This window comes from Aliiroseovarius sp. YM-037, from assembly GCF_048060095.1.
Taxonomy (GTDB): domain Bacteria; phylum Pseudomonadota; class Alphaproteobacteria; order Rhodobacterales; family Rhodobacteraceae; genus JBLUOA01.
On sequence record NZ_JBLUOA010000008.1, the window covers coordinates 1 to 54870 of the forward strand.

The 54870-nt window shown below is 61.5% G+C and carries 60 protein-coding genes and 3 pseudogenes (1 of these 63 only partly in view); 27 read left to right on the plus strand and 36 right to left on the minus strand.

The features are described 5' to 3' along the window. Window positions 1–144: 144 nt before the first annotated feature. From ACEWPJ_RS17390 to ACEWPJ_RS17480, 19 genes and pseudogenes are all read right to left on the minus strand, one after another. Window positions 145–1071 (minus strand): electron transfer flavoprotein subunit alpha/FixB family protein, encoded by a 927-nt coding sequence (locus tag ACEWPJ_RS17390; protein ID WP_238373313.1) that lies wholly within the window; start codon window positions 1069–1071, stop codon window positions 145–147. Next, window positions 1071–1829 (minus strand): electron transfer flavoprotein subunit beta/FixA family protein, encoded by a 759-nt coding sequence (locus ACEWPJ_RS17395; protein WP_238373312.1) that lies wholly within the window; start codon window positions 1827–1829, stop codon window positions 1071–1073. Before ACEWPJ_RS17395 ends, ACEWPJ_RS17390 begins: the two co-directional genes overlap by 1 nt. 40 nt (window positions 1830–1869) lie before the next feature. Next, window positions 1870–2652, minus strand: a complete 783-nt coding sequence (locus tag ACEWPJ_RS17400; RefSeq protein ID WP_238373311.1) for an enoyl-CoA hydratase/isomerase family protein — start codon at window positions 2650–2652, stop codon at window positions 1870–1872. Between the two features lie 11 nt (window positions 2653–2663). Further along, on the minus strand, window positions 2664–3440 hold the full coding sequence (locus ACEWPJ_RS17405) for an enoyl-CoA hydratase/isomerase family protein (RefSeq protein ID WP_238373310.1): 777 nt from the start codon (window positions 3438–3440) through the stop codon (window positions 2664–2666). Window positions 3441–3518: 78 nt separating this feature from the next. Further along, window positions 3519–4769 (minus strand): ABC transporter substrate-binding protein, encoded by a 1251-nt coding sequence (locus ACEWPJ_RS17410; protein WP_238373309.1) that lies wholly within the window; start codon window positions 4767–4769, stop codon window positions 3519–3521. A gap of 92 nt (window positions 4770–4861) precedes the next feature. After that, window positions 4862–6100: an ABC transporter substrate-binding protein gene (locus tag ACEWPJ_RS17415; protein ID WP_337926834.1), complete on the minus strand. Its 1239-nt coding sequence runs from the start codon at window positions 6098–6100 to the stop codon at window positions 4862–4864. 33 nt (window positions 6101–6133) lie between these two features. After that, window positions 6134–6946: an ABC transporter ATP-binding protein gene (locus ACEWPJ_RS17420; RefSeq protein ID WP_238373308.1), complete on the minus strand. Its 813-nt coding sequence runs from the start codon at window positions 6944–6946 to the stop codon at window positions 6134–6136. 11 nt (window positions 6947–6957) lie between these two features. Beyond that, complete coding sequence (locus tag ACEWPJ_RS17425; protein WP_027238718.1) at window positions 6958–8031, minus strand: branched-chain amino acid ABC transporter permease; 1074 nt, start codon at window positions 8029–8031, stop codon at window positions 6958–6960. Between the two features lie 3 nt (window positions 8032–8034). Next, window positions 8035–8922, minus strand: coding sequence for a branched-chain amino acid ABC transporter permease (locus ACEWPJ_RS17430; protein ID WP_238373307.1), 888 nt, complete (start codon window positions 8920–8922; stop codon window positions 8035–8037). After that, a complete protein-coding gene (locus ACEWPJ_RS17435; protein WP_238373306.1) occupies window positions 8923–10842 on the minus strand; it encodes an AMP-dependent synthetase/ligase in 1920 nt (639 codons plus the stop codon). Continuing rightward, window positions 10835–11641, minus strand: a complete 807-nt coding sequence (locus tag ACEWPJ_RS17440; protein ID WP_238373305.1) for an ABC transporter ATP-binding protein — start codon at window positions 11639–11641, stop codon at window positions 10835–10837. The genes ACEWPJ_RS17435 and ACEWPJ_RS17440 overlap by 8 nt, the downstream gene beginning before the upstream one ends. A 38-nt stretch (window positions 11642–11679) precedes the next feature. Next, window positions 11680–12534, minus strand: coding sequence for an SDR family oxidoreductase (locus ACEWPJ_RS17445; RefSeq protein ID WP_238373304.1), 855 nt, complete (start codon window positions 12532–12534; stop codon window positions 11680–11682). Window positions 12535–12642: 108 nt separating this feature from the next. Continuing rightward, a pseudogene (locus ACEWPJ_RS17450) lies at window positions 12643–13797 on the minus strand (acyl-CoA dehydrogenase family protein). An 8-nt stretch (window positions 13798–13805) separates the two neighbouring features. Next, entirely contained in the window at window positions 13806–15017 is a 1212-nt protein-coding gene (locus tag ACEWPJ_RS17455; protein ID WP_238373303.1) for a CaiB/BaiF CoA transferase family protein, read from the minus strand. 409 nt (window positions 15018–15426) lie between these two features. Further along, a complete protein-coding gene (locus ACEWPJ_RS17460) occupies window positions 15427–18507 on the minus strand; it encodes an efflux RND transporter permease subunit (RefSeq protein ID WP_416514307.1) in 3081 nt (1026 codons plus the stop codon). 33 nt (window positions 18508–18540) lie between these two features. After that, the gene (locus ACEWPJ_RS17465) at window positions 18541–19689 is read right to left on the minus strand and encodes an efflux RND transporter periplasmic adaptor subunit (RefSeq protein WP_076981263.1); all 1149 of its coding nucleotides are present in this window, start codon (window positions 19687–19689) and stop codon (window positions 18541–18543) included. Continuing rightward, the gene (locus tag ACEWPJ_RS17470; protein WP_224769550.1) at window positions 19676–20227 is read right to left on the minus strand and encodes a TetR/AcrR family transcriptional regulator; all 552 of its coding nucleotides are present in this window, start codon (window positions 20225–20227) and stop codon (window positions 19676–19678) included. Before ACEWPJ_RS17470 ends, ACEWPJ_RS17465 begins: the two co-directional genes overlap by 14 nt. A gap of 72 nt (window positions 20228–20299) precedes the next feature. Next, a complete protein-coding gene (locus tag ACEWPJ_RS17475) occupies window positions 20300–20902 on the minus strand; it encodes a TetR/AcrR family transcriptional regulator (protein WP_036540318.1) in 603 nt (200 codons plus the stop codon). Between the two features lie 237 nt (window positions 20903–21139). Then, window positions 21140–21493 (minus strand): winged helix-turn-helix transcriptional regulator, encoded by a 354-nt coding sequence (locus tag ACEWPJ_RS17480; RefSeq protein ID WP_224556225.1) that lies wholly within the window; start codon window positions 21491–21493, stop codon window positions 21140–21142. Between the two features lie 132 nt (window positions 21494–21625). On the opposite strand from ACEWPJ_RS17480, the gene ACEWPJ_RS17485 reads away from it, so the two are divergent. The 5 genes from ACEWPJ_RS17485 (at window position 21626) to ACEWPJ_RS17505 (ending at window position 24996) form a co-directional block, all read left to right on the plus strand. Next, the gene (locus ACEWPJ_RS17485) at window positions 21626–22033 is read left to right on the plus strand and encodes a DoxX family protein (protein WP_157802081.1); all 408 of its coding nucleotides are present in this window, start codon (window positions 21626–21628) and stop codon (window positions 22031–22033) included. A gap of 63 nt (window positions 22034–22096) precedes the next feature. Continuing rightward, complete coding sequence (locus ACEWPJ_RS17490; protein ID WP_037931959.1) at window positions 22097–22912, plus strand: DODA-type extradiol aromatic ring-opening family dioxygenase; 816 nt, start codon at window positions 22097–22099, stop codon at window positions 22910–22912. An 8-nt stretch (window positions 22913–22920) separates the two neighbouring features. Next, window positions 22921–23418 (plus strand): luciferase family protein, encoded by a 498-nt coding sequence (locus tag ACEWPJ_RS17495; RefSeq protein WP_037931962.1) that lies wholly within the window; start codon window positions 22921–22923, stop codon window positions 23416–23418. Between the two features lie 28 nt (window positions 23419–23446). Then, on the plus strand, window positions 23447–24343 hold the full coding sequence (locus ACEWPJ_RS17500; RefSeq protein WP_416514308.1) for an SDR family oxidoreductase: 897 nt from the start codon (window positions 23447–23449) through the stop codon (window positions 24341–24343). Between the two features lie 20 nt (window positions 24344–24363). Next, window positions 24364–24996: a glutathione S-transferase family protein gene (locus ACEWPJ_RS17505; RefSeq protein WP_027238702.1), complete on the plus strand. Its 633-nt coding sequence runs from the start codon at window positions 24364–24366 to the stop codon at window positions 24994–24996. A 101-nt stretch (window positions 24997–25097) separates the two neighbouring features. Here ACEWPJ_RS17505 and ACEWPJ_RS17510 read toward each other — a convergent pair. Next, window positions 25098–25511, minus strand: a pseudogene (locus ACEWPJ_RS17510) (IS3 family transposase); the annotation flags it as partial. 55 nt (window positions 25512–25566) lie between these two features. On the opposite strand from ACEWPJ_RS17510, the gene ACEWPJ_RS17515 reads away from it, so the two are divergent. The 3 genes from ACEWPJ_RS17515 (at window position 25567) to repC (ending at window position 27922) form a co-directional block, all read left to right on the plus strand. Next, window positions 25567–25767 carry a hypothetical protein gene (locus ACEWPJ_RS17515; RefSeq protein WP_379575174.1) on the plus strand — a complete coding sequence of 67 codons (201 nt, stop codon included), beginning with the start codon at window positions 25567–25569 and terminating at the stop codon, window positions 25765–25767. A gap of 123 nt (window positions 25768–25890) precedes the next feature. Then, window positions 25891–26544 (plus strand): hypothetical protein, encoded by a 654-nt coding sequence (locus tag ACEWPJ_RS17520; protein ID WP_121066465.1) that lies wholly within the window; start codon window positions 25891–25893, stop codon window positions 26542–26544. Between the two features lie 220 nt (window positions 26545–26764). Then, window positions 26765–27922 (plus strand): replication initiation protein RepC, encoded by a 1158-nt coding sequence (gene repC / locus ACEWPJ_RS17525; RefSeq protein ID WP_121066468.1) that lies wholly within the window; start codon window positions 26765–26767, stop codon window positions 27920–27922. 268 nt (window positions 27923–28190) lie between these two features. Here the strand turns inward: repC and ACEWPJ_RS17530 are convergent, their stop codons facing one another. From ACEWPJ_RS17530 to ACEWPJ_RS17565, 8 genes are all read right to left on the minus strand, one after another. Then, on the minus strand, window positions 28191–28451 hold the full coding sequence (locus tag ACEWPJ_RS17530; protein ID WP_173508473.1) for a hypothetical protein: 261 nt from the start codon (window positions 28449–28451) through the stop codon (window positions 28191–28193). Between the two features lie 59 nt (window positions 28452–28510). After that, entirely contained in the window at window positions 28511–29197 is a 687-nt protein-coding gene (locus tag ACEWPJ_RS17535) for a L,D-transpeptidase (RefSeq protein WP_136340166.1), read from the minus strand. Beyond that, the gene (locus tag ACEWPJ_RS17540) at window positions 29194–29925 is read right to left on the minus strand and encodes a DsbA family protein (RefSeq protein ID WP_136340165.1); all 732 of its coding nucleotides are present in this window, start codon (window positions 29923–29925) and stop codon (window positions 29194–29196) included. Before ACEWPJ_RS17540 ends, ACEWPJ_RS17535 begins: the two co-directional genes overlap by 4 nt. Before the next feature lies 1 nt (window position 29926). After that, window positions 29927–30310 (minus strand): c-type cytochrome, encoded by a 384-nt coding sequence (locus ACEWPJ_RS17545; RefSeq protein WP_290559409.1) that lies wholly within the window; start codon window positions 30308–30310, stop codon window positions 29927–29929. Window positions 30311–30420: 110 nt separating this feature from the next. Then, the gene (locus ACEWPJ_RS17550) at window positions 30421–31815 is read right to left on the minus strand and encodes a multicopper oxidase family protein (RefSeq protein WP_416514309.1); all 1395 of its coding nucleotides are present in this window, start codon (window positions 31813–31815) and stop codon (window positions 30421–30423) included. Between the two features lie 66 nt (window positions 31816–31881). Further along, on the minus strand, window positions 31882–32394 hold the full coding sequence (locus tag ACEWPJ_RS17555) for a cupredoxin domain-containing protein (protein WP_136340162.1): 513 nt from the start codon (window positions 32392–32394) through the stop codon (window positions 31882–31884). 11 nt (window positions 32395–32405) lie between these two features. Then, window positions 32406–32786 carry a hypothetical protein gene (locus tag ACEWPJ_RS17560; RefSeq protein ID WP_290559368.1) on the minus strand — a complete coding sequence of 127 codons (381 nt, stop codon included), beginning with the start codon at window positions 32784–32786 and terminating at the stop codon, window positions 32406–32408. Next, on the minus strand, window positions 32786–33250 hold the full coding sequence (locus ACEWPJ_RS17565) for a c-type cytochrome (protein ID WP_290559367.1): 465 nt from the start codon (window positions 33248–33250) through the stop codon (window positions 32786–32788). Before ACEWPJ_RS17565 ends, ACEWPJ_RS17560 begins: the two co-directional genes overlap by 1 nt. Window positions 33251–33450: 200 nt before the next feature. Here ACEWPJ_RS17565 and ACEWPJ_RS17570 point away from each other — a divergent pair, with 200 nt between their 5' ends. The 4 genes from ACEWPJ_RS17570 to ACEWPJ_RS17585 are packed head-to-tail and all read left to right on the plus strand — an operon-like array spanning window position 33451 to window position 36917. After that, on the plus strand, window positions 33451–33771 hold the full coding sequence (locus ACEWPJ_RS17570; RefSeq protein ID WP_416514310.1) for a DUF2933 domain-containing protein: 321 nt from the start codon (window positions 33451–33453) through the stop codon (window positions 33769–33771). Continuing rightward, window positions 33758–34030, plus strand: a complete 273-nt coding sequence (locus tag ACEWPJ_RS17575; protein WP_290559365.1) for a hypothetical protein — start codon at window positions 33758–33760, stop codon at window positions 34028–34030. The genes ACEWPJ_RS17570 and ACEWPJ_RS17575 overlap by 14 nt, the downstream gene beginning before the upstream one ends. Next, window positions 34027–34797: a DsbA family protein gene (locus tag ACEWPJ_RS17580; protein WP_136340158.1), complete on the plus strand. Its 771-nt coding sequence runs from the start codon at window positions 34027–34029 to the stop codon at window positions 34795–34797. Before ACEWPJ_RS17575 ends, ACEWPJ_RS17580 begins: the two co-directional genes overlap by 4 nt. Beyond that, window positions 34791–36917, plus strand: a complete 2127-nt coding sequence (locus ACEWPJ_RS17585; protein ID WP_290559364.1) for a protein-disulfide reductase DsbD family protein — start codon at window positions 34791–34793, stop codon at window positions 36915–36917. Before ACEWPJ_RS17580 ends, ACEWPJ_RS17585 begins: the two co-directional genes overlap by 7 nt. A gap of 99 nt (window positions 36918–37016) precedes the next feature. Here ACEWPJ_RS17585 and ACEWPJ_RS17590 read toward each other — a convergent pair whose 3' ends face one another. The 3 genes from ACEWPJ_RS17590 to ACEWPJ_RS17600 are packed head-to-tail and all read right to left on the minus strand — an operon-like array spanning window position 37017 to window position 39480. Next, window positions 37017–37337, minus strand: coding sequence for an SHOCT domain-containing protein (locus ACEWPJ_RS17590; RefSeq protein ID WP_290559363.1), 321 nt, complete (start codon window positions 37335–37337; stop codon window positions 37017–37019). Between the two features lie 2 nt (window positions 37338–37339). After that, window positions 37340–38761, minus strand: a complete 1422-nt coding sequence (locus tag ACEWPJ_RS17595; RefSeq protein WP_290559362.1) for an ATP-binding protein — start codon at window positions 38759–38761, stop codon at window positions 37340–37342. Beyond that, window positions 38758–39480: a response regulator gene (locus tag ACEWPJ_RS17600; protein ID WP_136340155.1), complete on the minus strand. Its 723-nt coding sequence runs from the start codon at window positions 39478–39480 to the stop codon at window positions 38758–38760. Before ACEWPJ_RS17600 ends, ACEWPJ_RS17595 begins: the two co-directional genes overlap by 4 nt. A 170-nt stretch (window positions 39481–39650) precedes the next feature. On the opposite strand from ACEWPJ_RS17600, the gene ACEWPJ_RS17605 reads away from it, so the two are divergent. From ACEWPJ_RS17605 to ACEWPJ_RS17655, 11 genes are all read left to right on the plus strand, one after another. Further along, on the plus strand, window positions 39651–40259 hold the full coding sequence (locus tag ACEWPJ_RS17605; protein ID WP_290559361.1) for an EF-hand domain-containing protein: 609 nt from the start codon (window positions 39651–39653) through the stop codon (window positions 40257–40259). A gap of 75 nt (window positions 40260–40334) precedes the next feature. Then, window positions 40335–40721 carry a DUF302 domain-containing protein gene (locus ACEWPJ_RS17610; RefSeq protein ID WP_136340153.1) on the plus strand — a complete coding sequence of 129 codons (387 nt, stop codon included), beginning with the start codon at window positions 40335–40337 and terminating at the stop codon, window positions 40719–40721. A gap of 12 nt (window positions 40722–40733) precedes the next feature. Then, window positions 40734–41207, plus strand: coding sequence for a rhodanese-like domain-containing protein (locus ACEWPJ_RS17615; protein WP_136340152.1), 474 nt, complete (start codon window positions 40734–40736; stop codon window positions 41205–41207). A 37-nt stretch (window positions 41208–41244) separates the two neighbouring features. Then, window positions 41245–41940: a TVP38/TMEM64 family protein gene (locus tag ACEWPJ_RS17620; protein ID WP_416514318.1), complete on the plus strand. Its 696-nt coding sequence runs from the start codon at window positions 41245–41247 to the stop codon at window positions 41938–41940. Then, window positions 41937–42068, plus strand: coding sequence for a hypothetical protein (locus ACEWPJ_RS17625; protein ID WP_275671525.1), 132 nt, complete (start codon window positions 41937–41939; stop codon window positions 42066–42068). The genes ACEWPJ_RS17620 and ACEWPJ_RS17625 overlap by 4 nt, the downstream gene beginning before the upstream one ends. A gap of 13 nt (window positions 42069–42081) precedes the next feature. Then, entirely contained in the window at window positions 42082–44415 is a 2334-nt protein-coding gene (locus ACEWPJ_RS17630) for a heavy metal translocating P-type ATPase (RefSeq protein WP_290559360.1), read from the plus strand. A gap of 61 nt (window positions 44416–44476) precedes the next feature. Next, entirely contained in the window at window positions 44477–45361 is an 885-nt protein-coding gene (locus ACEWPJ_RS17635; protein WP_234163379.1) for a cation diffusion facilitator family transporter, read from the plus strand. Further along, window positions 45358–46137 carry a hypothetical protein gene (locus tag ACEWPJ_RS17640; protein WP_136340149.1) on the plus strand — a complete coding sequence of 260 codons (780 nt, stop codon included), beginning with the start codon at window positions 45358–45360 and terminating at the stop codon, window positions 46135–46137. Before ACEWPJ_RS17635 ends, ACEWPJ_RS17640 begins: the two co-directional genes overlap by 4 nt. A 1-nt stretch (window position 46138) precedes the next feature. After that, window positions 46139–47074 carry a DMT family transporter gene (locus ACEWPJ_RS17645; protein WP_290559359.1) on the plus strand — a complete coding sequence of 312 codons (936 nt, stop codon included), beginning with the start codon at window positions 46139–46141 and terminating at the stop codon, window positions 47072–47074. A 19-nt stretch (window positions 47075–47093) separates the two neighbouring features. After that, window positions 47094–47288 carry a heavy-metal-associated domain-containing protein gene (locus tag ACEWPJ_RS17650; RefSeq protein ID WP_136340147.1) on the plus strand — a complete coding sequence of 65 codons (195 nt, stop codon included), beginning with the start codon at window positions 47094–47096 and terminating at the stop codon, window positions 47286–47288. A gap of 67 nt (window positions 47289–47355) precedes the next feature. Continuing rightward, window positions 47356–47811, plus strand: coding sequence for a DUF411 domain-containing protein (locus tag ACEWPJ_RS17655; protein WP_136340146.1), 456 nt, complete (start codon window positions 47356–47358; stop codon window positions 47809–47811). An 80-nt stretch (window positions 47812–47891) separates the two neighbouring features. Here the strand turns inward: ACEWPJ_RS17655 and merA are convergent, their stop codons facing one another. The 4 genes and pseudogenes from merA to ACEWPJ_RS17675 all read right to left on the minus strand — a co-directional run bounded on the left by merA (window position 47892) and on the right by ACEWPJ_RS17675 (window position 50271). Beyond that, complete coding sequence (gene merA / locus ACEWPJ_RS17660) at window positions 47892–49328, minus strand: mercury(II) reductase (protein ID WP_416514311.1); 1437 nt, start codon at window positions 49326–49328, stop codon at window positions 47892–47894. After that, a pseudogene (merF, locus tag ACEWPJ_RS17665) lies at window positions 49321–49553 on the minus strand (mercury resistance system transport protein MerF). Before merF ends, merA begins: the two are co-directional and overlap by 8 nt. Window positions 49554–49557: 4 nt before the next feature. Further along, window positions 49558–49863, minus strand: a complete 306-nt coding sequence (locus ACEWPJ_RS17670; RefSeq protein ID WP_136340143.1) for a heavy-metal-associated domain-containing protein — start codon at window positions 49861–49863, stop codon at window positions 49558–49560. 18 nt (window positions 49864–49881) lie between these two features. Beyond that, complete coding sequence (locus ACEWPJ_RS17675; protein ID WP_136340142.1) at window positions 49882–50271, minus strand: mercuric transporter MerT family protein; 390 nt, start codon at window positions 50269–50271, stop codon at window positions 49882–49884. Window positions 50272–50350: 79 nt separating this feature from the next. Between ACEWPJ_RS17675 and ACEWPJ_RS17680 the strand changes: the two genes are divergently transcribed. After that, window positions 50351–50767, plus strand: coding sequence for a MerR family transcriptional regulator (locus ACEWPJ_RS17680; RefSeq protein WP_136340141.1), 417 nt, complete (start codon window positions 50351–50353; stop codon window positions 50765–50767). A gap of 57 nt (window positions 50768–50824) precedes the next feature. Here the strand turns inward: ACEWPJ_RS17680 and ACEWPJ_RS17685 are convergent, their stop codons facing one another. After that, window positions 50825–51895 (minus strand): hypothetical protein, encoded by a 1071-nt coding sequence (locus ACEWPJ_RS17685; protein ID WP_136340140.1) that lies wholly within the window; start codon window positions 51893–51895, stop codon window positions 50825–50827. Between the two features lie 226 nt (window positions 51896–52121). On the opposite strand from ACEWPJ_RS17685, the gene ACEWPJ_RS17690 reads away from it, so the two are divergent. From ACEWPJ_RS17690 to repB, 3 genes are all read left to right on the plus strand, one after another. Further along, on the plus strand, window positions 52122–53030 hold the full coding sequence (locus tag ACEWPJ_RS17690) for a recombinase family protein (RefSeq protein WP_024099421.1): 909 nt from the start codon (window positions 52122–52124) through the stop codon (window positions 53028–53030). Window positions 53031–53371: 341 nt separating this feature from the next. Further along, a complete protein-coding gene (gene repA, locus ACEWPJ_RS17695; RefSeq protein WP_009807965.1) occupies window positions 53372–54571 on the plus strand; it encodes a plasmid partitioning protein RepA in 1200 nt (399 codons plus the stop codon). After that, a protein-coding gene (gene repB / locus ACEWPJ_RS17700) for a plasmid partitioning protein RepB (protein WP_024099295.1) crosses the window boundary here: on the plus strand, window positions 54571–54870 show its 5' end (the start). The gene runs 669 nt beyond the window's last position; only the first 300 of its 969 coding nucleotides appear in the window; its start codon is at window positions 54571–54573; its stop codon lies off the right edge, out of view. Before repA ends, repB begins: the two co-directional genes overlap by 1 nt.

The following is a 54870-nucleotide window of genomic DNA, read 5'->3' on the forward strand; positions in this document are numbered from 1 at the left end:
ACTCTATGATCCAACCGAATGCTGGAACTACTTCAAGGCTGCCGGGTATGCCTCAAGTTAATTTAGAAACGCTTTAGGAACAAGATGAGCATACAAAGAAGGCCCGCCGGATGGCGGGCCTTCTCTCATTTGATGTGACGCGATTTACAGTGCGTCAGTCAGGGCCGGGACGGCCTCGAACAGGTCGGCGACCAGGCCGAAGTCAGCAACCTGGAAGATCGGGGCTTCTTCGTCCTTGTTGATCGCGACGATGATCTTGCTGTCCTTCATGCCAGCCAGGTGTTGGATGGCGCCCGAGATGCCAACGGCGACATACAGTTCGGGGGCAACAACTTTGCCGGTTTGCCCCACCTGCCAGTCGTTCGGGGCGTAGCCCGAGTCGACAGCAGCGCGCGAAGCCCCAACGGCGGCGCCCAGCTTGTCAGCCAGCTTTTCGATCAGGGCAAAATCCTCTTCGGATCCGACGCCACGGCCACCGGACACGACCACGCCGGCCGAGGTCAGCTCGGGGCGGTCCGATGCGGCCACCTTGTCTTCGACCCATTCGGACAGGCCGGGGTTGTCGGCAGCACCGATGGTTTCGACTGCGGCCGAGCCGCCTTCGCCAGCGGCGTCGAAGGTCGAGGTGCGGAAGGTGATAACCTTGGTCGCATCCAAAGATTTGACGGTTTGCACGGCGTTGCCGGCATAGATCGGGCGTTCGAACGTGTCTGCATCGACAACGCCAGAGGCGTCCGAAATCACCATCACGTCCAGCAGCGCAGCAACGCGCGGCATGACGTTCTTGGCGTCGGTCGTGGCGGGTGCCACGATGTGCGAATAGTCACCGACCAGCGACACGATCAGCGCGGCGGTGGGTTCCGCCATGCGGTGACCCAGCGACGCATCTTCAGCGACCAACACCTTGGCGACACCGTCGATCTTGGCGGCGGCTTCGCCAGCTGCGGCGGCGGAAGCACCCGCGGCCAGAACGGTCACGTCGCCCAGTGCCCGGGCGGCGGTGACGGCTTTGGCGGTGGCGTCCAGCGCCAGTTCACCATTGTTGATTTCGGCGAGAAGAAGAACAGCCATTACACAGCCCCCGCTTCTTTGAGTTTCGAAACCAGCTCGTCAACCGAGCCGACGATGATGCCGGCGGCACGTGTTGCCGGCTCGGTCGTTTTGACCACTTCAAGACGCGGCGAAGAGTCGACGCCGTAACCGGCGGCGGTTTTTTCGTCCAGCGGCTTCTTCTTGGCCTTCATGATGTTGGGCAGCGAAGCGTAACGCGGCTCGTTCAAGCGCAGGTCCACGGTGACGACTGCAGGCAAGTTGACCTTGATAGTCTGCAAACCGCCGTCGACCTCGCGGGTCACCACGGCCTTGTCGCCGTCGATGTCCAGTTCCGAGGCGAAGGTGCCTTGCGACCATCCCAACAGCGCCGACAGCATCTGGCCGGTGGCGTTCATGTCGTTGTCGATGGCCTGCTTACCGGCCAGGACCAGACCCGGCTGCTCTTCGTCGACAATGGCTTTCAGGATCTTGGCCACAGCCAGCGGTTCGATGTCCTGGTGGACGTCATTGGCGGCCACAACTAGAATGGCGCGATCCGCGCCCATGGCCAAAGCGGTGCGCAGGGTCTCTTGCGCTTGCTTCACACCGATCGAGACGACGACGACCTCGTCTGCCTTGTCGGCTTCTTTCAGGCGGATGGCCTCTTCGACGGCGATCTCGTCAAAGGGGTTCATCGACATCTTAACGTTGGCAAGATCGACACCGCTTCCGTCCGCTTTGACGCGCACTTTCACGTTGTAGTCGATCACGCGTTTGACAGGCACAAGCACCTTCATCTACGGTCTCCTTGGTTTGTTAGATACGGTTTCTACCGACCTATCGGTCGTTGAATTCGGGTTTTCTTTTCTCGGAGAACGCTTTCATGGCCTCTGGAAAATCATGCGCACACAGCAAAACGCTTTGGGCATCGCGCTCGATGTCCAGCGCCTCCAGATAGCTGCACTCCGCCGCGGCACGCATCACGCGCTTGGCGGTCTGAATGCCGAACATCGGGTGTGGGGCGATCTCGTGGGCAATTTCCAGAGCGCGTTGCTCGACCTGGTCGGGGGGTACGCATTCTTCGACAACTCGCAGTTCCCTGGCGGTGCGCCCGTCTATTTCACGACCTGTGAGAACAAGCATCCGCGCCACGCCCGCACCGGCACGCTGCTGAAGCAGCCAGCTCGAGCCGGTGTCGGGACAGCCGCCGACGCGCGCAAAAACTTCGCACAACCGGGCATCTTCGGCGGCTACGACGAAATCCGCAGACAGCGCCAGGCTGAGACCCGCACCAAATGCCACCCCGCATACAGCAGAAATCAGAGGCTTCCGAAACAGATAGGCCGCGCGTCCGCCATCGTGAACCCGGTCGACCATTTCCGATGTCGCCCTTGCGCCTTTCGCGATTTCAGCCTGAAATCCAACGAGATCGCCGCCGCTGCTGAAATGATCGCCGCCTGTCATGACAACGACGCGGATTACATCATCCTGTTCAGCCTCGCGCAGGAGCGCCACCAGTTCTTCGACGAACCCGATGCTGTAAGGGTTGCGTTTTGCCGGCTGAAGAAAACGCAGTATTCCGACAGGCCCATCCCTGTCCAGGCGAATAAGTTCAGTCATTCCGGTCTCCATCAGGTTCCTGTCCAGACCGGTGCGCGTTTTTCAGCAAAAGCCTTGGGGCCTTCAATCGCGTCGTTGCTGGCGTACACAACCTCATGCAGGCGCTTACCTTCTTCGAGGCCACCCGCGCAGCCCAGATCCATGGTTGCGCGAACGCCGCCCTTGGCAGCGATCACCGAAAGCGGAGCCCCACTGGCTATGCGTTTGGCAAGGTCGAATGCCCGCGCGCGAACGGCATCGGGGGAGTCCTCGATATAGTTGGTGAACCCGTATTCATGTAGCCGCTCGATCGGCATCAGGTCTCCGGTCAGCAGGATTTCCATAAGGATGGGCTGCGGTAGCATGGTCAGTGCCGGCGAAGCCCAAGGCGATCCGCGACCGATCTTCACCTCGGTAATGCCAACCTTGGTCCCCTTGAGTCCGACCCGCAAATCGCAATTCAGCGTCAGCATCATGCCGCCCGCCATCAGCGACCCCGTCATCGCCGCGATGATCGGCTTCCTGCAGGCGCGCATGGTCTCGTGAAATGGATCGCGCATCTTTGACAGGATATCGACGCCTTCGTCGCGCGCGATTTGCGTGGCTTCCTTGAGGTCCAGCCCGGCGCTGAAAACACCGCAATCGGCCGAGGTCAGTATGGCCACACGAACGCTGTCGTCCGCCTCGATCTTTTCCCAGGCATCCGTCAGCCCGTTCGTCGCGGCCACGGAAAGCGCGTTCTTGCGTTCGGGCCGATTGATACAGACGGTCGCAATGCCGTCTTCGATTTTTACATCAATTGGGCTCATGATACCTGCTCCGTTTTAACTGGTGACATTCTAGTGCGAAGCTTCCCCGCGACATGTTTGCCGCGGGGAAGTTCCTGCTTATTCGACAGAGAACGACTTGGAACTGTGCTTGATGACTTCCCACACAACGTCGAGATAGTCGGCGCTCCAGTCGGTCAGCGGAACCCAGGTTTCGCCATTCCACTGTTCGACCCGGGTCTTGCCGCCGCCGCCGTGGTCTTCACCGGTTACGGTCACCGGGGCCATGACGCCGTCGCCATCGAAGTTCTCGATCGATTCATAGGCAGCCTTCATGCTTTCTGGCGTGAGCGGCCAACCGTTTTCGGCAATCGCGATACGTGCGGCTTCAAAACCGGCCGAGTAAATCGCCATGCCCGTGTTGTAGTACACGTCGCGAACAAGGCTCTCGGGACCGCTGCCCTTGCCATTGGCATAGTAGGTGTCCAGCATCGTCTTGACGATCGGAACTTCCTGGCCACCGGCCACGTTGGTCCCGCGCAGGATGCCCTTCGCCTCTTCCTCGCCGATGTTGGCGATATCGACTTCGTTCAACCAGTTAACCGACAGATAGCGGTCGATCGGGAAGCGGTTGCGGCGCATTTCCTTGGAGGCGACCACGTGTCCGCCCGCCAGAAGCCAGCTGATCACGTAATCTGGCTTATCACGGCGGATACTGCTCCATGCGCCGGCTTGATCCGACCCGGGGAGCGGCACAGGATAAAGCTCCAGCTCAAACCCTTCCTTTTCAGAAAGTGTTTTCAGGATCTCGATCGGTTCCTGACCGAAGGGATAATCCAGATAGATGAACCCGATCTTTGCTTTGCTCAGGTCACCGCCCATCTGGCCTTTGATGAAGGCAACGTCATTTGCCGCCTGCTGCCAGTAGGTCGGGCCGACCGGGAAAACCCATTCGAACACCTCGCCGTCCACGGCATCGCCACGGCCAACGAAGGATTGCATCAGGACGTTTCCGTCCTTCATGGCACGCGGCAGAACCGCGTTCGTGACGGGCGTGGAAAGAAAGTTGAAAAGGAAAACACCGTCACGTTTGAGCTGCTCATAGCATTCCACGCCACGTTGCGGTTCGTTGCCATGGTCGCGAATGATGATTTCAACCGGATGGCCTTCAATTCCACCGTTTTCGTTGGTGTACATCGCCAGGTCCTGGGCTGCCTGGGCCACCTGCGGTGAAATGAACGTGTACGATTTACTAAGGTCGAAGCAAAGTCCGAAGCGGATCGGCTCCTTGTCCTGTGCCGCAGCCACCGTCGCGCTTGTTGCCAATGCGGCAGTAAGGGCCACCGCCTTGATGTGCTGTTTGATTTTCATATTCTCTCTCCCGTTGGTTGATTTTAGGGCGGCTAAACTGTTTTGTGAGCGCCGCCGCCCTGTACAGCGCCACCCTTCCTACTATCAGCCTGTCACTGCTCGTATTTTGCGGAACTTTCCTTAACCACATCCCACACGACATCGCCGTATTCAGAAATCCATTCGGTTTGCGGCACCCAAGCCTCCCCGTCCCACATTTCGATGCGCGTCTGGCCACCGCCGCCATGGTCTTCGGCCGTTACCGTAATGGGGGCCATCAACCCGTTGGCGTCATAACCCTTCAACGACTCGAGTCCGGCCTTGTAGGATGTCGGAGTGATTGGCAGCCCTTCGAGTTCGACCGCGTTGCGCGCGGCTTCGAACATGATCGAATACATGGCCAGCCCCGTATTATAGAAAACGTCCTGCGTCTTCTCAATCGGGCCCGAGCCCTGTCCGTTGTCATAAAGCTCGGTCATGATCTCCTTGAACAGGGCGACATCCTGACCGCCCACGACATTGGTACCGCGCTTGATGCCTTTGGCCGCATCAGTGCCGATATTGGCAATATCGACCTCGTTCAGCCAGTTGACCGAAATGTATTTTTCCATCGGGATGCGATTGCGCTGCATCTCTTTCGATGCGACCACATGGGCACCGCCCAGCATCCAGACGATCACGTGATCGGGCTTGTCGCGGCGCACCTTGGACCATACTCCGGCCTGGTCGCTGCCGGGCAGCGGAACGGGGTAAAGCTCAAGTTCGAAACCCTCTTTCTCGGACAGGGTTTCCAGAATCTCGATTGGCTCTTGTCCGAAAGGGTAATCGAAATAGACAAAGCCTACCTTCACACCCGACAGATCGCCGTCATGCAATTGCTTGATATAGGCAACGTCGTTGGCGGCTTGCCCCCAATAGGTAGGCCCGATCGGATAGACCCAGTCAAAAACCTTACCATCCACGGCATCGCCGCGGCCGACAAGTGACTGCATCAGGATACGTCCATCTTCCATGGCCCGAGGCAGGATGGCCAAAGACACTGGAGTGGACAGTGTATCGAAGACGAAAACGCCCTCGCGGCTGAGCTTGGAATAACACTCGATCCCGCGCTGCGGTTCGTTCCCGTGATCGCGCACGATAACCTCGACCGGTTCTCCTCCGATGCCGCCCTTCATATTGACCAGTTTGGCGAGATCCTGTGCCGCCTGGGCAACCTGCGGCGTGGCAAAGGTATAGGCTTTGCTGAGGTCGTAGCAGATGCCGATCTTGAATGGCTCAGCCAGCGCCTGGGTGCCGAACATCGCTCCGCCAACCATTGAAAACACGGCCAACGCTTTGGTAAATTTCTTCATTTGATCCTCCCTGAACAATTTCTGAATAGTACCTCAGCTCAGCCAACGTTTGCGTCGGCTGTAGTGCTTGACGTTGTGAAAATCGGTTTCTTCTCCGCCGCCCAGATAAAATTCCTGAATGTCGGAGTTGGATTTGAGCGCCTCGGCCGTGCCGTGCATGACAACGCGGCCGTTCTCAATCAGATACCCTTGCGAAACAATCTCCAGAGCGGCCAGCGCGTTCTGCTCCACCAGCAGGACGGATACGCCCTCCTCCTGATTGATCTTTTGCAGGATGCCGAAGATTTCCTCGACCAGGAACGGGGCAAGGCCGAGACTTGGTTCGTCGAGCATCAACAGTTTCGGCTGCGTCACCAGCGCCCTGCCGATGGCCAGCATCTGTTGCTCGCCACCAGACAAATAGCCTGCTTGCGAATTGCGGCGTTCGGCAAGTCGTGGGAAATAGTCGTAAATCTTTTCGTTTTCCGCATTCAGCGCCGATCGGGACATTCCGCGCGGCGCAGCAGCGGTCAGGTTCTCGTCGGGGGTCAGGTGTTCAAAGACCCGCCGCCCTTCGATGACGTGACAGATACCCATCCCGACGCGGTTTTGCGCGAGCACTTCGGTTATGTCTGTTCCCTGGAAGGTTACTTCACCTCGGCTGATGCGTCCGCGCTCTGCCTTCAGAAGACCGCTGATCGCTTTCAACGTGGTGCTTTTGCCCGCGCCGTTCGAGCCCAAGAGCGCGATCATCTCGCCTTTTGGCACCTTGACCGAAACACCTTTGATCGCCAGCATTACATTGTCGTACAGCACCTCGACACTGTTCATGGACAGAATGTGCTCGGCTTCAACTTTTTCTTGCATCGGCATTTCCCTTATTTCTTGAACTGATCGAAGGGCCAGACCATCAGATAGTCTCTGATGTTGCCGTAGAGTTTTCCCAAACCGAGCGGTTCGATCAGAAGGATAATGACGATCAGTGCGCCATAGACCGCATTCGGGATGTGAGCGAGCGTTTCAACATTGATCTGCATACCAAGCCCCTCGCTCACCGTGACGACGAGACCGTTCACCAAACCGGGGACAAGAAGGATCAGAGCAACACCGAAATAGGATCCGATTACGCTGCCGAGGCCGCCAACGATCACCATCGCAAGAACCTGGATAGATACGGTGACCGAAAACTGCTCCGGCGCGGCAAGAAAGAAGAAGGTGGCGACAAGCAAAGCACCACTGACGCCCGCGATGAAAGACGAAGTCGCGAAGGCTAGGATCTTGTAATAGAAACTGTTCACACCCAGGATCGCGGCAGCAAAGTCTTTTTCGCGTACCGCGACCAAGGCACGACCAAGCCCAGTGCGTTTGAGATTCAGCATGAAGATCGTCACCAACACACACCATCCGAAGGCGACATAGTAAAAACCGGTATCAGAGGTAATATCCTGCCCAAGAAACGCCAAAGTTGGTGACTGGAGCGATGCGTGCGAGCCCCCTGAAATCGCCGGCGAGTGGGTCAGAACCCAGTCCATCACGAATTGCATCGCAAGAGTCGTGAGTGCGAGATAGAGACCCTTGACCCGCAATGCGGCAAAGGCGAACAGGCTGCCGATCACAGATGACGTCAACCCGCCAATGATCAGGGCGAATTCCCATGGCACGCCGAAACGCGCCGCGTGGATCGCCGAATACGCCCCGACGGCCATGACCGCAGCATAGCCCAAGTGAAGTTGGCCAGCCCAACCTGTCACCAGGTTAAGTCCAAGGGCGGCGGCCGTCCAGATCAGCCACGGAAGCATGTAACTGTTCAGGTAGAGCGACGGTATGATGAATGGCGCGGCAAGTCCAATCAGGAAGATGAATACAGCCAGGTTCCGGTCAGCAGGTACCTTGAAGATACGACTGTCGGATACATAGTTGGCGTGATGGACACCGGAAAGTCTATAAAACATCCCTTAGACCCTTTCAATGTCGTGACGACCGAACAGTCCATGCGGACGGATCATGACCGTAAGAATGAGCACGGCGGCGACGATAAGCTCACGGCTTCCGCCTCCGACAAGCGGATCCAGAAAATCGGCACCAACGTTTTCGACGACGCCCAGAATTATGCCCGCGATCACTGCGCCGAGGATACTGTCGAGGCCACCAAGAACGGCCACCGTCAGGCCCTTCAGAAGCAACAGCGACAGCGCCTGATCTACACCCTGAATCTCGCCCCAGATGACGCCTGCGGCGACGGCAACAACTGATGCCAGTGCCCAGGACAACCCTACGCCGCGCTCAACCGAAATGCCGACCGACCACGAAGCCATGTAATCATCCGCGATCGCCCGCAACTTGATCCCGGTCCGGGTTCGGAAGAACAGCATGAAGGCGACAAAGAGTGCGAGCGCAACACCGGCACCGACAAGATGGATGCGGCTGACGAAGATGTCGCCCAGGAACAGCGGTTCATAGCTGACCCCCAAATCAACCGAACGGGATGTCCCACCCCAAATTGCAAGTGTTATTCCCCGCAGGAAGATGTCCAAGCCAAGTGTCAGCATCAAGATCATGACGACCGGGCGGCCCGCGAGACGGCGCAGGGCAACACGCTCGATGCCAAATCCCAGGCCGAACATGATCACCGCAGCAAGAGGAATGGCCAGCCACAGCGGCAGACCCGCGTCATGCGAAAGGGCAAGAACCACATAGGCCCCGACCATTGTCAGCCCACCCTGCGCCAGATTGGGCACCGAAGATGCTTTGTAAATCAGCACGAGGCCGATAGCGAAGAGCGAATACAAGAGACCCGTCAAGGCTCCATTGATCGCAAGCTCAGATAGAAAGACCCAATCCATTTATACCTCCCTGATGGGAAGGCTTCTTTCGACCTTCCCTACTTCCCCTGTCTCGTAAGTCACCTGCGCGCTTACGTGGACATCTTTTGAACCGTCGTAGAGCGCCGCGATCACGTCGACATAGCGTTCCTGTACGACCTTGCGTCGCAGTTTTCGGGTCCGCGTGATCTCACCATCGTCCGGGTCGAATTCCTTCGGCAGGCTGACAAAGCGTTTAAGACGCAACGGCTCTGTGACGGCCTTATTTACCCGTTCGAATGCCCCGTGCAGCAGCGCCGCGACCTCGTCGCGTTGCGACAAATCGGAATAGGACACATAAGGCACCCCGTTCACTTCGGCCCAGTGTCCCACTGCCTCGAAATCCACGCAGACCATAGCAGTCAATTCATCCAGGCCGGCACCGATAACAGCCGCATCCTTGATATACGGGCTGAATTTCAGCCGGTTCTCAATGTAGTTTGGCACATAGCGCTCACCTCCGGCTGTATGCATGACCTCGGAGACACGGCCCAGAACAACCAGGTGTCCGTCATCCTCCAGATACCCGGCATCGCCGGTATGCAGCCACCCGCCCTCAAGCGCTTCAGCAGTCGCTTCGGGTTTGTTGAAGTACCCTTCAAACACGCTGTCCGAACGCACCAGGATCTCTCCGTCTTCGGCGATTTTTACCTCGACGCCAGGTGCGGGTTTGCCAACGGTATGGAGGCGCACCTCGCCCGGAGCCTGAATCGCATTGATCGCGCTATTTTCGGTCTGACCGTAGAGCTGGCGCAATTTGATTCCCAGGGCTCGGTAGAAAACAAAAGTGTCCTCACCGATTGCTTCGCCGCCAGTGAACGCGTTCTTCAGACGACTCATCCCGAACTGGTCCTTGATCGGACCAAAAACGATCGCCTCGCCCAAAAGTCGGCCCAAAGGCTCTAGTGCACCGCCGCTAATGCCATTCAGCTTGCGTGTCTCGGCGGCAATCGCCCGGTCCATGAAGAAATGGTACAGCCATTTTTTGACCGGGGTCGAATTCTCGATACCCACTTGGATCGTCGTCAGCATCTGGTCCCAGCTTCTCGGCGCCGCCAGATAAAATGTCGGAGCGATTTCGCGCATGTCGCGAACGACGGTTTCCTGACGTTCAGGCACGTTCACGGTGAACCGGCAGTGCAGCGCCGCCGCGACGGTAATGGCGAAGTCGCCCACCCAGGCCATCGGCAGATAGGCGAGGATTTCCTCATTGTCGTCGAATGCACCCGCCGCATGCCCGTTCCTGGCCGCAGCAAGAACGTTCTTCTGACTCAGAACGATACCTTTCGGCTTGCCCGTGGTCCCTGACGAATGCATGAAAATGGCCGGATCGTCGGGCTTTGCCCGACCAAAGAGCTCATCGCGCAAACTTGGTGCTTCGTTCAAATCGTGCTGACCGACTTCGATCAGGTGATTCCAGGACATCAGCCCTTCAACCTCATAGAAGCCAAGACCCCGCTCTTCATCATAAATGATGTGATCAATGCCTTTCGCGCCCGCGTCTTTCAGTTCCAGGATTTTGTCTACCTGTTCCTGATCTTCGGCGATGGCCGCGACGATTTCGACTTCGCCAAGAAAGTGCCGAAGTTCTTCGAGTGTCGCGCCAGGATAGGCAGGCATTGCATAGGCACCGAGCAACGAAACAGCCAGCATGCCGCCATATAACCGTGCACGGTTGTCGCCCAGGAAAAGTACAGCCTTGCCCGGCTTTACACCGATTTTTTCAAGTCCAGCCGCGCAGGCAAGCACTTCTTCGGCGTATTCCGCCCAAGTGGTTTCTTTCCAGATCCCACGCTCTTTCTCGCGAAGTGCGATTTCCGATCCATGTCTCGAGGCGTTCAGTGCCAGCAGTGCGCCAATCGTATCGCCGCCCGAAGACTGTTTCTGCGTCAAATCAGTCATGCGACCCTCCGATATATGCCTCGATGACCCGCGGGTCTTTTACAACGTCCTTCGGAATGCCGCTGGCGATCATTTCTCCATAATTCAACGCCAGCATCCGATCGCAGATGCCGGTGATGACATCCATATGATGCTCGATCAGCAGAACGCTGACGCCACGCTCGGCACGGGCATCCAGAATGAAGCGGGACATATACCCCTTCTCTTCCTGGTTCATGCCTGCCATCGGCTCATCGAGTATCAACATTTGCGGCTCGGCCACCAATGCCCGCGCAAGCTCGACCCGTTTTTTCAGCCCGATCGGAAGACCATCGACCAACTCATGTCGGATGCTTTCAAGCTGTAGAAACTCGATCACCTCCTCGACGATCTTACGATTCTCGATCTCTTCATGCCGCGCCGCCCACCAATAGAGCGCAGTACGCAAGACGCCCGGTTTCATGTGAATGTGGCGCCCGAGCAGGATGTTGTCCAGAACGCTCATCCCGTTGAAAAGGGCAAGATTCTGGAATGTCCGCGCAACCCCGAGCTTGGCAACCTTATGAGGCGCTATGCCCGTGATGTCTTTTCCCGCCAGCCGGACAGCGCCTACGTTTGGCGGATAAAACCCGGTAATTGCATTCGTTAGTGTTGTCTTGCCGCTACCGTTTGGACCGACAAGTCCAAATATTTCTCCCTGCCGAATGACGAGATCCACACCGGTAACGGCGACGATGCCACCAAACCGTCGTTCGACCCCGTTGCATTCAAGTATCGCCCCGTCATCGGCACCGATTGCTGTATTACTCTTCGTCATCATCTAGATTTTGTTCTCCCCACGAAGGTTCATAGCTTTCATCAGGAAATCCGGAAGTAGTCCGGTCGCCCCGTTGGCCATGGGTCCCCCCACAATTGCTGCCCACCGTCGATGTTCAGAACTTCACCGGTTATGAATTTTCCTGAATTGGCCGCCATATAGACAACACCTTCAGCGACATCCCATTCGTCGCCGGCGTGCCGCATCGGATTGGAATCCTGGAAGGTAGCGGCACCCTCTGGAGGGTAGTTCCCGAAACCATTGCTTTCGCAGCAACCCGGCGCCACGCAGTTGACGCGAATATCATACGGCGCCCACTCCACCGCCACCGATTTGGAAAGGTAAATCACCCCCGCCCGGGCCGCACAGGTATGTGCGATGCCGGGCATGCCGCGCCAGATATCGGCCACGATGTTCACGATGGAACCCGATTGCTTATTTTCAACCCAGTGGCGCGTCGTGGATTGCATCATCCACCAGGTTCCGTTGAGGTTGGTGTCAATGACGGCGGTCCAGCCCTTCGGGGAAAAATCCAGCGCAGCCTGCGGAAACTGCCCCCCCGCATTGTTCACCAGAACGTCTATGGAGCCGAATTCCTGATTCGCCTTAGCGACAAAATCCTCGACCTGTTCAGGGTCACGGATGGTCATGGGCACGGCGAAAACTCTGCCCCCAAAACTCTCGAGGTACTCTTTGGCCGAGGCCAGCTTTTCCTCGTTGCGTCCATTGATCGCCAGATTGGCGCCCAGCCTGGCGAACAGGGTCGCAATCGCCAACCCCAAACCTCCGCCTGCACCGGTTACAACAACGGTTCTACCCGCGAACAAATCGCCAGCATACACGGTTGAGCGTTTTGACAGGTCTTCTCGCGAAGACCCGAACTGCGTCTCACTCATGACGCCTCCTCCCTTTTCCCCTATTGCGGGGCATTGTCTGATAATCTAACGACTGTTAGAAAAATAATCAAGTAGAGAATTTGCGCTATCCCAATCTGTGTCTCGCGGTCAGTAAGACTTTGGAAGTTCTAGCGCTTTTTCAGCAATGAATGATAACAACATCTGCGGCGTCACAGGTACAATGCGGAACAAGAGCGCTTCTCTGACCAGACGCTCCACGTGATATCCCTTTGCGTAACCGAATCCGCCAAAGGTGATCTGTGCGGCCTCGGTCGCCTCAACCGCGGCGTCGGCGGCCAATAGCTTGGCTGCGTTCGCCTCGATGCCGCAGGGCTCCCCCGCATCGTAAAGGGCGGCGGCGTGCATCACCATGAGATTGGCCTATTCCACCCGCGCCCAAGCCTGAGCGAGCGGATGCTGAACGCCCTGATTCTGACCGATGGGCCGGTCGAAAACCACTCGTTCATTGGCATATTGCGCCGCGCGGGTCAGAGCGTTGCGTGCGATGCCGATGCATTCGCCCGCCACAAGGATGCATTCTGGATTCAGCCCATGCAGAATTTGCCTAAACCCTTTGCCCTCTTCTCCGATCAGGTCTTCGCCAGGTATCGGCAACCCGTCGATGAAGACCTCGTTCGAATCGACAGCCTTGCGCCCCATCTTTTCGATCTCTCGCACATCAACGAAATTACGGTTGAGATCGGTATAGAACAGGCTCAGCCCGTCGGTCGGGTTAGTCACATCCTCAAGCCGCGTTGTTCTGGCCAGAAGCAACATTTTGTCCGCCACCTGCGCAGTCTAAATCCAGACCTTTTGACCATGCACGACATACCTGTCCCCCTGTCGCACCGCCATGGTCTTTAGCTTTGTGGTATCCAGCCCCGTCGCCGGTTCGGTGACGGCGAAACAAGCCTTTTCATCACCCGCGATCAGGGGGCTCAGCATGCGCGCGCGCTGTTCATCAGTCCCGAACTTCACCACCGGGTTGAGCCCGAAAATGTTCATGTGGATGGCCGAGGCCCCGCTCGCGCCAGCCCCGGACTCGGCGATCGCCTGCATCATGATCGTCGCTTCAGTGATCCCCAGGTCGACGCCGCCGACCGCTTCAGGCATGGCGATGCCAAGCCAACCGCCATCGGCCATTGCCCTGTGCAAATCATGGGGAAAACCACCGTTGCGATCCCGGTCCAGCCAGTAGTCATCGTCGAATTGTGCACAAATCCGCAGAATCTGGTCGCGGATTTCCTGTTGGCCGGGGGTCATTCTAAATGTCATGGCGTCCCCCTGCCTTCCAGTCTCACGAGTCCTGCCTCACAAAGGGCAGAGATTTGCTCATCGTCAAAACCAAGATCGCTTAGAATACTTCGGCTGTCTGCGCCGGGCGGTCGTCCCAGCCAGCGAAGTTCACCGGGCGTCGCGCTTAGATGCGGGATCGGACCGATGACCTGGGTCTGCTCGCCCTCGACCGATACGATGTCCCCGCGATGGCGTATCTGCTCATTGGTCGTGATCTCCTCGACGCTCAACACCCGAGAGGCAACCGCATCATGTCGGGCGAATACAGCCGTAACTTCTTCAGCGGTGTGCTGCGTGACGAAATCATTGATCGCGTCAAAGACCACCGCCATGTGCTGCGACATCTCGCCGAGTGTCTCGAACCGCGGGTCATCGGCCAAAGAGTCCCCTCCGACCGCGCGCAACAGGCGTCGCGCTGTTTCCGCGCTACCTGCCGAGACGGTCAGCCAAACCCCATCGGACGTGCGGAACATGCCCCCTGGAGCAAAGTCCATCGGCTGGCGCAGCCCGTTGCGCCGCGGCGAAAGGTTAGCACCCGTCAACGCGGGAACAGGATAGTCCATCAATCGAAGCAGCGCTTCGAATACCGCCAGATCGACAACCTGACCCCGTGCTATCCCCTTTTCGCGGGCGAACAGCGCAATCATGATTCCCAATGCGCCCATCAGACCTGTCGAGCTGTCGGCCGCCGGAAATCCGGGGTGCATCGGCGGCCCGTCGGGGAAACCGGTCAGATGTGCTAAACCACTCATGGCTTCTGCCGCACGACCAAACGCAGGTACGTCCCGCATCGGACCTTCCTGTCCGTAACCCGATACGCGCAGAACAATCAGATCTGGGTTCCACTCATGAAGGGTTTCAGGCCCGATACCAGCACGTTCAAGCACGCCCGGTCGGAAGTTTTCGATAAGAACATCGGCACCTTCAACCAATTTGCGCAGGATGTCCCGGCCTTCGCCGGACTTCCAGTCTAGGCTCAGAATCTTCTTGTTGCGGCCCAGCGTCTTCCACCAAACGCCCGCTCCATCCTCTGCCTTGGGCCCGAGGTCGCGCATCATATCCGTTCGGTTGGGTGCCTCGATCTTGATGACATCTGCACCGAAATCCGAGAGCAAGGCTGCCGAAAAAGGTCCGGCAATTACGTGGCCAAGTTCGATGATTTTCAGGTGATCAAGGGGTCCAGGCATTCGTTCTCGCCGCCAGTAATCTAACATTTGTTAGAATAGTAGCCTCGTGGACGGCAAACCTCAAGACTTGAGATTGCGAAATGGGGTCTGATGCCGCAGAGTGCAAAATAGTACGCTACAGCGCTTCGACTTAAGATTGAATAATTTGGTCTCTTTCTGCCCCCTTCGGTTGAGTGCGAGAAACGATAAGCCATGTATCAATCTAAAGTCGAAACGCTTCAGTTATCCAACGAGCGCTATTGAATTGCGCCGTTTGGACCATGGACTCTACTTCGAAACTCCGCACGAGGCACCCTGGGATCGTCGGACTCCCGGAGCTTCGCGACGATCCTCTCCGGTTTTGTTTTTTCTGGGCCATTCCGCTACCCTCAAATTGGCTCGAAATCCTATTTTAGGGAGGATCGTTGCGTCAGGCGGTCGCCGCTAGGCCGTCCGACTGTGCGTCCCGTTTTAGTGGCCGTATCCTGAAAAGGAGCGCATAGAGCACCGGAACCGCGACGAGCGTCAAGACCGAGGCAAAAGCGAGGCCGCCCATGATTGTCACCGCCATCGAGGCGAAAAACGCATCGGGCAGAAGCGGAATCATGCCAAAGATCGTCGTGCCGGCGGCGAGCACCACAGGGCGAAGACGGCTGACTGAGCCGTCGATCACCGCCTTGTAATCGGGCACACCCTGTGCACGTAGAAAATCGATCTCTTCGATGAGAACGATTGCGTTCTTCATCAACATTCCCGAAAGCGACAGGAAGCCGAGCAGGGCCGTAAATGTGAAGGGCAGCCCGGTGAACAGCAACCCCAGGACCATGCCCGTCACGGACATTGGCACCACGAGCCACAGGATGAGCGGTTGGCGGACTTTGTTGAACATCAAAATCGAAATCGTCAACATGACCAGGAAGCCCAGGGGAAGCTGCTTGCCAAGCGACTCCTGAGCCATCTGCGCACTTTCGAATTCGCCGCCCCATTCCATTGCATAACCGTCGGGAAGCGGGATGGATTCGATCTCGGTGCGGACGCTTCGGAATGCCTCATCCGCGGTGAGATCGCTGCGGGCACCGCCGAGGGCGGTGATTGTCCGCTCTCGGTCGCGCCGGTGAATGAGTGCCTCGACAAGACGGGGATCGAACCTTTCGACAAGGTTGGCCATGGGTACATAGGACCCTGCCCCATCGGACCACACCGATAGGTCACGAAGGCGGTCAACTCCGTCGCGTTCGCTCTCGGGAAGCCGGAGATGGATCGGAATCAACACGTCGTCCTCGCGTAGGTCGCCAACGCGCAGTCCGGACGTTCCATAGCGGATGGTATCCGCGATCGCTCCGCGCGTTGCGCCAGCCAGCCGCATTCGTGCCTCATCGACGATGGGTTCGACGAGGATCTCACGCTGCCGCCAATTGGTGCGCGGATTGGTGATGGTTCCTGCCTCCTCGTAAATCCTCATCGCATCATCCGCGAGCTGGCGCAGGATGACCGGATCGGGTCCCGAAAAACGAACTGCAACATCGGCACCGGCCGGCGGTCCGAACACGATCTCTTCGACACGGATCAGAGCGTGGGGGAATTCGGCGGGCAAGTCCTGGTTAAGTCTGCTCGCGATCGTCGCGATCGTTGCGGCGTCCGCAACCCGGACGATGAGTTGGCCATAGCTGGCATCCGCCTGCTCGGGGTTGTATGTCAGCATGAATCGGCTTGCCCCGCGCCCGACGAGGGCCGTTACCCCGGTTACGGCATCCTCATCCATGAGAATCCGCTCGAGCCGCTGCATCTCTTCGTCGGTCGTGTTGATATCGGTTCCCTGCGGCATCTGGAACTCAACGTAGAAAATCGGCGTGTTCGAGGCGGGGAAAAAGGCCTGCTTGACCTGTCCGAAAGCCATAACGGACCAAACGGTGATGCCAATGATCGTCAGAACAACCGGAATGCGGACGCGCAGCGCCATCCACAAAATCCCGCGATATGTCGCGTAGAACACGCCCTTATAGGGATTATCCGAAGTGTTTTTGGGGGCCTTGAGCAGCAGCTTGCCGAGATACGGCGTCACCGTGACTGCCAGGACCCAGCTTGTTAGCAGCGAGATGGCGATCACCGCGAAAAGCGAAAACAGGAACTCGCCCGTGGCGTCAGGCGACAGCCCGATACCGGAAAACGCCATGATCCCGATAACGGTCGCCCCCAGCAAGGGAATGGACGTCGAGGATTCCGTCTCGGCCGCCGCGTCTTCCGCGCTTTTGCCGCGTGCCATGCCAATCACCATGCCTTCGGTGATGACGATGGCGTTGTCGACCAGCATACCCATCGCGATGATCAGGGCGCCAAGGCTGATCCGTTCCATCTGTATCCCGAACACCGACATGAAGAACAGTGTGGAGAACACGGTAAGCCCGAGGGTCGCGCCCACCACGAGGCCTGCGCGCCAACCCATGGTCAGCATCAGTGCACCGACCACGATCGCGACCGACTGTCCGAGGCTGACGAGAAAGCTTGAAACGGATTCGTCCACCACGACGTGCTGCTCGTAGATCGGAATGATCTCGACACCTTCAGGAAGCTCTGACTTGAGCCGTTCCAGCCGTGCTGAAACCGCCTGACCGACTTCGACCACGTTTTGGTCCGTCAACGCGGAAACGCCAAAGGTAAATGCCGCCGTGCCGTTCTGCCGGATGATCTGGCTGGGCTGCTCGGCCGCCTCGCGGGTCACGCTGGCGATGTCGCTGACAGCGATCTGGCCGACATTTCCGGCCGTGCCCAGCCGCAGCTCCTCTATCCCTTCGGTGCTAATATAGCCCGGCGGAACCGATAGGCCGATCCGGGCAGGGCCCTCGGTGATCTCGCCGTTGGTGAATACCTGGTTTTCGTCTGCGAGAATGCCCAGGATCTGGGTCGGCGGAAGCCCCAGCATCTCGAGGCGTGCAGACGGGATCGAGATGGTGATTACCTCTTCGGAGAGGCCCTGAACCTCGACCTTGGCGACGCCATCGACAGTGACCAGCCCGAGCCGCAGCGTCGTGGCCAAATCCCTCTGCTCCGATGGGCTCAGACCTTCGGTCGTCACCGCATAGAACATGCCATAGACGTCGCCGAAATCGTCATTGATGATGGGCGGTCGCGCCCCTGCGGGAAGGTCCCCCTCCACGTCGCTGATGCGGCGGCGCATTTCGTCCCAAACCTGCGGGATCTCGTCCGGGCCATAGGTCATCTCGATCTCGACGGTGATCTGCGCCATGCCCGGCATCGACTTCGATTCCACCCGGTCGAGCTGCTTCATTTGCTGCAGCGCATTTTCGACGACGTCGGCGACCTCCTCTTCAACCTCCAGAGCCGTGGCGCCGGGATACGGCACGAAGATGAGCGCCGTTTTGAGCGTGAAGCTCGGGTCTTCAAGTCGACCGACCGTGTTCAGCCCCCAATAGCCGCCGAGGAGACAAAAGATGATGGTGAGCCAGACCGCCACAGGACGCTCGATGCTCGCTCGTGAGATGCTGAGTGCCATGGTTCTATTCTTGTCCTGTCAAAAAGAACGGGATCAGAGCCCCGAAACTGTCACGGTCTGATTGTCCCTGAGCCGCCACCAGCCGCCGGAAACAACCAATTCGTTGCCCTTCAGGCCATCCAGAACGACAATCTCATTGTTGATCGGAAGACCCAAACGGACCGCCCTGCGCGCGACCTGGCCGGACGTTTCTTCGTAGATCCAGATGGACGGTTCGGTTCGGCTCGTCGTATCCACCGCCGAAACCGGAACGATCACGGATTGCGGGCGATCTGCTTCTGCGGCAATGGAGATGCGCACATCCGCAGTCATCCCGGGCAGAAGACGCGGGTCGATATCACCCGTGATCGCAAATTCCACGTCGTAGGTCTGCGCCGTCCGGTCGGCATCGGTCGCAAACGAGCGAAGCACCAGAGGCGCGGTGTAACCCGGAACAGCCGGAAAAGTTGCAACGATCTCGAAGGCATCGGGTGCCGACCGCGCAATGGCCGCAAGTTCCTCTGGCAGGGAGATCACGAGCCGCATCTCGCTGACATCCTGTAGACGCGCGACAGGCGCGGCCGACGTGACGTTGACATATTCTTCAACGAAGGTGCGCGCCACAATCGCGTCGAATGGCGCGACGATTTTCGTTTGGGACAGGCGCCGCTCTGCCTCGCGGAGCGCGACTTCTGCCTGGACGAACTGCGCGCGGGCCGTGTCGAGGCGCGCGTCGGACGCCACGCCACGATCGGCGAGGTCCGAGGCGCGCGCGAGTTCGGAATTCGCCAGGTCGTAGGACGCCTGAGCCCGGTCGACGGCGAGTTCGAAATCGATTTGGTCGAGCTCCGCGATCACCTCGCCCTCGCGAATCGTGTCGCCGGGCTCAACCTCAAGGCGAATGATCTGCCCGGGTATCTGAAACGCAAGGTCCACCGTTCGAGCAGGTTCGACGCGGCCTGCAACGCTGCGAGACTGACTTACGACGCGATTGAGCGCACGGGTCACTTCGACCGTGACTGGTCGCTCCACGTTCGCTGCAGGCCTTGTATCGACTTCTGCCTCCAGGGTGTCCGTCGCGGTCTGGGCCAGCACATCGGTCAGGAACGGCGAAACAAACGGGACGGCAACGGCCGACACGGCCGCTACCGCAATAACAAAAACGATCCGCTTCAAACTTCGTGTCTCTCTATTCGAGTTCATTAATCATGGCCCTCAATTGCTCGATGACGCGTCCCCTGAGATCCGCGCCACCGTCGGGAAGGCCCAGAAGTTTCTGGAACCGAAGTCCCTGGATCGCTAGGACGACAACCATAGCACCCGGAGTGTCTTGTGTGTCGGACAGGATACGCTCAAGGTCGCCGGTCAGTTCAGCCCGTAGCGGATCGAGCAGCCGCGGATCTGACGCGGCAGCCGCGAGAATCGCCATCGAGAGGTCGTCATCGACGGCTCTGGCTTGCACGATTGCTTCCAGGTGCCCACGCAGGGTGCGGGATCTGCGATCTTCCGGGACTGATGCCAGGCGTTCGTGATGTTCTGCGAGCATCTCATCAAGCAGCCCGGCAAGAAGCGCTCTCTTGGTCGGAAAATTGTATAAGACCCCGCCTTTACTGAGATCGGCCTCACGCGCGACGGCGTCGATCGTAATCTTTCCCGCGCCCTCTCTGTGCGCAATTGCCCGCGCAGCGCCGAGGATCCTTGGTGACGCATTCTTTGCCTGCATTTTGGATTGTATGGTCATTATTCACTGTCCATTCGGCAATTTTATTGAGAGATTTGGAGCACTGCCCCGTTGTCGGAAAGCAAGGTCAGTTCAGAGCTCTACTCTATGTCCGCTCCCGTAGAGTCGCAGGAATGCAGTGACTGCATCGGCCGCATGCTTGTCCCGCTCGACTGTTCTTTGCACGGCCAGCAGGCGTGGCATCAACAGTCCAGAAACGCAAAGATGTATGAAGTGATCCGCAACACGCGGGGGGTTGTCGATCTCAAGCGCGCCTTCCCGGGAAAGGCGTTCCAGAACTTTACTGATGAGTTCGCGTGCCCGTTTCGGTCCGGCACGAAAATACACCTCCCCGACCTCGGGAAGCATCTCGGTGGCACCGATACACGTCCGCAGAAGGCGGATGTAGGTTTCGTCCAGAACGAGATCGATCATGCGCAGGGCAAGTTTTTCCAACTGGGCGCGCGGCTCGGGACCTGCGGACAAGGGTCGGAGGATCTCTTCCGCAAGCCGACCGCATTCGGATTCCACGACGCTCAGAAACAGCTGCTCCTTGGTCGGGAAATACGAATACATTGTTGCCTTCGACACTTTCCCTTCGGCGGCAATGGCATCGACGGTGGCGCCTTCATAACCGCACCGGAAGAAGACCTCCCGCGCGCCGAACAAAACCTCGGCCATTTTTCTCTCGCGCATCTCGCTCTTCCTGTCCTGTGCAGCATTGCGGGATTTCAAACTTGACTGTACCGTCTAGTCGGTACAGTAAATTGATTTTTATGTGGCGGCAAGCCGCAAACCTGGGCGGATCGTTCGGAGTGAGTGCCGCCTGTCAGGCATACCCAACGCGGCTTTCAATTCGTCATGAGCTTCGGGCCGTGCTCCGTTCGCGGTGCTTTCTGGCGCGGGATTATTCCGCGAACAGGACGGACGTCATCATTCCGCCGAGCGTGCCGTCCCGTCGAAAGCACCCTCCGCCTCCCAGCGGCGTGCAATGGATCCAAGGGTGTCCAGCACACCGCGCAGCTCCGCGCCGCGTTCAGTCAGCCCGTATGTGACAGCGGGCGGGATGGTCATGGCCTGCTCGCGCCAGACCACGCCGGCATGTTCCAGCATTCTCAGCCTCTCAGTCAGGACCCGGGTGGAAATTCCAGGCACCAGCCGTTTGGTCGCGCCGAAACGCTGTGGACCCTGTTCGGACAGAACCCAAAGGATATAAATCGTCCAAGGTCCCGTGATGACACGCAGCAGCGCCTCCATCGGGCAGGAAGCTGGTTGGACGCTTTTCATTGTGGATAGCCCTCGCAGCCCACGAAAGTAAGTTACTTTTAAGTGCCTACTTTAACTGATGAAGCAAGGCACCTAATGATACTATATGGAAAACGGCAGCCTAACAACCCGCCGAAAACCGGGAGAGCGGCAGTGAGTGACAACGTGGCAAAATATGTCTACTGGATCGCGACCGGCCTTGTGGCATTGGTCTATCTGGGTGCGGCGGCCTTCTACATCTCATCCCACGACATGGTCGCGGGCATGTATCGCGAGGTGTTGGGCTATCCCACATACATCATCTGGCCACTCGCAATTTTGAAGATCGTCGGTGCCGTTGTGATCCTCTGGCGCCCTTCGGCGGTGCTGGCAGATTGGGCCTATGCGGCAATGTTCTGGCATCTGGTGCTCGCCTTCGGGGCCCATGTGGGCGCAGGCGATCCGGGTTGGTCGCCGGCTCTGGCGACCTGGGTACTCCTGATCGTCTCGTGGCTGACCGCCAATCGCGTGCGTGCGGTCAAGTCGGCCTATGCACCGGCAGTTCCGGCAGCGCCAATCTGATCTGCTGCGGAGTTGCCACGGGGGTGCCCATAGCCTCGGACTTGGGTTTAAAAGGACGACAACATGACTGAAAAGCAGCCGACATTGTTTGTTCCCCATGGGGGTGGCCCCTGTTTCTTCATGGACTGGAACCCGCCTGACGCCTGGGATCGGCACCGCAAATTCCTTGAGGACTTGCCTGCGAGCCTGCCGGCAAGGCCCAAGGCGCTCCTCGTGATCTCGGGCCATTGGGAAGAGCGGGTCTTTACCTTGCAGACCAACCCCGCCCCGCCTCTGCTGTTCGACTATCAGGGATTTCCGCAGCATACCTATCAGCTAACCTGGCCCGCGCCGGGCGAGCCCGCGCTGGCGACCCGCGTACGCGCACTTTTAGAAGACGCGGGATTCCAAACCGGGGCCGATGCTGCGCGTGGCTTCGATCACGGGGTATTCGTTCCACTAAAGGTGGCTTTTCCTGAGGCCGACATCCCCACCGTCCAATTGAGCCTGCGCGACGATCTCGACCCCGAGGCGCATCTTGCCGTCGGTCGCGCGTTGGCGCCCTTGCGCGACGAAGGGGTGCTGATCATCGGATCCGGCAATACCTATCATAACATGGGCAAGATGATGCGGGCGATGAGGGGCGGACCGGACGGCCCGGTGAACGGCGGAGACTTTGACCGATGGCTCACGAGTGCGGTGACCCATGAAGACCCCGCAGTGCGCCATGCCATGCTGGCCGAGTGGGATCAGGCGCCCGGCGCACGCGATGCCAATCCGCGCGAGGAACATCTGATCCCGTTGCACGTCGTGGCCGGGGCTGCGCTTGCGGATCGGGGGGAGAAGACCCTCGAGGATCACGTGTTGGGCGCGGTCGAAAGCGCGTTCAGATTTGGATAGGACCAACCATGAGCTTCGAACTTCCCCCGCGGCAGGGCCCGCGCCCCGACACCACCGATTGCGCCCCGCATGAGCAGGTGTCGCAGAACTCCTCGGCAGAGATCCACGCATTTTTCAAGGAGAAGGCCTTCGCCCTGCCCTTCGTCGAGCGCTGCCGGTCGGGCATCTCGGTGCCCGGCGCCGAAGCACTGGTCTTGCCGGTGGCGCATGCCTGCGGCCCGCGTGAAGCCTTCATGATCGGACGCGAATTTGCCCATGTGCATCCCTCCTATGACGGTTCGTCGCACATGATGCTGCCGCTGGCGGCGGTCGATGAACTCATCGCCAAGGGATGGGGCGAACCGCACCCGATGGCGTCGGCCGGACACATCCCGGCAAATGCCGTCATGGCCTTTGCGCCGCGCGATGGGTCAGAGGTCGACGTCATGATCAAAATCCTGACAACGAGCTGGGACTTCGCCCGCGGCAAGCTGGCCAACCCCGCGCAGGTTCACATCCACGGCTGACTCTCTCTCAAAGAACAGGAATACGCCCATGGCAAGCTTTCAGAACGGACCATTTATCGTCACAGGCGCCTCCGGCCAGCTTGGACGCCAGGTAATCGATCAACTGATCGAGGCGGGCGCCGGTCCGATCATCGCGGTCACGCGCAACGCCGACAAACTCGCCGAGTTCAGGGACAAGGGGGTGGATGTTCGCCAAGGCGATTTCAACGCGCCCGAAACACTGGGTCCGGCCATCGCGGGCGGCAAGCGGATCCTGATCATCTCCACCGACGATCTGGAGCCGGGCAAACGGCTCGCGGCTCATTCCAATGCGATCACCGCCGCACGCGAGGCGGGTATCGACCACATCGTCTATACCTCGCTTGCCAGCCCGGTACCCGAAAGCCCCATCACTTTCAGCAAGGATCATCAGAACACCGAGAAGCTGATCGAGCAAAGCGGCGCCAGCTACACGATCCTTCGCAACAACCTTTACACGGATCTGTTGCTTATGAGCGGACCGCAGGCGATCGACATGGGGCAGCTCTTTGCCGCGGCAGGGGACGGACGGGCGAGTTACGTCACGCGCGCCGACTGCGCCCGCGCCGCCGCTGCCGCGCTGATGAATGCGACCGACCGCGAGGTCCTGGACATCACCGGGCCCGAATCCACCGGCCAGGCCGATATCGCGGCGCTTTTGTCGGACATCGCCGGCAAGGACATCCCCTACGTTCCGATGCCGGCCGAAGACATGGTGCAGGCGATGATCGCAAATGGCCTGCCCGAGTTCATGGCGCGTGTTTTCGTCTCTTTCGACCAGGCAATCGCCGAAGGCTACCTTGATGTGGCCAGCGACGATCTCAAGACGCTCACCGGCAAGTCTGGACAGTCGGTTGCCGATTTCCTGACCGAAAACCGGGCGGTGCTTCTTCGGGCGCCGCAGTAACTATAGAGGCGGACAAAATCATGAAACTCTACAACGCGAATTTCTCGCCCAATGCGCTGCGTGTGCGGGCGGTGGCACACGAACTGGGCGTGGACCTCGAAATCGTCCAGGTCGACATCCGGGCCGGGGACAACCGCGCGGCGGAATTTCTCGCTCGCAATCCCAATGCAAAGGTGCCCGTTTTGGAGGACGGGAATTTCGTGCTTTGGGAATCCCGGGCAATTTGTGCCTATCTGGCGGGGCTTCGGCCCGAGGCGGGCCTCTATCCTGAGGGCCGCAAGGCGCGGTCCCTCGTCGATCAATGGACCTGGTGGCAAGCGATCCACCTTGGCCCGGCGATGCAGAAATTGTCCTTTGAGCTGTTTCTCAAAGAGAAATTCGGCATGGGCGATCCCGATCCGACTGTGGTCGAAGCGGAACGAAAAGCCACAGATCAGTTCCTTGCCGTTCTGGAAACCGGACTCGACGGCAAGGACTGGATCGCAGGCGCACTCAGCCTTGCCGACTTCTATCTTGCGACCACCTTCATGTATCGCGATCAAGCGGGGATTTTACTGGACCAGTACCCAGGAGTTGCGAGTTGGATCGACCGGCTAGAAGCGCGTGACAGCTGGCAAGAGGCTGTGGCACCCCTAAGGGCGCTTTTCCGCTGACGTCGTGATCCAGGGGGTAACATACCCCTGACGAGTGCCGAGGTTGACGATACGGTCGGCCGTTGTCATCGCTTTGATCTGATCGTGGGTCAGAAAGTCAACTGACCCAGCCTCCCGATCAGGTCATCCAGTTCGCGGATCATCCGCTCACCTGACAGTGAGCGATCCACCACAGTGGCCGCCAAGGCTTCGCGCGTGCAGTCATCCACGATGCACAACACACGGAACCTTTGGCCATTAGCAAAGGCATCGGACACGAAGTCCAACGACCAACGCTGATTGGCGCGATCCGGCACTAGGATGGGCCTGCGCGTACCCAGTGCGCGTTTGCGTGATCACCTGCGGCGCACGGCCAGCCCTTCCTCGCGATAGAGACGGAAAAGCTTCTAATGGTTCACTTCAAAACCCTCTCTGGCCAAAAGGATGCCCTAACTACGATATCCGAACCGGCGACGTTTATTCGCCAGTTCCCGCAGCCATTGGCGCAGGGCGTGGTCGCTCCGATCCTGATTCCGATATGACTGGGAGTTCCATAAGTCCTTGATCCAGGCCTGTGGGTCACAAAATCTGTTGTCGCTTCATGCAGTTCTTTACGAAAAATATCTGCGGTACCAGATGTTGGTTCTTACATACCGTGGGCAAGAAGCCGTGGAAGAACATCGAAAAAGGCCTAGTCCACATGCTTGCGGCCTTCTGACGTTCTGCGAACTTGGCTGGCATGACCCCGGGTCCGACGCGGATAGCGGACTTAACTCTTGCTGCGGGTCTTAGGCGCGCCGCTTTCGCCCGAGAAGTATTCGTCCCAGGTGCGCCCGAGTCATGCGCACTCTTGGCCAAGAGCCAACTTAACATATGCTCTCTTATACGCCAACGGGTTAGCGGCGGCGCTCTGTCATGAGGCGGCTTGTGTCAACTGCCGCGATCATCGCGATCGGGCTTACACCGCTTGCTGCCAAACCTGCCACCGCACAAGGCTACCAGATCGATTGTGCGATCCTCCTGTGCCTCGCAGGCGGTTGGCCTGCGTCGGTTCCCTGCGCCCGTGCGCGCGCGGAGTTCATCCGCCGGATCACGCCCTGGCCAGTCGAACCACCGCTGCAGATCTGGCGTTGTCCAATGCGTGCTGAGTTCGAGGCGCCGGACCCGTTTGAGCGCCTCTACAGGTTGGCGGGGTTCAATCCTGGTCAAGCAGTCTCCCTGCCCCGAGAGCGAGAAACGCTCCAGCTCGCCCAAGCTGTCGGGCGTGCCGCCGATATCGATGTGACGGACCCTGCTTTTGATTTCGTCCGCTCCATAGATGTCTTTCAGGTTACGGCACGTCAGAGGGAGGGCCGTGACGATTGCAACAGATATGCTTCTGTGCGGCGTGGCACGTATGATCAAGACGGCCAATTCCGGTGGCAAAACAGCTCGATAAGTGCCCTTCCTCCAGCCTTCCGAGGGGCCGAGCGATACGGCCAGAACTGCCCCGATATCTGGGTCCGTGCTGTGTTCGTCGATTGGGAGGATTTTGAGGGCGCCTATGGCTTCGAACAAGTCAACTACTGATCTCAAACAGTCACAGGCAAACGATAAAAAAGAAGAAACCCCCGCAAGGCGGCAACCAAGCGAGGGGCTCAAAGAACAACGGAATTGGCGTTCCGTCAGATCAAATCAAACTGTGATCTCGTTCTAGCAGTCCCGACAGTCAAGGCAATGAAAAAACGTGTCGCTCGCGGGGACACGGATGCCCTGTTGCAGCCTTGTTCCAATTCACAAGGACTAGACAGTGAACGTGATCCAAACCCATCTCACCCTGCCGGAAGGCTGGACCAAAGGTGCTGTCATGGCGCTAATTTCAGAGGTTGCCCCGCATATAGGCCTGCGCCCGGCGCGCTTGGCAGTTCTGAACTACATCATCGGGCGCACCCGCGCATCCGACTGGACCTCTCCCCATCGTGAACCGGTGTTTTTTGGCGCGCAAGATCTCGCAGCGGTCGAACTTGGCAAGACGTCGCGCCAGTTGCGAACGGATGAGGCCGCGCTGGCCAAGCTTGGGCTGATCGTGAAACGTGTCGCGGCGAATGGGGCCCGCTATGGTCGCGCTGGCCTAGGCTTGATACTGACTCCGCTGATCGCGCGACTGGAAGAGTTCATAGCCCTTCGCGATCGGCTCCGTGCGGAACGGAGGCATTTGCGCGCTTTGAAGGATCTTCGGTCCCTTCGTTTGCGTCACATGAAACGGTGCATCGCCGCCCTGCCCTCCTCGGCTATCAAAGATCCTGAGATCGTCAAGATTCTCGCCAGTTTCGATAAATGGCCACGCAGCGATGCGTTAAGCCGTCTTGGTCTGGAGCGGCTCAACGCCCATTTGAAGGCCAGTTCCGATCTGTGCAACAGCCTTGATGACTGGCTTGAAAAACGTGGGCTTTCTTCCGACCAGCCAGCGGAAAACTTCCGGCCCTTTACACAAAACACCAGAGAAGAAACTCAAACTGTAAAGACGCCGCCCGCTGTGGATAACTCTGGAAGACATGCGGAAATCGCACAGAGTGAACCGCCATCATCAATTCCCTGCCCCGCGCCACCCGCTCTGACGCCAGAGAATCTATATCGCATTGCCGGCGACGGCTTACGCATGATGCTTGACGCGAGCCGAGATCAGAACCGACCTCTCAAAGAGCGCGACATCATCGAGGCTGCCTGGGCGTTGCTGCCGATGCTCGATATCCATGCTTCAGTTTGGCATGAGGGCCAGAGCACCTTGGGCGACCACGGGTTGGCTTTCTGCCTACTATTGGTTGATGCGCAGCGAGATCACCCGAGCTACCCTGTTCGCAATCCTGGCGGTTTGATGCGCGAACTGATCCGTCGAGCCAAGGCAGGAAGGCTGGACTTCGATGCAAGCGTTGCGGCTCTGCAAAAACGGCGCAATGGGGTGAGGTAGAGTTTCCAACCCGCAACTGAACTTGCCCAAAAACGCGCTGAAAATCTCGTAATGAAGTTTATGTTTATTTTAATATTTACAGGATTCATGACCAGAACATAGTGCCGGTATCACTGCGATGCTGTTGTCACCGAGGCAAACATCTTCGCAGGCTTGCCAAAGGAAGACTTCTTGTCCGCCCTCTGTCGCGAATCGGTGTGGCGCCGGGTCGTAGGCTCTGGAGATCGAGCGAGGACGGAATAACCCAGGCCGATAGCGGCGCCGCCCTCTACTCTCGCGCAGCGCAGATCGGTCGCCCGTCGATGGTTCTGAGCGGCAAGAGGGTGGCTTCGACCGGCCCCTGGTGGAGATACCAGTAGCACCCGTCACGTGGCAGAAGGCGCGCCGTCGAGACATCCTGGTAAGGGGCTGCCAGGGCCACAACCTGCTCGGGGACGGGATCGGGGGCCGAGTCTTCGGTGCCGACGACAGCGGTGCATCCGCCCAGAAGGGCCGACAATGCCAAGCTATTGATGAATTTTCGTCCCAAATCCGGTCCTTTCGCGCAGTGGCTTCGCCAGCGTCTCTCGGGCGCCTCGAATTTCGTACTCAACTGTGTGCGCCGACGTAGTCCTCAGGCGGATGCAGATACGCCGTCACCCCGGTTTCGACCAGCGGGTAGAGCGCAATGGCATGGGCATTGACCATCCGCACGCAGCCCGAACTCGCGCGGCCCCCGATAGAGCGGGGCTGGGGCGAGCCGTGAATGCGCAGATAGGTGTCGCGATCGCCCACGTAGAGATACAGGGCACGCGCGCCGAGCGGATTGTCAGGACCCGGCTCCATTCCGTCTTCGACATCTGCGTACAGTTCCGGATCCCGTTCGATCATCGAGCGCGTCGGGGTCCAGTGCGGCCAGCGCACCTTGCGCCGGATCGTGTAGGTGCCGGGTTCGTAGAGATTGCCGCGTGCGATGGCCACGCCATAGCGCATGGCCGTCCCGCCCTCCTCGATGTGATAAAGGTAGCGCGCGATGGCATCGACGTGAATGTTCCCCGGAACAAGGCCTGCCCGCGCCTCGACCCGTTGCGGAAGAAATCGCGGATCGAGCCCCCAGGGATTGGATATCTCAAGGTTGAAGAAGGGCGGCGTGACCTCGGCATCCCATGCGCTTTTCTGCGCCTCGCTCGGCCAGCTATCCGCCAGAAGCGGCCCCGAGATGGGCGGCGAAAATAGGGCGGTTGCGGTGATGATGAAATGGCGGCGCGTCAGGCCCGTCTTTCCGGCCGCGTTCATTGTTCCGGTTCTCGCGCATCGGTGACGAGCGTTTGCAACTGCTCGGCATCCACGACACCGGGCACAAGGGCGTCGCCGATCACGAAGGATGGTGTGCCCGTGATGCCGAGGACCTGCGCCAGGCGCATCGAAGTTTCGATATGTGCGTCGATCTCCGGCGCTTCCATGTCGCGGCGCAATTGCGCGACGTCCAGGCCGATGTCTTCCGCGATCCGAAGGACGGACGACTCCTCGGCGCGGCCGCTCATGCCCATCAGCGCCCAATGGAAGTCTTCGTAAAGCCCCTGTTCGCGCGCGGCCAGCGCGGCACGGGCAGCAAACACCGACCCTTCGCCGAGGATCGGCCATTCACGATAGACAAGGCGAACATCCGGATCGGCGGCCAGCAGGGCCTCGATCTCGGGCTTGGCACGACGGCAATAGGGACAATTGTAGTCGAAGAACTCCACCACCGTGACATCGCCCTCCGGATTGCCCAGGACCGGCGCATTGGGGTCGCGTTCCAGCGTGTCACGTTCGCGGGAGAGGACCTCGGCTTGCGACGCCGCCTGTGCCTCGGCCTGCCGGGCTTCGAGGATCGCGACGGCCTCCATGACGATCTCGGGGTTTTCGCGGATCGTCTCAAGCACCAGCTCGCGCACCCTGTCCTCCGAGATGTCCTGCGCCGCTGCCTGCAAGGGCAGCGCAAGGAAAAGCGCCATCGCCATCATTGAAATGTAATTCTTCATGTCAATTTCCTCCGTTTGCCAGATCGGCGGCCGTGCGTTCGGCCTGCGCGGCGCGTTCGCGCTCGGGCCAGGTTGATTGGATGTAGGCGAGGATGTTCCAGATCTCGCGATCCGTCAGGACGTCGTCGAAACCGGGCATGCCGCTGTCGAATTCCACGCCTTGCCGGGCCAGGGCCTCGCGTCCGCCGAGTTTCGTGTATTCAAACAGCATCCGGTCGGGATGGTGCCATGTGTGCCCGGTTTCATCGTGAGGCGGCGCGGGCAGACGCCCATCCGCATCGGGGGTTCGCCAGTCCGGCTGTCCTTCGAGGTTGGCGCCGTGACAGGCGGCGCAGTTCTGGGCATAAAGCGCTTCGCCCTGCGCGATATCCACCGTCGCCGGCATCACCGGCACGGCAGGGTCTATGGCGGCCTGCGGCGCGTCACGCAGCGCCAACCACGCCCCGGCCCCCGCAAGGCCAAGCGCCACGGGCGCGGCGATCATCACCCAGGCCTTCATGTCAAGCGCACCCATGTCATCATGCCGCTTTCCGCATGGCTGAGCATGTGGCAGTGAAACAGCCAGTCGCCCGGATTGTCGGCGACGAAGCCGATCTCGCGCGTCTCTTGTGCGGCCACGAGGAGCGTGTCGCGCATCGGGCCTGCGGGTCTGCCGTCGCGGATTTCGCGGAAATGCATCCCGTGCAGATGCATGGCGTGGGGAAAGACGGTTTCGTTGACGATCTCCAGCCGCACCCGCTCGCCAAGGGAAAGATCGGCCAGCGGGGCCTGCGTCATCTCTGCCATGTCGTTGAAGGCCCAGAACCGCCCCCGCGCCGCGAGGTCGCGAAAGCCCAGGCGCTCTCCGCCCAGCACGGCACTATTCATTCGCCCCATGGCGCCGCCCGACATCACCAGCCGCAAAGGACGGGCATCGGCCAGCGACCCGAGGCCGCTGACGGAATTGGGCGGCAACGCCGCGGGTGCCGCTCGCGGGGTCCGCGCGGCGCTGGCCGAGACGGGGAATGCCACCTGAGAGGCCGGGCGGTCGTCATTGCCGAGCCGCACGAGATGGGCTGTCTCGCCCGCCTCGGCCGTCACATCGACGATCAGGTCCGCGCGCTGCGCCGGGGCGAGGACGAGCACGCCCTCCAGCGGCTCGGGGGTGGCAAGCGGCATGCCGTCGAGCGCGACCGTCCAGCCCCGCAACCCTGCGAGCTGCAATGGAAAGATCCGCGCGTTCGATACGTTGATGAGCCGCAGACGCAGACGCGTGTGCCGCTCTACCGGGATTGCAGGATCGAATTGACCGTTCGTGGTGATCAGGTTTCCGATCCGGCCGCCATGGCTCATGCGCATGGGATTGTCGAAACTCTCGTCAATCAGCGCCGTTTCGGGGTCGAGCAGCCAGTCGTCGAGTACGAGGGTCTCCTCGCGATCCACCTGCGGCGGCTCGGCCTCTTCCACGATCAGCGGCCCATGCAGGCCGCGGGCGACCTGCACCCAGGACCGGTTATGCGCGTGGTACCAGTAGGTTCCGGCATCGGGCGCCACGAAATCATAGTCGAAAGCCTGACCCGGCGCGACGGCCTCTTGCGTCAGGCCCGAGACACCGTCCATCGCGTTGTCGATGCGGATGCCGTGCCAATGGATGGAGGTCGGCTCCGGCAGGTTGTTGACCAGCCGCCGCTGCACCCGTTCGCCCCGGCGCACCCGGATGGCCGGGCCGGGCGCGCGGCCCTCATACCCCCAGATGGGTGTCGCCGGATAACCGTCGGGGGCAAGCTGGACCGTGGCTTCGCGCGCTGTCAGGATCGCGGGCGCATGAGAGGCGGCAAGCACCTGCCGACCGCTCATCACCATGCCCAGAGTGGCGGCGGTCTGTCCGATAAAGGCGCGTCGTGTCAGCATGGCCAATACCTCCTCAACAGTGTCGAGGCGGGCGAGAGTCTCGCCCACCCCCTTGTCGTTTGAGCGTCAGGAGTCGTGGCCCATCCGGAAATCGCCAACCATGCCGGCCTCGCGGTGACCGGGCACGTTGCAGGCGAATCCGATCTCGCCACCTTCGGGGAAGGTCCAGATGACTTCGCCCGTATCGCCCGGCTCCAGCAGGACGCTGTTGGCATCGTCATGCATCATCCCGGCTTCCATCATGCGGTCATGATTGATGCTGCGCATCGTCATCATGCCTTCCCGCATCATGGTGCGCATTTCGCCGCGATGCCCGTTCCACGTTTCGCTGGTGCCGATGTTGAACTCGTGCACGGCGCGCCCGACATTCACGACTTCGAAGCGGATCGTCTCGCCGGGTGCGACCTCGATGCTTTCGGGGCTGTATTTCATCTCGTCCATTTCGATGGTGATGGTGCGGTCGACCTGTGCGGCGTCGCCGGGTTCTCCGATACCGCTGCCGTGCCCTGCATCGGCCAGGGCCACGGAAGCGGTGAGGCTGGCCACGAGCGCCGTGCCGGTCAGAAGTGTCTTGATCATGTCTTGGTCTCTCATGTCTGGGTGTCTTTCAGGGAATGCTGTCGTGACAAGGCCCAGGCGCGCGGGGGTGGAAGATCCACGGGCGCATTTCTCCCGCCTATTGCTGTTTTCGCGAGCGGCTGACGCACGGCCCGGAAACCGTGTGCCCCGAATAAGGGTCGGGTCATCAAAATGGCGGCCGGGGAACAGGACGGGTCGGGATGGCAGGAGCGGTCAAGCGTGTCCTCATGCGCAGCGTGCCCGGCATTCGCGACATCGCCGTCCGCGACGATCTCTGAATGCGCATCCGGCGTGCCGGCAAGTCCTGACGTCGGCGCGGCAAGGATTGCAAGCACCATCATGAGCACCGCAACCAGTCCCCCGCGCGCGGAAAAAAACGACAGCACCCGCATCAATTGATCCCGTTCTCGCGCTGCACCTCGCGGATGTAGCGGGCGATATACTGAACGTCGGCGCGAGTCAGGCCCTCGACCGGGGGCATGTTGCCAAAGGGCCAGTGATGCGCGCGTACGCCGTTCCGAACCGCCATCTGAAAGGCCTCGTCGGAATGATGGCTCGGTTCGTATGTGCGGTGGATCAGCGGCGGCGCGACACCGTTCTGACCAGCCGCGTTTGCCCCATGACAAGCCGCGCACGCGGTTTCGAAGGCGCGTTGACCGATCGCCGCCTCGGGCGACAACTGTTCGGGAAGCCGAACCTCGACGATGGGCGCGCCCTGAGCCAACTCGCTTATTGCTGTTGGGTCCGGGTGGACCATGGTCCCTGCCGGTTGCTCGACCGGTTGCATGAATTGCCAGATCGCCACGCCAAGCCCGGCAGCAAAGACACCACCGATGAGAAGCCCGAGTTTGTCCACGTTCCTTGCCCTTTTCTTGCCTTTGATCTGTTCCACTCCAACTAGGCGCCGGTCAGGGCACTGTGGTTTCAGACCGCTCGATACTTGAGGATTTTTCTACCGGCTCTCAGTCACGTTACAACCGGATAGCCCCGTGTTTATTGTATCCAAATGTATCCTTGACCTTTACCCGGCAGAGGCACCTATCGTTCGGCCCGTTAATGGATTTGGAGGACATGATGGCCTGGAACCCACGGACTCTGCTATCGGGTGGTGCCGGAATGAAGCTTGGCATGATGGCTTGTTGTGCCGTGATGCTCGTCCCGCTCGGCGCCTTGCTTGTGGCGGGCGGAACGCTTGGCGGGCTTGCGAGCAATCTTGGGCTTTTGGCGCCTCTGGCGCTGTGCCTCGGGGCGCATGTCGTGATGCATCGGATGATGGGCAGATCCTGCCACGACAACACCGCAAATCCCCGGGAGAAGACCCCGGACGAGAACCCCGAACAAGGCCCGGCGGTTGTCCCGGTCCATGCCCCGCGCTGATTGCACGGTAATGATCCACGGCGCGCGCCCGAAACTGGCGCTGGTTGGCCTTCTTGCACTGGCCGGTTGCGGAGCGGGAGTGCGGCAGTGCCTGAATACCGACGCCACGCTGTCAACGCGCGGCGCGGCGTTCACGCTTCCGGATGGATGCCGCGCGATCCGGACCGGCCCGGACGGTGTCGTCACCCTCGCTTGCGATGATGGGCGGGTCGGCTATGGATTCGACGCCCTCGCCATCGGATCGCAGGAATTGCCATGACATCCAGGCGTTCGACACTTGCCTTTCTCGGCGTCGCTGCGGGCGTTGTTGTCGGCTTTCAGGCGCTTCCTTCCCTGTTGGATCGTTTCTCGGGTCTGCCTGAGTTTGAGCCTTTGGCGAATCCAGAAGGCTTCCGGAGGATAACGGGCGGAAGTTCCTCGTCCGGCGCATTCGACCCATTTGTCGGCCTTGAAGCCCAAGACGACGGGTTGAGAGCGGAAACCATCGCGGCCGTAGAAGCCGATCTTTGCAATGCGCTTTACGCGGATGTGGCAGAAGATCCGTCGACCGTACCGATCGCGTCGTTTTCGGACTATTACTGCCCCTACTGTCGCGTGCAGATGCGGCGCTTGGCAGATATTGCCGAACAGCTTGATAGCGGCGTTGCGATTTCCTGGCACGAGCTACCGCTTCTCGGCGAAGGCTCTGACCGTGCGGCGAGAGCGGCTTTGGCAGCAAAACGCCAGGGTGCTTATCTCGCATTTCAGCAAGCTCTGTGGACGACGCCGTTTCAGCCGACACGCGACTATCTTCTGCGATTGTCCGAGACCGTCGGAATTGATGGTGAGCGCCTGATAAATGACATGCAAAGCCAGGATGTCGCCGAAGACCTCATGGTCAGCAAGGCGCTTTCCCGGATATTCGGCTTCATCGGCACGCCGGCCATGGTGGTTGGCGGCACTGTCATCCAAGGCGAAATCACGGACGCCGTGTTGCGCAGCGTGATCGCTATCGAACTCGACGACGGCTGGCAAAGGATATGCTGAACAGATCGAGCAGACAGTGTGCCGCGACGATCGCATTGAGCGTCTTGTCTCTTGTCGCCTCGTCGGTGGCAATTCTGGCTGCGACATCGGAACGAGCGGCGACACCGGCGGTCAGCGCGCAGCTCATCACGGCCGAAAACGGCATCGCGCCCGGCGCGGGGACGGTTTCGGCGGGGCTGGCGCTGGCGCTTGGCGAGGGCTGGAAAACCTATTGGCGCACACCCGGCGAGGTGGGCTTCCCACCCGAAATCGACTGGACCGGGTCGCGCAACGTGGCCGAGGTCGAATTTCAATGGCCCGCGCCCGAGCGGTTCACTGCCTTCGGCATCGAGAATTACGGCTATCACGGCGAGGTCGTCTTTCCGCTGCGCATCGCGCTGGAACAGCCGGGCCAGCCTGCCCATCTCTCCGCCTCGGTGACGCTGCTGACCTGCTCCGATGTTTGCGTGCCGCAGGATTTCAGCCTGTCGCTGGACCTGCCCCAAGGCACGTCGATCGACCCGGACAGCGCGGCGCGCATCGCCGATTACGCGGGTCGCGTCCCGGTTGGGGCGGAAGACGGGGGCATTCGGTCCGCCACCGCGCATGTCGATGCCGACGTAACCGCGCTGACCGTGACGCTGCGGCGCTCCTCGCCCTTCGAGGCGCCGGATGTGTTCCCGGAACTGGGCGAAGGTGCCTCTCTCGGAACCCCTGACATCAGGCTGGGTGAGGATGGCGATCTGCTCTGGGCGCGCCTGCCCATCATATCGCCGCCCGCCGATCCAACGGCCGCGATATCGCTCACCGCGACCGACACCGATGGCTGGGCCGTGACCGTGACGCCGGACAGGGTCGCGACCGCGCCGCCCCCGCCCTACACCGAAGCCCGCACCACCGCGCCGCTTTCCAGCATGGTCTGGATCGCCCTGACGGCCTTCCTGGGCGGGGTGATCCTGAACGTCATGCCCTGCGTACTGCCGGTGCTGTCGATAAAGCTGTCCTCTGCCATGAAGCTGGAAGGTGCCGGTCGCGCGCGCGTGCGATGGGGCTTCCTCGCCTCGGCCGCGGGGGTCATGGCCTTCATGTGGGGCCTCGCCGCAGTCCTTTTCGCGCTGCGGCAGGCGGGGGTCACCGTTGGCTGGGGCCTACAATTCCAGAACCCGGTCTTCCTTGCGCTGATGGTGGCCATCCTCGCCATCTTCGCGGCGAACCTCGCGGGCGCCTTCGAGATCAGCCTGCCTCCAAGCCTGCAGACCCGGCTTGCGCGGGCCGGCGGCGCCGGGGGGCATGTTGGCGATTTCCTGACCGGTGCCTTCGCCGCGGTGCTGGCCACGCCCTGCTCCGCACCCTTTCTCGGGACCGCGATTGCCTTCGCGCTGGCCGGGCGCGGCGTGGATATCGCGCTGGTCTTCACCTTCCTCGGGCTGGGGCTCGCCGCCCCCTACCTGCTGGTCGCGGCCCGCCCCGGTCTGGTCCGTCACCTCCCCAGGCCGGGGCGGTGGATGATCGCGCTTCGGGTGATGCTGGGCCTTTTGCTGGCCGTCACCGCGGCTTGGCTGGTCTGGGTGCTGCGGGGCGTGGCCGGCACGACCACGATGCTCGCGGTCCTCGGGATGACCGCCGGTCTCGTGATGCTGCTGTCGTTGTCGAGGCTGCGGTGCACAGTTCGTGCCGGGCTCGCGCTGCCCCTCGTGGGGATCATACTCTTCGCGGCGGGAGATCTGGCCGACACATCAACGCCCCGCGCGCTTTCGTCTCAGGTGACCGAGTGGGTGCGCTTCGACAGGGCCGAGATCGCCCGCCGTGTCTCGAGGGGCGAGGTCGTGTTCGTGGACGTCACGGCCGATTGGTGCCTGACGTGCAAGGCAAACAAGGCGCTCGTGCTGGACCGCGAACCGGTTGTCTCGGCGCTTGCGGCCGAGGGCGTCACCCCCATGCAAGCCGACTGGACGCGGCCCGATCCGGCGATTTCGCGCTATCTGGAAAGCTTCGACCGTTACGGTATTCCGTTCAATGCGGTCTATGGTCCGGCCGCCCCGCACGGCATCGTCCTGCCGGAACTGCTGACCCCGGACGTGGTCATGGCGGCGCTCGACGATGCCGTTGGGGAAGAACGGGACATCGCCGGCCAGCCTTGAACGCACGTGCCTCACCTGTTTCGGGGTGCGGCAGGCGCTGCTTTTCGTGGCAATGGTTTCGACCATTCCCGCCGCGGCGGGAACGGCCGAGTGCCGGCCTCACTTTTCCAGCGCCTTTCGCCGCCGGTCGAACTCTTCCTCGTCGATCTCGCCCGAAGCGAAGCGTTCGCGCAGGATGTCCACCGCATCGCGCTTTCCGCGATTTCCGCCGCCCTGATTGTCGGTGAACCATTTCACGGCAAAAACAATCAGGGCGATGACGACACCCCAGAACAGGATCATCATCAGCCCGCCGAACATGCCGTACCCGCCATCCCACATCATGTGACCATATCCTCCTTGCCAATTTTCCCCGGGGCTCGCGGCGGCCAGTGTCGGCGCCGCAAGCCCGATGGTTGTCCAGATTGCCGTGCGTGTCATTTTCAGGTCTCCTTCCGTTGTTTGCTGTTGTTGATGGGTGCGTCCTCCGCCAGCGGGATGAAGATGGATGCCTTCAGCCCGCCTTCGGCACGATTTTTCAGCCGGACGTCGCCCCCGTGTCCGCGCACGATCGCCCGCGCGATGGCAAGGCCCAGCCCGTGCCCCCCGGTTTCGAGCGAGCGGGACGCCTCCAGCCGATGAAACGGCGCAAAGACCTCGTCGAGCTCTTCCTCGGGTATGCCAGGGCCATCATCGGTGATCTCGATCACCAGATCGTCGCCCGCGCGGTGCCAGCCGACCGTGGCGCCGCCCCCGTAGCGGGTGGCGTTCTCGACAAGGTTGCGAACGGCCCTGCGCAGGGCGAGCGGGCGAATGCGCACCGTCATCGCCGGGCCGCCGGTCATTTCGAACGGGGTGGCCTTGTCGTCTGCCAGGGTTTCGAGCCAGGCGGACACATCGACGACGTCCGAGGCTTCGCGCCCGGCCAGCCCTTCGGCGAAGTCGAGCGTGGCCTCGGCCATGGCCTGCATCTCGTCGATGGACGCGACCAGGCTCTCGCGGGTCTCCTCGTCTTCGACGAGTTCTGCATCGAACCGCATCGCCGTGAGCGGCGAGCGCAGGTCATGGCTGACCGCGGCGAGAATGCGGGTGCGGTCCGCGACAAATCGCGTCAGCCGATCCTGCATGCGATTGAACGCGCGGGTGAGATCGCGCACCTCGTCGGGACCGGCGACAGGCAACGGCTCACCCGCGTCGCCGCGCCCCAGGTCCTCGGCGGCGCGCGACAGATTACGCAATGGGCCGGTCAGGCGGGTCATCACGAACCAGAACGCCGCGACGAGGATCAACGAGGCCGTCAGCCCGAAGGCGAGAAAGGACGATAGCGGCCATTGCAATGGCGGGCGTTCGAACAGGGTGTCGACGTTCAGCCACTGGCCGCCGGAGAGCGCGATGGACAGGGTCATCTCGACCGCCTGCATCCGGCCGCGCATCATTTCCTGATGCATCTGGGCCATTTCCGGAGACAGGTTAGGGATCGGGTGCAGGGGAACGGCCGTTTCACTCAGGTTGACCCTGATGTCGCGACTGAACCTGTCGCCAAGCAAGGTCCGGACCCGCGTTTCGATATAGTCTGCGTGATGATGGTCGGGCGCGGTCACGCTTGGTGAGGGCGCAAGATCGAACCGCACAAGCGGCGAATTCGCCGCACGCACGATGGACACGGACAGATCGGGCGGCGCTTCCTCCAGCAGCCGCACAACATTGGCGGCGCGCCCGGCCGCCTCGAAACCCAGGGCGGCGCGGACGGCAAGGCTGCGCTCGTCCGCGAAGAGCCACAGGCTCACCACCTGCGCTAGGCCCAGGGCCCCGAGGATGAGAAGCACGAGTTGCGCGCGCAGGCTGCCTATCCGCGGCCGGGTCATTCGACCACCTCGACATCGGCGTTCAGACTGTAGCCCTGGCTTCGCACGGTGGTGATGAGCGTCGGGCGCAACGGGTCCATCTCGATCTTGCGCCGCAGCCGGCTGATCTGGTTGTCGATCGTACGATCGAGCGGCCCCGCCGCGCGCCCGGCCGTGAGGTCGAGAAGCTGCTCGCGGCTCAGAACCGTGCGCGGACGCGCCAGAAGGACCGTCAACAGCCGGAAATCCGCCGTCGTCAGTTGCACGCGATTGCCGTCCCGGTCGGTCAGCATGTGCGCGTCGGTATCGAGCGTCAGTCCGCCGAACCGCAGGATGCGCCCCGAAAGCGGCCCGGCCTCGCGTCTCTCCTCGGGCGCGCGGCGCAGGACCGCCTTGATCCGTGCCAACAGCTCGCGGGGGTTGAACGGTTTCGGCAGATAGTCGTCCGCGCCGATCTCGAGGCCCACGATCCGGTCCTGATCCTGCCCGAGGGCCGTGAGCATGATGATCGGAAGCCGTTTCTCGGCCGACAGGCGCTTGCAGATCGAAAGCCCGTCCTCGCCCGGCATCATGACGTCGAGCACCATCAGGTCGAAGTGACCTTTCGCGAGCTTTTCGTCCATCTCCCGGGCATCCTTGGCCGCCGTCGCCCGCATGCCATTGCGTTCCAGAAATCGCGTGACCGAGTCCCGGATCTGGCGGTGATCGTCGACGACGAGGATATGCGGCAAACTGTTCATACTTCTCATTTGGCAGTGTGGCGGCGCGCGGTCAGCACCGGGATTGTAACGCTTTGTATCAGCTACGCGCATTGCGACGAACGGATACAAGATCGGGAATGACACGGCCTTGGCGGTCCTTCATGTCTTCCCATGTCGGTGAGGCGTTTCACACGAGAAAGGATACAGACATGAAAACCACAGCGAAACTCGCGGCAGCGACCGCCATCTTTATGGCTCTGGGCGGTGCAGCCTTGGCCGCAGGCAATCACGGGCATGGTGGCCAGGGTGCTCCGGGAGCGCAGGGTCCGGCCGCCGGAAATCATGACATGATGCGGATGCATGGGCAAATGATGCAGGGCGGCATGGGCATGATGGGCTCCGGTGGGCCCATGGGCGGCATGGGCCAGGGCATGATGGGCGGCGGCGCGTCGCTGATGGGCATGGGCCTGGAGCGGTTCGACGCCGATGGCGATGGCACGGTGACGCCCGAAGAAGCCCACGAAGGATTGCAAGCCCTGCTGGCGGAATACGATGCCGATGGCGACGAAACCCTGTCGCTCGCCGAATTCGAGACGCTCCACAGCGCGCTCATCCGCGAAACCATGGTGGACCGCTTCCAGTTCCTCGACGACGATGGCGACGGCGCGGTGTCGGTGGCAGAAATCGTCAAGCCTGCCGACATGATGGAGCGCATGCAGACGATGCGCGACGGCATGATGCCCGGACCGAATGGTGGCATGCAGCGCGACGGCGGCATGATGGGGACACCCGGCCAGGGCCGCATGGGCAACAACTGAGCCCGCCTTTCCGCCACCCCTCGCCCGGTCCCGCAGACTGCGGGGCCGGGCCTTGACCACGAAAGGACAGACAGAATGGCATACACTCATGACCGCCTGCTGGCAAATACCGGCATTGACGACGCAGAGACCCGCGTGCGCGCGGCGCTGGCCGACGCTGGTTTCGGCGTTCTGACCGAGATCGACGTCAAGGCGACGATGAAGAAGAAGATCGACAAGGACATGGCGGGCTACAAGATCCTTGGCGCCTGCAATCCGAACATGGCCTGGCAGGCCATCGGGCTGGAGCCGCGGATCGGCGCGATGCTGCCCTGCAACGTGATCCTGCGCAGCGTCGAGGGCGGCACCGAGGTGAGCGCCATCGACCCGGTTGCCTCCATGTCGGCCGTGGAAAACCCCGACCTGCACGCGGTCGCCGGTCAGGTCCGCGACATGCTCGTGCGCGCTGTGGATGCGGCCTGAAGGAGACAACCGATGACAACGGCACACGGTCGGCGCCTCTTCATTCTTGGGCTGGCGGCAGCGCCTGTCACCCTCATCACGTCTCCCCTGACCGCACAGGCCCGGACAATCTGGTCGGCGGACGAGGCCTATGACGCCCTTCTGGCAGACAGCGCGCGCGTCGTCGATGTGAGGTCGCGCGAGGAGTGGCTGGAAACCGGCGTCGGGGCCGGGGTCTGGCCGATCAGCATGCACGAGGACCGATTTCCGGATCGCCTCTTTGCGGCGAAGGCGCTGGCCGGATCCCGAGACGTCGGCCTGATCTGCGCGACCGGGGGGCGTTCGGCGTCCCTGCTCCGTGCGCTCCGGCAGGCTCGCTACGATGGCTACGTGGACATCTCCGAGGGAATGCTGGGATCTCGCCGGGGTCCCGGCTGGCTTGCTGCCGGTCTGCCCGTGGTTCCGCTGGACGCAGCGCTTGCCTCGATGCCGGAGGACCTTGCCTGACGTGCCCGAAGAGAGCGCCTCAACGAGAAATAACTACCTGTCTCTCGGCAAGGGCACGGTCCTTGTCGTCGGAGCCATCCTTGGCCTGGGCCTCCTCGGCTGGGCCGCAGGGTGGTGGTCGTTCGACCTGGACCGCGCCGCGGTCGAGGCATGGGTCGCGCGCGCGGGTCCTTGGGGGCCGCTCGCGATCGTCGCCCTCATGACGGCTGCGGTCGTTGCCAGCCCCATTCCAAGCGCGCCTGTCGCGCTGGCCTCGGGGGCCGCTTTTGGCCACTATGCGGGCACCGTCTATGTCGCCGTGGGGGCCGAGACCGGCGCGCTCGTCGCCTTCCTCATCGCCCGCGGGCTGGGGCGCGGGACGGTCGAGCGACTTCTCGGCGACAAGGCGGATCACGGCCTGTTGGGGTCGCAGAACGCGCTGACGCTCACGGTTTTCGCAAGCCGCCTTCTGCCCTTCGTGTCTTTCGACGCGATGAGCTATGCCGCGGGGGTCAGCCGGTTGCAGTTCTGGCGCTTCGCCCTGGCCACGATGGCCGGCATTTTGCCCGCGAGCTTCGAGCTCGCGCATTTCGGCAGCGCGGCGATGGCGGGCACCTTCGGCGGCGCGGAATGGATCGCGCTCGGACTGGGGCTGGTGACGGGGCTTCCCCTCCTGCTGCTTGCGCTTCGGCGCGGAGCGGCTTCGCGAAAAGACAGCCCCAGGAAAGATACCGCAGCGGCCGAAGGGTCATGAGCTCCGACGACAAGAAAAACAGCCCCAGCCTGCCCGACGCCGTGGCGCTGGGAGCCGTCGTGAGCTTCGGTGCATCGCGGCTTGACTCTCCCGCCACTGGAAACCCGACAATGATGATCAAAACCTGAAAAGAGATAACAGATGTCCGACCACGACCATCACCACCGCCACCACGCTCCGGCCTCCGGCGCGAAAACCGCGACGGATCCCGTCTGCGGCATGCAGGTCGAGATGCGCGAGGACGCGCGGTCGCGCGAGTATGGCGGCGAGACCTACTGGTTCTGCTCGGAAGGCTGCGAGACGAAATTCGGTGTGGATCCTTATTTCTACGCGTCGGGAAACGCGCAGAAGACATCGCAGAAAGCCCAGCCCGGCACGCAATACACCTGCCCGATGCACCCCGAGATTATCCGCGACGAACCCGGAAGCTGTCCGATCTGCGGCATGGCGCTGGAGCCGATGGTGCCCTCGGACGAGCCCAGCGAGGAACTGACCGACTTCACCCGCCGGATGTGGATCAGCGCGACCGCGGCCGTGCCCCTCGTGATCCTGACGATGGGCGAGCTGGTCGGCCTGCCGGTTCGCGACTGGCTGGGCCACCAGCTGGCGGTTTACATCGAATTCGTCCTCGCCACGCCCATTGTCCTCTGGGCAGCGCTTCCGTTCTTCCGGCGCGGCGTCGACTCCTTCCGGAGCCTGTCCCCGAACATGTGGACGCTGATCTCGCTCGGGGTCGGCGCGGCCTATGCGTATTCGCTGGTCGCCACCTTCGCGCCGGGGTTGTTCCCGGAGCAGTATCGGATGGGCGAAGGCGTCGGCACGTATTTCGAGGCCGCCGTCGTCATCATCGCGCTGATCTTCGTCGGCCAGGTGCTGGAGTTGCGCGCACGGGAACGCACCGGCGACGCGATCCGGGCGCTGATGGACCTCGCGCCCAAGACCGCGCGGCGAATTCTTCCCGACGGAAGCGAATATAATGCACCGCTCGAGAACATCGTGGAGGGCGACTTGCTGCGGGTGCGCCCCGGCGACAGCATGCCGGTCGATGGCGAAGTGGTCGAGGGCCACACGTCCGTTGACGAAAGCATGATCACCGGCGAGCCCGTGCCCGTCGAAAAGGCAGAAGGCGACCGTGTCACGGGCGGCACGATCAACAAGAACGGTTCGCTCGCGATCCGGGCGACGCAAGTTGGCGCCGACACGGTGCTGGCGCAGATCGTGGACATGGTGGCCGGTGCCCGACGCTCGCGCGCGCCGATCCAAGGGCTGGCGGACCGGGTCTCGGCCATCTTCGTACCGACGGTCGTCGCGGTGGCCATCGCGGCGTTCTTCGCCTGGCTTGCCTTCGGTCCCGAGCCGGTGCTGGCATTCGCCATCGCCTCGGCCGTCTCCGTCCTGATCATCGCCTGTCCCTGTGCCCTCGGCCTCGCGACGCCGATCTCGATCACCACGGCCGCGGGGCGCGGCGCACAAGCGGGCGTGCTGATCAAGGACGCCGAGGCGCTGGAACGGATGGCGCGTGTGGACACGGTGATCGTGGACAAGACCGGCACGCTGACCGAGGGCAAGCCGACGCTGACGGATGTCGTGGCGCTGCAGGGCGACGAGGCGGAGGTGTTGGGCCTCGCCGCCGCTTTGGAACGTGGCTCGGAACATCCGCTGGCCGAGGCGATCGTCGCGGGCGCGCGGGATCGCGGTCTGTCGCCCGGCAGCGCGGCCGATTTCGAAGCGGTCACCGGCAAGGGCGTGCGCGGCACCGTCGACGGACGCAACGTGGCGCTCGGCAATCCGGCGATGATGCGGGATCTCGGGCTCGAGACCGGCGAAGCCGAGGCGCGGGCCGACACGCTCCGCACGGATGGCAAGACGGCGATGTTCGTTGCCGTCGATGGGGCGCTCGCGGGGATCGTCGCCGTGGCCGATCCGATCAAGCAAAGCACCGAAGGGGCGATCCGCGATCTGCACGCGCTCGGTCTGACGATCATCATGGCCACCGGCGACAACCAGCGAACGGCCGAGGCTGTCGCGCGTCAACTGGGCATCGACGAGGTGCGCGCCGGCGTTCTGCCCGAGGACAAGCAGAAGCTGGTCGAGGAATTGCGCGCGAAGGGCGCGTCGGTGGCGATGGCCGGCGACGGTGTGAACGACGCCCCGGCGCTGGCGGCGGCGGACGTGGGCATCGCCATGAGCACGGGCGCCGACGTGGCGGTGGAGAGCGCTGGCATCACGCTGATGCGCGGCGATCTGGTGGGGCTGGTGCGGGCGCGGAAACTCGCGAAGGCAACGCTGCGCAACATCCGCCAGAACCTGTTCTTCGCCTTCGCCTACAACGCGGCGGGCGTGCCGATCGCGGCCGGAATCCTTTATCCGGTGATCGGCCTGCTTCTGTCGCCCATGATCGCGGCGGCGGCGATGAGCCTGTCGTCGGTCTCCGTTATTTCGAACGCGCTGCGGCTGCGGCGCGTAAAGCTCTGAAAGAAAGGAAGCCGCGATGTCCAGTTCACATCACGGGCACATGCCGTCGAGTGGGCGCGGAATGGCGATCTCCGCATGGCTGACGGGGGTCTATTTCGTCATCGAGATGGGCATCGGGCTCTGGACCGGGTCGATCGCAGTGATCTCCGACGCGTTCCACACCTTCTCCGCCGTTGGCGGCGTCCTGGTGGCCATCGTCGCCGCGCGTCTGGCCCGGCGTCCCGCCGATCCGGATCGCAGCTTCGGCTGGTATCGCGCCGAGATCATCGGCGCGCTGGTCAACGGCGGCTTCCTGCTCGGCATGGCGCTGGTGGTGATCGTTATGGCGGCCATGCGCCTGTCGGATCCGATCGCGTTGCCGACCGGCCCGATGTTGCTAGCCGCTGCCGGCGGGCTGGTGACCGAGTTCATATCGCTGGGGCTGATCTGGAAGCAAAGCAAGAGCGACCTCAACGTGAAGGGTGCGTTGTGGCATATCATCCAGACCTTCGTCGGCAGCCTCCTGATCATCGTCACCGCATTGGTGATCAAGTTCACGGGCTTCCTGCTTATCGACCCGATCCTCGGCATGGCGTTCGGCTTTGTGCTGCTCTGGGCAAGCTGGGGTATCCTGCGCGACTCCATGCACCTGCTGATGGAGGGTACGCCGGCCGATGTCAGCCTTCCGGAGGTCACGCAGGCACTCGAGTCCCTCGACGGGGTGGCCGACGCGCACCACGTTCACGCCTGGGCCCTGACCAGCGGGAAGCACGTCTTTTCCGGTCACCTGCGGGTGCAAGAGGGCGCCGAGCCACAGGGGGTACTCAAGGCAGCGCACGGCATGCTGCGTGACCGCTTCGGCTTCTTCTTCGTGACTCTTCAGGTTGAGGACCGGTGCCTCGATGAAAGCGGTGCCGAGATGATCGACATCACCCGTGCGCCAACCACCGAAAGGACCACGACTTGACCGGCCCCGCGACCCAATCCGTCCCATCGCTTCGCCTTCGACTGGCGCGCCGGATCATCCGGCTTGTCACCAGGCGAGCCGCGCGCAAAGGGCTGGCCGACAACCTTCTTACATATGTGGACGGAACGCAAACCCGTTGGCTCGATCCCGAGATCGCGCGGTTCCTTGAGGCGATGGACAGCGAGGTGCTCCGCTTGCGGGCGCGGGCGGATTTCGTCGCGCTCCCTGGTCTTGGCAACAGGGTGATGGTCGAATTCGCCGTGTGGACCACAGCCGCCGACCGCAGCCTGCGCCATCTCGGCGTGACGCCCGAGACCGCGCGCCGCGTGGTGGCCGACCTCGGATGGGACGTCTACCGCCGGATGCTGCGGCTGAGTTCGCTGCCCGCGCGGCTGGTCACGCGCGACCCGGGGCGGAGACTGCGCTGGACGATCCGCGCGCTGCTGTATTTCCCGTTCAATGCTCCGGGTGCGCCCGGTTATGCCGTGGAGACCCGGCGCGACGGCGACGACATTCTCACACATTTCACCTGCTGCCCGCCACAGAGCCTCGTGCGTCGGCTGGCCGAGATCGACGACGACCCCGATACGCTCGAAGCATTCCGGCAAAGTTGGTGCACCTATGATTGGCCGGGCGCTGATCTGATCGCGGGCGACGGAGTACGCGGTCATTATCGCAGGCGCCGGACGTTGTCGCATGGGGATGACGTCTGCGACATGTGTTGGGCAGCGCGGTCGCAACGGCAAGAGACCGCGCCACATGCTCCGAAGAAATAACATGCGCATCGTTCTTCTACTCGTCCTGATCACCGTCTCCGAAGCCACGATCGGCGTCTTCGTCAAGCTGACCGGGGATGCGATCCCGATCCAGACGTTGAATTTCTACGCACTGAGCTTTGCAGCCGCGTTCCTGGCAATGGCCATCCCGCACGCGACCGGACGCCCTCTGCGGTTTCCCCGTGGCAACGTGAAGGACACGGTCATTATCGGGGCGCTCATCGCCGCGCAGATCAGCGTCTTCAACTATGCGATGACGCTCGTGCCGATCGCCAATGCCGTGGTGTTCTGGAGCGTGGCCCCCTTCTTCGTGTTCATCTTCTCGGCCCTGTTCCTCGGCGAGCCCGCGAAGAAAAGCTATATGCTGATCTTCGGGCTCGCGCTGACAGGCATCGTGCTGGCCAGGCCGCTGGCGGGCGGCGAGTGGTTTGGCAACCTCGTCGCGCTCAGCACCGGGGCGATCTATGCCGGAATGGTCACATACATGCGCCATGAAGGACGCGAGGAGGCGGGCAACGATATCTTCTGGTCGATGGCGGCCGGGGCGATCCTGCTGTCGCCGGCGCTGGTTCTCGCCGGGCCGGGCGAGATCGGCAGGTTCAATGCCTATCCCGCCCTGAGCCTTTCGCTGCCGGTGATGCTGTGGCCGGTCTGCCTCGGCGTCGTCTCGACGGGGTTCGCCTATTTCGGGATTTCGCTGGTGCTCAAGAAGATCTCGGCGAACATCTATTCGCTGGTCGATATTATCGTCTCGCCGATCGTGGCGGCGACTCTGGGATACCTTGTCTTTAGCGAAGTTCCAACGCAGGGCATGATCCTTGGTGGCGGATTGTTGCTCCTGTCCGGTTTCTGGCTGACGCGCGAGATGAGCCGCGGCAAGGAAACCGCCGCCGTCCACCCTTGCCAATGCGAGCGAATGAATGCATTTGGTGCCTGAAATGGAAGGATAAATCGAGATGAAGTTCTACGTGCCCGACATGAGTTGCGGTCATTGCACGGCGGCCATCGAAAAGGCGCTCAAGGCGATCGACCCGAATGCCACGGTAGATACAGACCTGACATCGAAGACCGTCACGGTTGCGTCCGCCAAGGATGCCACTGCATTACAGGTCGCCCTCAAGGAGGCCGACTACCCCGCAACTCCGGCTTGATGAACTCTATGTGAAATCTTTAACGAATAGCCGTCAAAACCGAACAGGATTGGAGCTGGAAATACGCATGAACAGACGAGAATTCATTGTCGCGGGCGGCGCTGCCGCCGGGCTGCCCGGTGTGGTCCACACTCAGTCACTCGCACCGCGCGTCGAGGTCTACAAATCGCCAACCTGCGGATGCTGCTCGGCCTGGATCGAGCATATGGAGCGCGCCGGCTTCGTCGTGGACGCACGCAATGTCGACCAAGACGCCCTGTATGCGTTCAAGGCGCAATCCGGGATCACGCCCAACCTGGCCTCGTGCCATACGGCGCTCGTAGATGGGTATGTCATTGAGGGCCATGTGCCGGCTGCAGATGTCGAACGACTGCTCGCCGAACGTCCCGAAGCCATCGGCCTGTCGGTTCCCGGTATGCCGATCGGCTCACCTGGCATGGAGATGGGCAACCAGCGTGATGCGTTCGAGACACTGTTGCTGCTGAAAGACAGCTCTACCGAGATCTTCGAGCGACATGCCTGAACGAGACGGTTGGGGTGACAGATGACTCGTCTCAGAGTACTCTACGCCCTTCGTGATTTGAACGCTCGTACAGCACTGCTTCACCCTGCGCAGCACGACAGCTTCGCGACATCCATTTCGAATGTCTGCGCGGCGAGCCTCACGCCCTCGACCGTGGTGAGGTAGGGGAAGATTGTCTCGCCTAAAGCCCTCGTCGTCATGCCGAACTTGATTGCCATCACGAGCGTCTGGACACTGTCTGCCCCCTCCGGCGCCATGATCACGCCGCCGAGAAGCCGGTCGCTCGCCCGGTCCGCGACCAGCTTGATCAGCCCGCGCGTGTCGCGGGCGGCGAGCGCACGGGGGACATTCTCGAGCGCGAGCACGCTGGTCTTGACGTCATATCCGGCATCACGCGCCTGCGCCTCGGTCGGCCCGACGCCCGCCACCTGCGGATCGGTGAACACGACCCAGGGCATCGCGGCGTTGTCGTAACGCTCCGCCCCGCCCAGCACGGCGTTGCGGGCTGCGAGCTTGGCGCCATAGGCGGCCATGTAGACGAACTGGTCGCGGTCCGTGACATCACCCGCGGCAAAGATCCCGGGCTTCGTGGTCTGCATGTCGTCGCCAACCCGGATCGCACCGCGTGCATCGGTCTCGACGCCAATTTCGGCGAGGCCCAGCCCCTCGGTGTTGGGTGTGCGTCCCGTGGTCAGGACGAGGCGGTCGGCCGTCAGGTCGAGCTCCGCGCCGTCCACCGACACGGTCAGCGCCGCAAGGTCACCGTCGCGCCGCGCGGCGTGATAGGTTGCGCCATCGAGGACCGTGACACTCTCGGCGCGCAAGACCTCGGTGAGCGCTTCGGACACCTTCGGCTCGGTGCGCGGCAACAGGCGCGAGCGGCAGACGATGGTCACCTCGGTGCCCATCCGCGCCATCATCTGGGCGAGTTCGACGCCGATATAGCCGCCGCCGAGAAAGATCAGGCTCTCGGGCAACTGGTCCAGCTCCAGCAGCGACGTGCTGTCGAGCGTCGGGGCGTCCTGGATCCCGGGGATGTCGGGCGCGGCGGGCCGGTCGCCCGTGGCGACGATGACCCTCGGAGCCGTGATCTTGCGACCGCCGACCTCGACCCCGCCGGGGATGAGCCGCGCCGGACCCTCATCAATGTAAGCGACACCGTCGTAGTCGGGCAGCAGGTCGGCATATTTCTTCTGCCGCAGCGTCGAGACGAGATCGTCCTTGGCCGCAATCAGCGCAGCCCAGCCCGCGACCCGCGCCTCACCGTGCAGGCCCGGAAACCGGGACGCCGCCCGCGCACCGTGCAGGGCCTCGGCGGCCCGGATCATCGTCTTGGAGGGCACGCAGCCCACGTTCACGCAGGTGCCGCCGATGGTGCCGTGCCCGATCAGCGCGACGCGCTTGCCGCCCTCGGCGGCGGTTATCGCGGCCGAGAACCCGGCCGATCCGGCACCGATCACGGCAACGTCGAACTCACTCTTGAGCGCGCAGCAATCGTCTCTCATGAAATCATCCATCCGTTTGCGTGGTTTGCCGCCGCTGCCTGCGCCAGACGGCATAGGCGGTCAGCCCAATGAAGAACGCCAGCGCGGGCAGCAGCACATAGTCGAGCCAACCCAGCCAGGCCGACAGGCCCACGGCGCCCAAAAGCACGACGAGCACCGGCGTGAAGCAGCAGAGCGCCGCGATGACGTGCCGACGACACCTGTCGCGATCAGCTTGCGGTCGGTCTGCTCGGTCATCCCGTCAGCCCGAGACGCGCGCCGGATAGCCTGCATTGGCCGACGCGGTCGCGATGGCCTCGGCGCTGGTCGCGGCGGTGTCGAAGACGACCGTGGCGGTGCGCGCCTCGAAGTCGATCTCGACGGCGCGCACGCCATCGACGCTTTCCATCGCGCGCTTCACCGTCACGGGGCAGAGCGCGCAGGTCATGTTGTCGACCGCGAAGGTGACGGTCTGCTCGGCGGCGACGGTCTGCGCGGCGACCGGGATGGCGGTGACGGGCGCAACAGCGGTCAGGCCGAACAGGGCAAGGGCAAGGATCTTCTTCATAAGGGTCTCCTTTCGGGATCAGTAGAGAAGCGGGGCCCACCAGTCGATGGTGAGCGCGGCGACGACGAGGATCAGGGACGCCCAGAGCGCGGTTTTGGTGATCCAAGCCGAGGATGGGCGCGCACAGTAGGAACCGGGCTCGCAGACGTTCGGCTTGCGGAAATACACCTGCCGGAAACCCGCCCCGATGAAGCCGAGCGCGATCACGGCGAAGATCGGCTTGTAAGGCTCCAGCGCCGTCAGGTTGCCGATCCAGGCCCCCGAGATGCCGAGGGTTAGCAGGACTAGCGGCCCGATGCAGCAGGCCGAGGCGAAGAACGCGCCCATCACCCCGCCCGCTGCGAGCCAGCCCTTTCGGGCCGGGCGATCCGCTTCGGAGTTGTCAGCTCTGTCGTCTGTCAGCGCCATGTCGCGCACCTCCTCTCGTCCGTGGTTGAAGGAAGGTGTAAGGTCTGTAGTAACTACAGGCTCAAGAGGAAACCTGCCCATGACCGATCACGAGCGCGAGAGCGGCTTCACACGCGGAGACCTGGCCCGGGCCACCGGCTGCAACATCGAGACGATCCGCTACTACGAGAAGACCGGCGTTCTGCCCGACCCGCCCCGGACCGACGCCGGCTACCGCATCTATTCCGCCGCGCACGCCACGCGCCTTCGCTTCATCCTGCGCGCCCGCGAACTCGGGTTCTCGATGGAGGACATTCGCGGGTTGATGGGGCTCGAAGATGGCGCCGCGCCGACCTGCGCGGAGGTCAAGGAGCGGACGGAGCGTCACCTTGCAGAGGTGCGGGCCAAGATTGCGGATCTCCGGCGGATCGAGGCCGTCCTCGCTGCGACGGCATTGAGGTGTTCTGGCGCCGAAGTTCCCGACTGTCCGGTGCTCGACGCGATTTCTGGAAGCTGAAAACGATGACATGAACTTCCCGAACTCTTGAAGCTTTCACGCATTGAACCGTAAGTTTCAAGATCGTGCCGCTGCCCATAACCTGAATCGCCCCTGGCCGGTCACCTCGCGGATCAGGCCTCGCGCTTCCATCCAGGTGAGGTTGCGCTGGACCGCGGCGCGGCTAGCGTTGGTCAGGACCTCACCCATCGGGGCAGAGACAAGGGGCCATTCGGTCAGCACAGCGCGCAAGGCGCGCGGGGTCTTGCCCGAAAGTGAGGTCATCTCGGCTTCCGCCCGAACTGACCACGCTTCAATATCGTCGAGGTGCCGCATCGCGGTCAGACATGCGGTCTCCATCCCGTCAAGCCAGCGCGCCAAACGGTCAGCGGGTGGGCCGCCAGCGCGCAGCCCCCCTGCCCCACCCATGGCCAGAGGTGCAAACACTGCTCCCTTGCCCTCGCTGGCCGCGATCCGCGCGGCCGTGACTGCGGCTTCGATTTGGTCACCGTGCTGTCCGAGGCCGGCCAGGCTCCAGAGATGAAAGCCCATGCAAGCTCGCGTGATCGGGTGGAGATCGGCTGCGGCTGCCATTACGTCCAGCCATCCGCCTGCCCGATCTTCGAAACGCTCATCGCTGTCTTCAATGTTCTCTGGATCGCGGCGATCCAGGAAGGCGGCCAAGTCAGCCTCCGGTCCTGGACCTCCTATAAGCCGCCGAACAGCCCACCCAACTCTTGCCAGGGCATGTGGGTCATCCTGTGCGCCCGAGAGCCGCATCGATATCCAGAGCGCCAGACGATCAGAACTCACCCGGTCCCCTGTGAACCAGCTAAGATCCGCCGCCTCGATAAGAGCGAGGCGATGCGGCCAGCCTTCCGGGCCGCGCAGCAGCCGGTCATCCAGAGCACCCAGGCGTCCAGCCACGCGTGCCAGCCGCGCAGCGTGAAGCCCCTCTGCCTTTGCCCAGTCATGGACGACAGCGGTGTCGGGCGGTTCCGCACGCGGTCCGGGAGGCAAATCATCCGGTTCTTCTTCGAGTGGCCCAGGCAGGAACCAGAGATCGTCTTCGTGAGCCTCTTCATCCTCCTCAATAGTGATGAGGGGGTTGTCGTAATCATTATTTAAAGTAGAGGCTTGCGTCGTCATATGTGCAAAATAATGATCTTTTGCACATTACCCAAGCATTTTTGTGGTCGCTGCCTGCGCCCTTTATATAGTACGCGCACGCGACTGCCGGCGGAACCTCTCAGATCGCGCTCAGCGCAAGGAAACCAAGGGATTGTACGCCAGCACGACGAGAGAACACCCACTTGCATTCGTTTACAAACGGTCGTTTAGTAACGGTATATGAAATTGCAAACGGCCGATTTTCATGCCCCTGATAGGCTATGCGCGCGTATCCACAGAGGATCAGACCCCCCTGCCCCAGTCTGAGGCCCTGCAAACTGCGGGATGCGTCGAGATCTTCGAAGAGCACGCCTCAGGCGGCAATCGTGCCCGGCCGGTGCTTGCCCGCTTGCTGGAGCGCATTAGCAAGGGCGACACGCTGGTTGTCGTACGGATCGACCGGCTCGCACGGTCTCTGTCGCACCTTCTCGAGGTGATCGAACGGTTGGAGGCCAAGGGGGCGTTCTTTCGTTCCATTCAGGACCCGATCGACACCGGATCCCCGCAAGGCAAGTTCACGCTGCAGGTTCTGGGCGCCGCGGCCGAGTTCGAGCGGGCGCTGATCCGGGAACGTACCAAAGCAGGGCTGGCGAGCGCCCGTACCAAGGGCCGGGTCGGCGGGAACCCTGGACTGCGGGCCAAAGACCCTGCTGCTCTTCGCAAAGTACGGCTGGCGCGACAAGACGGCTACATGGAGCGTCTGAACGAGACGGCACAAGATTGGGTGCCCCATGTGCGCCGGTTGCGACCCGACTTGGCCTGGGAAGACGTGGTGCGCATCATCAACGGCCCCTTGCCCGAGGCGCGTCGCTGGACCCAAAGCCGTCTCTTGCGCGCTGTGAAGGCCTATGTCGGCGACGGCTTCCTGCCGGCCGAGGTGCTAGCCCGCGCCGGGCGCCGCGAAACCGACGACCGTCTGCCCGCCATCGTCGCCGGCATCAAGGGCGCGGACCCCGACATCACGCTTCAGGCGATCTGCACCCGGCTGGAAGCGATGCGCGAACGCACGCCTCGTGGCCGAACAAGATGGCAGCCGTCTTCGGTGAAAATGCTGTTGGAGCGGGCGGAACGACTTGGCCTCATGCCGTACGAATCGAGCCAAAATCAGATGTAGCTTCTGACCCGAATCCAAAAAATTTCACCGGGAGAAAACTCCGCAGGAGGCAGAAAGTGCCATTAGTTGCTTGGGGTTAGCTGCTAATGTGCCAACTCAACAGAGTAGCGGCTCGATTTGGTTAGATCTGCATTTAATATATCTATATCAATGACTTGCTGAGTTTTTTACACGACAACACCTATAGGTGTTGTGGATAACTTTCACACTACATTTAGATTCTTCTTGCCGGACTCACTGGATCGTGGCATTCCCATTCTGACGGCAAAACGCGTCAGACACGCTGTACACCGTCAGAATGACTAAGAGCCTCAACAGAGGCCGAGAGTGGGCGGCAAGACATGGATGATCGTAACATTGGATACACGCAAGGCATAGGCTCTTCCGATATCGGAGCATTTGCCGACAATCTGGCTGAGTCTTTGGATCGCCAGATGAAGATCGCTTTCGAACCCGAAGAACGAAAGTCCCTACGTCGCTTCAGTTCCACCGAAGTCGCCGGCCTCCTGCGCGTAAGCACATCTAACCTGCGCAACCGGCACAAGGACGGCAGCTTCCCGGAAGTGCATACAGACAACCGCGGACACCGGTTCTACACAGCCCAAGAGATTGATGAGTTGCGCGATGTTCTTGGACGCACTGGAAAGAACGCAGAAAGCTACCGCCCAGGTCGACGTGATGGCGATCGTCTCCAGGTGATATCCGTCGTCAACTTCAAAGGCGGCTCATCAAAGACTACTGCAACGATTCATCTTGCGCAAAGGTATGCCTTGCGCGGTTACCGCGTGCTGGTCCTAGACCTCGATCCGCAAGCAAGTTTGACCACGTTTTTCGGCTTTCGGCCCGAGCTTGAGTTCGCCGATGGCGGCACAATCTATGATGCTTTGAGATATGAGGACCAAGTTCCTCTCTCGAACGTCATCCAAAAGACCTACTTCCATAAGCTCGACATGGTGCCCGCCGGTTTGATGCTCTCGGAGTACGAAACCGAGACCGCAAACGCTCTCGCCCGTCGCGTACAGCCCATCTTTGCAGAGCGCCTCGCCTTGGCGCTTGAAGAGGTTGAGGCAAACTACGACATCGTCCTGATCGACTGCCCGCCTCAGCTTGGGTTTCTAACCCTGACTGCGCTGGCAGCCTCGACGGGGCTTTTGGTTACCGTGGTACCTGGCATGCTTGACATCGCATCTATGAGCCAATTCCTGAAGCTTGCTTCAGAAACGGTCAAGGCCGTGGAGGAAGCCATCGGTCGGCGTGTCACATGGGATTTTGTCAAGTTCCTGATTACCAGATATGAACCGTCGGACGGTCCGCAGACCCAAATGGCAGGCTACCTGAGATCAATTCTGGCAGGTCAGGTCATGACAGAGCCAATGCTGAAGTCTACGGCGATCTCCGACGCGGGGATGACCCAGCAGACCGTCTACGAAGTCGATCCAAGCCAATTCATCAGAAAGACAATTGATCGCGCCCTGACCAGCGTGAATGGCGTTGGCGATGAGCTAGAGCAGACGATCCAAATGGCATGGGGGCGTCGCTGATGGCCCGAAACATCTTCAACCAGCCTCCAAGGAATGAGACGGAGAGCGGAGCCCCCTCCCCTACCCCGCCAAAAGCGGCAAAGCTGCCGGGATCTGTTGGAGGATTGCGCGACTCTTTGCGCGAGATCACAGCAAACTCGATTCGCGATATCGAACCCGATCAGATTGACATGGATGGGCTGCGCGATCGGTTGGTGCTGGAAGATTCCAGTATCGATGAGTTGGCCGAGAGCATTCGCAAGCATGGCCAACAAGTGCCCATCATGGTCCGTCCATCTGCCCAACCGGACAGATACCGC

Bases quoted from the DNA above. Each gene is read 5' to 3' on its own strand.
- ACEWPJ_RS17390 (WP_238373313.1), bottom strand. From the start codon at position 1,071: ATGGCTGTTCTTCTTCTCGCCGAAATCAACAATGGTGAACTGGCGCTG.
- ACEWPJ_RS17395 (WP_238373312.1), bottom strand. From the start codon at position 1,829: ATGAAGGTGCTTGTGCCTGTCAAACGCGTGATCGACTACAACGTGAAA.
- ACEWPJ_RS17400 (WP_238373311.1), bottom strand. From the start codon at position 2,652: ATGACTGAACTTATTCGCCTGGACAGGGATGGGCCTGTCGGAATACTG.
- ACEWPJ_RS17405 (WP_238373310.1), bottom strand. From the start codon at position 3,440: ATGAGCCCAATTGATGTAAAAATCGAAGACGGCATTGCGACCGTCTGT.
- ACEWPJ_RS17410 (WP_238373309.1), bottom strand. From the start codon at position 4,769: ATGAAAATCAAACAGCACATCAAGGCGGTGGCCCTTACTGCCGCATTG.
- ACEWPJ_RS17415 (WP_337926834.1), bottom strand. From the start codon at position 6,100: ATGAAGAAATTTACCAAAGCGTTGGCCGTGTTTTCAATGGTTGGCGGA.
- ACEWPJ_RS17420 (WP_238373308.1), bottom strand. From the start codon at position 6,946: ATGCAAGAAAAAGTTGAAGCCGAGCACATTCTGTCCATGAACAGTGTC.
- ACEWPJ_RS17425 (WP_027238718.1), bottom strand. From the start codon at position 8,031: ATGTTTTATAGACTTTCCGGTGTCCATCACGCCAACTATGTATCCGAC.
- ACEWPJ_RS17430 (WP_238373307.1), bottom strand. From the start codon at position 8,922: ATGGATTGGGTCTTTCTATCTGAGCTTGCGATCAATGGAGCCTTGACG.
- ACEWPJ_RS17435 (WP_238373306.1), bottom strand. From the start codon at position 10,842: ATGACTGATTTGACGCAGAAACAGTCTTCGGGCGGCGATACGATTGGC.
- ACEWPJ_RS17440 (WP_238373305.1), bottom strand. From the start codon at position 11,641: ATGATGACGAAGAGTAATACAGCAATCGGTGCCGATGACGGGGCGATA.
- ACEWPJ_RS17445 (WP_238373304.1), bottom strand. From the start codon at position 12,534: ATGAGTGAGACGCAGTTCGGGTCTTCGCGAGAAGACCTGTCAAAACGC.
- ACEWPJ_RS17455 (WP_238373303.1), bottom strand. From the start codon at position 15,017: ATGCCTGGACCCCTTGATCACCTGAAAATCATCGAACTTGGCCACGTA.
- ACEWPJ_RS17460 (WP_416514307.1), bottom strand. From the start codon at position 18,507: ATGGCACTCAGCATCTCACGAGCGAGCATCGAGCGTCCTGTGGCGGTC.
- ACEWPJ_RS17465 (WP_076981263.1), bottom strand. From the start codon at position 19,689: ATGAACTCGAATAGAGAGACACGAAGTTTGAAGCGGATCGTTTTTGTT.
- ACEWPJ_RS17470 (WP_224769550.1), bottom strand. From the start codon at position 20,227: ATGACCATACAATCCAAAATGCAGGCAAAGAATGCGTCACCAAGGATC.
- ACEWPJ_RS17475 (WP_036540318.1), bottom strand. From the start codon at position 20,902: ATGCGCGAGAGAAAAATGGCCGAGGTTTTGTTCGGCGCGCGGGAGGTC.
- ACEWPJ_RS17480 (WP_224556225.1), bottom strand. From the start codon at position 21,493: ATGAAAAGCGTCCAACCAGCTTCCTGCCCGATGGAGGCGCTGCTGCGT.
- ACEWPJ_RS17490 (WP_037931959.1), top strand. From the start codon at position 22,097: ATGACTGAAAAGCAGCCGACATTGTTTGTTCCCCATGGGGGTGGCCCC.
- ACEWPJ_RS17495 (WP_037931962.1), top strand. From the start codon at position 22,921: ATGAGCTTCGAACTTCCCCCGCGGCAGGGCCCGCGCCCCGACACCACC.
- ACEWPJ_RS17500 (WP_416514308.1), top strand. From the start codon at position 23,447: ATGGCAAGCTTTCAGAACGGACCATTTATCGTCACAGGCGCCTCCGGC.
- ACEWPJ_RS17505 (WP_027238702.1), top strand. From the start codon at position 24,364: ATGAAACTCTACAACGCGAATTTCTCGCCCAATGCGCTGCGTGTGCGG.
- ACEWPJ_RS17520 (WP_121066465.1), top strand. From the start codon at position 25,891: ATGAGGCGGCTTGTGTCAACTGCCGCGATCATCGCGATCGGGCTTACA.
- ACEWPJ_RS17535 (WP_136340166.1), bottom strand. From the start codon at position 29,197: ATGAACGCGGCCGGAAAGACGGGCCTGACGCGCCGCCATTTCATCATC.
- ACEWPJ_RS17540 (WP_136340165.1), bottom strand. From the start codon at position 29,925: ATGAAGAATTACATTTCAATGATGGCGATGGCGCTTTTCCTTGCGCTG.
- ACEWPJ_RS17545 (WP_290559409.1), bottom strand. From the start codon at position 30,310: ATGCCGGCGACGGTGGATATCGCGCAGGGCGAAGCGCTTTATGCCCAG.
- ACEWPJ_RS17550 (WP_416514309.1), bottom strand. From the start codon at position 31,815: ATGCTGACACGACGCGCCTTTATCGGACAGACCGCCGCCACTCTGGGC.
- ACEWPJ_RS17555 (WP_136340162.1), bottom strand. From the start codon at position 32,394: ATGATCAAGACACTTCTGACCGGCACGGCGCTCGTGGCCAGCCTCACC.
- ACEWPJ_RS17560 (WP_290559368.1), bottom strand. From the start codon at position 32,786: ATGCGGGTGCTGTCGTTTTTTTCCGCGCGCGGGGGACTGGTTGCGGTG.
- ACEWPJ_RS17570 (WP_416514310.1), top strand. From the start codon at position 33,451: ATGGATTTGGAGGACATGATGGCCTGGAACCCACGGACTCTGCTATCG.
- ACEWPJ_RS17575 (WP_290559365.1), top strand. From the start codon at position 33,758: ATGCCCCGCGCTGATTGCACGGTAATGATCCACGGCGCGCGCCCGAAA.
- ACEWPJ_RS17580 (WP_136340158.1), top strand. From the start codon at position 34,027: ATGACATCCAGGCGTTCGACACTTGCCTTTCTCGGCGTCGCTGCGGGC.
- ACEWPJ_RS17585 (WP_290559364.1), top strand. From the start codon at position 34,791: ATGCTGAACAGATCGAGCAGACAGTGTGCCGCGACGATCGCATTGAGC.
- ACEWPJ_RS17590 (WP_290559363.1), bottom strand. From the start codon at position 37,337: ATGACACGCACGGCAATCTGGACAACCATCGGGCTTGCGGCGCCGACA.
- ACEWPJ_RS17595 (WP_290559362.1), bottom strand. From the start codon at position 38,761: ATGACCCGGCCGCGGATAGGCAGCCTGCGCGCGCAACTCGTGCTTCTC.
- ACEWPJ_RS17600 (WP_136340155.1), bottom strand. From the start codon at position 39,480: ATGAACAGTTTGCCGCATATCCTCGTCGTCGACGATCACCGCCAGATC.
- ACEWPJ_RS17605 (WP_290559361.1), top strand. From the start codon at position 39,651: ATGAAAACCACAGCGAAACTCGCGGCAGCGACCGCCATCTTTATGGCT.
- ACEWPJ_RS17610 (WP_136340153.1), top strand. From the start codon at position 40,335: ATGGCATACACTCATGACCGCCTGCTGGCAAATACCGGCATTGACGAC.
- ACEWPJ_RS17615 (WP_136340152.1), top strand. From the start codon at position 40,734: ATGACAACGGCACACGGTCGGCGCCTCTTCATTCTTGGGCTGGCGGCA.
- ACEWPJ_RS17625 (WP_275671525.1), top strand. From the start codon at position 41,937: ATGAGCTCCGACGACAAGAAAAACAGCCCCAGCCTGCCCGACGCCGTG.
- ACEWPJ_RS17630 (WP_290559360.1), top strand. From the start codon at position 42,082: ATGTCCGACCACGACCATCACCACCGCCACCACGCTCCGGCCTCCGGC.
- ACEWPJ_RS17635 (WP_234163379.1), top strand. From the start codon at position 44,477: ATGGCGATCTCCGCATGGCTGACGGGGGTCTATTTCGTCATCGAGATG.
- ACEWPJ_RS17645 (WP_290559359.1), top strand. From the start codon at position 46,139: ATGCGCATCGTTCTTCTACTCGTCCTGATCACCGTCTCCGAAGCCACG.
- ACEWPJ_RS17650 (WP_136340147.1), top strand. From the start codon at position 47,094: ATGAAGTTCTACGTGCCCGACATGAGTTGCGGTCATTGCACGGCGGCC.
- ACEWPJ_RS17655 (WP_136340146.1), top strand. From the start codon at position 47,356: ATGAACAGACGAGAATTCATTGTCGCGGGCGGCGCTGCCGCCGGGCTG.
- merA (WP_416514311.1), bottom strand. From the start codon at position 49,328: ATGGATGATTTCATGAGAGACGATTGCTGCGCGCTCAAGAGTGAGTTC.
- ACEWPJ_RS17670 (WP_136340143.1), bottom strand. From the start codon at position 49,863: ATGAAGAAGATCCTTGCCCTTGCCCTGTTCGGCCTGACCGCTGTTGCG.
- ACEWPJ_RS17675 (WP_136340142.1), bottom strand. From the start codon at position 50,271: ATGGCGCTGACAGACGACAGAGCTGACAACTCCGAAGCGGATCGCCCG.
- ACEWPJ_RS17680 (WP_136340141.1), top strand. From the start codon at position 50,351: ATGACCGATCACGAGCGCGAGAGCGGCTTCACACGCGGAGACCTGGCC.
- ACEWPJ_RS17685 (WP_136340140.1), bottom strand. From the start codon at position 51,895: ATGACGACGCAAGCCTCTACTTTAAATAATGATTACGACAACCCCCTC.
- ACEWPJ_RS17690 (WP_024099421.1), top strand. From the start codon at position 52,122: ATGCCCCTGATAGGCTATGCGCGCGTATCCACAGAGGATCAGACCCCC.
- repA (WP_009807965.1), top strand. From the start codon at position 53,372: ATGGATGATCGTAACATTGGATACACGCAAGGCATAGGCTCTTCCGAT.